The organism is Planctomycetia bacterium (assembly GCA_034440135.1).
Taxonomy (GTDB): Bacteria; Planctomycetota; Planctomycetia; order Pirellulales; family JALHLM01; genus JALHLM01.
Genome location: JAWXBP010000359.1, coordinates 1 through 45,434 on the forward strand (window position 1 = coordinate 1; position 45,434 = coordinate 45,434).

A 45,434-nucleotide genomic window follows, 5' to 3' on the forward strand; every position below is an offset into this window, starting at 1 on the left:
AGGAGTAGGAGTAGGAGTAGGAGTAGGAGTAGGAGTAGGAGTAGGAGTAGGAGTAGGAGTAGGAGTAGGAGTAGGAGTAGGAGTAGGAGCAGGAGCAGGAGCAGGAGCAGGAGCAGGAGCAGGAGTAATGGATTGCGTCGCAGCGAATGCATCAGCCCCGGAGGGGCGGCAGATAATAGCCAGGCGTGCCAACGCCTGGAAACGTTCGCCAACAAATCAAATGAGCCCCAACGGGGCGACACTGGTCTCCACAGTGTCGCCCCGTTGGGGCTCAAACCTTATTGCGTCCGTTTCCAGGGGTTGCGCTGCGCTTCACCCCTGGCTATTGTCTGTCGCCCCTCCGGGGCTGATGCAATCGCTGCGACATCAGACTGCCCACCTACGCCATAACTCCTTTGCTCCTCTCCACCCTCACTCCCCCGCCGCCCGCTTCCGCTGCGGCACGTCGTGGACCACGTTCCAGGCCAGGCCGACCTTCTCCAGCGCCACAATCGCGTAATACGTCACGTCGATCTCCCACCACTTGTGGCCGTGACGGGCCATGCGTTGGAAGGCGTGGTGATTGTTGTGCCAGCCTTCGCCGAACGCCAACAAACCCACCCACCAGAGGTTTTTGCTGTCGTCCGTGGTCTTGTAGTTCGTGTAGCCCCAGATGTGCGTGGCCGAATTCACCAGCCACGTCACATGCATCACAAAGCACATCCGCACGAACATGCCCCAGGCGACGAACGAGCAGCCGGTCTGAAAATCCCAGCCGAAGTAACCGATCGCGAACAACCCACAGCCCAGCAGCCAGTGCCAGAGCAGGAACGTGGCGTCGAGGAACCGCATCACCGGGTCCTTGAGCAAGTCCGGTGCATAGCGGCGATGCATTTCCTTGTAGTAGTTGCTGCCGTTGTTAGGCATCAGCCACAGCATGTGGCTCCACCAGGCGCCGTCGTGCGGCGAATGCGGGTCGCCGGCCTGATCGCTATGCGCATGGTGCTTGCGATGCACGGCGACCCAATTCAGCGCGGGGCCTTCGCCCGCCAGACCGCCAATCAGCCCGAAGAACCAACGCACTGGCCGGTAAGTCGAGAAACCGCCGTGCGTGAGATAGCGATGAAAGCCCAGGCAGATGCCCAAGCTGCCGGTGACCCAGTACAAGGCCACGGCCAGGCCGAAGCCCTTCCAACTAAAGAAGTAGGGATACAGCGCGACCAACGCACCGACATGAACGAAGCCAATCCAAATGGCGTTCACCCAATCGAGCCCGCGCGACCAGCGATCCTTTTCCAGCGCGGCAAACGCTTGGTCTTCCTCGATCGTGGTCGCTGGAGGCGAATAGCTCCGATCTTCCACGTCCGTCGCGCCCTCGATCTGGGGCGAAGATTCCTTGGTTTTCGTCCGGCCCGGGCTGCGGGTAACAATGCTCATCTGACTTGGCTCCAGCAGGTCTGTCCATTCGACTTCGACAGATTCTAGAAGCTGACCGAAATCGAAGTGTCACGTGCCAGTCCAGCAAGTGTAAAACTACGGTCAAATTCCTCCCCCCTTGTGTCGCAACACGCCCATGGCGTCCACAACTCAAGGTAGCCAAGTAGTTTACGGCGATACGTCTCTGCGCCAAGCCCAGCCACAGTCGCCTTGCGTACCGCGAAAGGAGGCGATGTGCTGACTCTGCGCACTCCTCCGCCCTGGCTGCGCGATTGCGGCTTGTGGCGAGACTGCGCGGAAATAAGCTGAAGGATTACAATAGGGGCGGTGTCGCCCCTTCCTGACGTTTGCCCTCGCCGTTCGCTATGCGCCTACTCGAGCCGCTTCATCGCCAACGCATCGCCACGAAAGTTGGCGAACACAAGTCTGGACGGACGCTCGACCGGTGTTTCTACGCGGACGAGGCCGTCTACCAGGCCGAGTTGAACGCCTTTTGGCGTTCCGGCTGGTTGTTCGCGGGGCACACCTGCCAGGTTGCCGAGCCCGGCGACTACTTCGTTTACAAGGTCGCCGGCGACGAGATCCTCATCCTCCGCGACGACGAAGGACACATCCGCGCGACGCACAATGTCTGCCGGCATCGCGGCAGCACACTCTGCCAGGAACCGGCCGGGCATGTCGGACGGATCGTGTGCCCGTATCACCAGTGGACCTACGGCCGCGACGGTCAATTGCTCGCCTGCCGTGGGATGGGGGAGGACTTCGATAAATCGCAGTACCGCTTGAAGCCGGTCCAGCTCGAGGAGGTCGGCGGATTGATCTTTGTCTCACTCGCCGAGGAGCCGATCCCCTTCGACGCCGCCCGGGCGGAAATGGCGCCGCAGCTCGCGCCGCAAGGTTTCGACCGGGCGAAGGTGGCGAAGATCGTCGACTACACGATTCCGGCCAATTGGAAGCTCGTCTGGGAAAATAATCGCGAGTGCTACCACTGCAACGCGAATCACCCGCAATACATTAAGGCGAACTTCGACCACTTCAACGCCGACGACACCACGCAACGCGTCCGCACCGCCATCACGTCCGCAACGGCGAAGCAAGAAGACCGCTGGGCCGCGCAAGGGCTCGCCGCGACGCACACCGCGACCGGCATGTGCGTTTTCCCGGACGCCGCGAACAAGATCTGGTTCGCGGCGAATCGCACGCCATTGGTCGACGGCTATGTGAGCGAAACGATGGACGGCCGCCAGGTCGCGCCGCTGATGGGCGATTACCAAGCGCCCGACGTTGGCACGCTGCGGATGCGCACGCTGCCGAACTTCTGGAATCACTCCAGTTGCGATCACGGCGTCAGCACCCGTTTGACGCCGCTCGGACATTTCGCCACGGAAGCCCGCGTGATCTGGCTCGTCGATCGCGACGCGAAAGAAGGCGTCGACTACCGCCTGGACGAAATCATGCCGTTCTGGCAACTGACATCCGAGCAAGATTGGGAACTCTGCGAACTGGCCCAGCGCGGCGTCACCAGTAGCGGCTACCAGCCAGGCCCGCTCTCGCCGGTCAAAGAATACAACGTGATGGGTTTCCTGAAATGGTACTTAGATGTACTAGGCGATTGGGCAGGCAAAACGCCGGGAGCGGTTGATTGAGCCTAAATGATGCGGAAATCGTAATCGTCGGCGGCGGCGCGGTCGGCTGCGCGATGGCCTACGCACTCACGCATGCCGGGCAGCGCGACGTGCTGCTCATTGAAAAGCAGTCTGGGCTGGGCGAAGTGACGACGGCGCAAGGCGCCGGGCTCTGCGGCCAGGTGCGCGATACGGCGGAGCGCACGCGATTGGCGATGGTCTCCGCAAAAACCTTCGCACAATTGCAGCGCGACGCCGACGTCCGACCCGACTGGCACGCCGTGGGAAGCATCCGCATCGCGGAATCCGCCGCGAACGCCGCACGCTTTCGCGAACTGAAGACAGTGGCCGATGAGGCCAAACTCGAAACCGAATTACTCGATCGCGCGGAAGCGTCGAAGCTTTGGCCGGCGATCGACTTTCGCCGCGCTGAAGCAATCCTCTGGTGCCCGACCGACGGCTACATGCGTCCCAAGGACGTGGTGAACACGTATCGCCATCACGCTGAAAAGTCCGGCGCAAAGTTCGCAACCGACGTTGCGGTCGAAGGCTTCGACTTGGTGAATGGACGCATCGACGGCGTCCGCACAAATCAAGGGCGCATCGCCTGCAAGACGGTCATCAATGCCGCCGGCGCGCATGCCTATCACATTGCCAAGCTCGCGGGGATTGAATTGCCGATCGTGCCCGTGCGTCACGAGTACTTCATTTCGGTGCCGATGCCCGGCCTGCGACCTGATCTGCCCTGCTTCCGCGTGCCGGACACAGGACTTTACGGCCGCTGCGAACACGATCGACTGCTGCTCGGCGGCTGGGAAACGAAAGCCCTGCGCACCGATCCGCGCTCCTACGATTTGCCCGGTGCGCCGCCGCCAGTTGAACCGGACTGGCTGGTGCTCAAGCAGTTCGCGCAGGACTTCACCGGACTGTTGCCGGGCACTTCGGAAGTGAAAATGGACCGCGTCGGACGCGGTTGGCCGACATTCACGCCCGACGGCCGCTTCATCCTCGGCCCAAGTTGCCGGGTGCCAGGCTTTGTCATGGCCGGCGGCTGCAACGCCCACGGCATCTCCGGCTCGCCCGGCCTGGGGCAACTGCTGGTCGAGGCGATGTTCGAAAAACAGCCATCGGAATATGTGAGCAGCCTGAGCCCGGATCGCTTCACGGAAACCAAGTGGGACTGGCAAACGGCGGGCGTCGCCGCCCAACGCGTGTACGAGACGTACTACGGGGCAAGGGAATCCTCCGCGGCAGGCGTGTGAGAGGATTTCACCTCGGAGCAACATTCAATCATTCGTCAATCGAGCTTAATTCGACATTCGGATTTCGAGCTTCGACATCCCCGCTCCCCCTCCGTGTCCTCCGTGACTCCGTGGTGAAAAACGAACAGAACGATTTTCGAGAAGAGGCGTTAAGTGGCTGAAACGATTGCTTCCGTTCCCTTTGCGGTGAATGGGCGGAACTATGCTCCGCCTGGGCGGCCAGTCGTCGTGATCTGCATCGACGGTTGTGGGGACGAGTACCTCTCCACGTCGATCGCCCATGGAAAGATGCCGCATGTGGCGCGGCTGGCGCGGGATGGTTACCGCGGGTTCGTGCGCGGGGCGTTGCCGTCGTTTACGAATGTGAACAACGCCGCGATCTGCACCGGGTTGCCTCCCTCGGGCACCGGCATCGCCGGCAATTACTTTCTCGACCCGGAAACCGGCGAGGAAGTGATGATGAACTCGTCGAAGTACCTCCGCGCTCCGACAATTCTGGCCGCCGCCGCGAACGCCGGTCGCAAAGTGGCGATGGTCACCGCGAAAGAAAAGCTGCGCGACATTCTCTCGCACAAAATGCGGGGCATCGCCTTCTCCTCGGAAAAGGCAAATCAGGCCAAGCTCGAAACGCATGGCATCGACGACGTGGAACAACTCGTCGGTGCGCCGACGCCCGAGATCTACAGCGGCGAGGCCAGTCTGTACGTGCTCCGCGCCGGCGTGGCGTTGATCGCCGCCGAGCGATCAGATTTCCTTTACTTGTCGCTCACCGACTACATGCAGCATAAGTACGCGCCGGAAGCCCGCGAGTCGCTCGAGTTCTACGCCGGCATCGACGCTCAGATTGGTCACATGTTGGAACTCGGCGCAATTGTCGGTGCCACGGCCGATCACGGCATGAACGCCAAGACCGACGCCGACGGCAAGCCGAACGTGATCTTCCTAGAGTCCGCGCTGAACAAGCAATTCGGTGGCGGCTACCGCGTAGTCTGCCCGATCACCGATCCGTATGTCGTACATCACGGCGCGCTCGGCAGCGCGGTCGTCGTCCATCTGTCGCATGGCGCCGATCCCGCTCCGGTCGAGCGCTGGCTCTGGGAACAACCGGGCGTCACCGAGGTCTACGATCGCCGCTTAGCGGCGCTCAAGTTGGAACTGCCGGCCGATCGAATCGGCGATTTCTTCGTGATGAGCGCTCGCGACGTCGTGCTAGGCCGCACGCCGGAACATCACGATCTGTCGGCGCTCAAGGCGCAGCTCCGCTCGCACGGCGGGCGCTACGAGGAGCTTGTCCCGATGGTACTCTCCGCGCCGCTCAAGCCCGAGTATCGCGCGAAAGCCGCCGGCGATCCGCGCAATTTCGATATTTTTGACTTCACCTGCAACGGAATCGAAGGATGACGGAACAAACGCTCGAGGCCTTGGATCTGCCCAGTTACATTGCCGGCCAACCGTACGCGAAGGGCCGCAAGCTGGAAGTGCGTTATCCCTACACGGACGAAGTCATCGGCACAGTGGCCACGATCGGGCCGCACGAGTTGGAAACCGCCATCTCGAAAACGCTCCAAGGCGGCGAGCCGCTCAGCCGTTACCAGCGCTACGAGATCCTCGACCGCGCGCGGCGGATGTTGCTGGAGCGCCGTGACGAATTCGCCGACCTGATCCGCCTCGAATCCGGGCTTTGCATGCGTGAGACGACCTACGAAGTCGGCCGCGCGCAGGACGTGTTGCAGTTCGCTTCGATGGAGGCCCTCCGCGACGACGGGCAGATTTTTTCCTGCGACGTCTCACCGCAAGGGAAGAATCGCAAGATCTTTACGCTCCGTGAACCGCTGCGCTTGGTCGCCGCCATCACGCCGTTCAATCACCCGCTGAATCAAGTCGCGCACAAGCTGGCGCCGGCGATCGCGGCCGGCGCGCCGATGTTGCTCAAGCCTTCGGAAAAGACGCCGCTCACGGCAATTCGCTTCGCGGAACTGCTCTACGAGGCTGGCCTGCCCGGCTGGATGCTGAGCGTCTTCGTCGGCGGCATCGAGGATGTGATTGAACCGCTGATTTGCGACGAGCGCGTCGAACTGGTCACCTTCACCGGCAGCGTCAAGATTGGCAAACGAATCGCCTCGATCGCCGGCTACAAGAAGCTCTGCCTGGAATTGGGCGGCAACTCCCCGTTGATCGTGCTCGACGACGCCGACCTGGACTTAGCCGTCACGCTCGGCGCCGAGGGCAGCTACCGTAATTCCGGCCAGCGTTGCACAGCCGTCAAGCGGTTGCTGATTCACGAAAAACTCGCCGACGAATTCACGGAACGATTCGTTGCCAAGACCAAGGAATACCTCTGCGGCGACCCGGCCGATCCGGAAACCCGCGTGGGCACCGTGATCGACGAACCGGCCGCGAAGCTGCTAGAAGAACGCATCGACAAAGCGGTCGCGCAAGGCGCGAAGGTCCTCGCGGGCGGCGCGCGGCGCGGCGCCCAATTGGAACCGACCGTCATCGCCGACGTGCCGCGTAACGCTGAGATGGTGGTGCAGGAATCGTTCGGGCCGCTCTCGCCGATTCTGCGCATTCGCGATCTGGACGACGCGATTCAACTCGCCAACGGCACCGCGTATGGCCTCTCTACCGGCGTGGTGACGAACAACATGGCCGCCGCGCTCGAATGCGTCAAACGCATCCGCACCGGCACCGTGAACATCAATCAGATCCCGGGCTTCCGCATCGAGTCGTCCCCCTTTGGCGGCGTCAAAGACTCCGGGCTCGGTGTCAAAGAAGGGGTCATCGAGGCGATCAAGTACATGACGTACGTGAAGACGTTCTCACTGCCTTGGTAGACGCGACGCTACCAACGGACTTCCAAGCCCGCGGTCGCGCCGTGATAGAACACGTCTCCGTTCGCGTCGATGCCGGCACGTGCTTGCAACGGAGCGTTGATCACGGCGAATTCGTTGAGCGGCAACTGGTCCGGCGTTAAAGCGACGGAATCGACGTGCAGCACCTGGTAGCCGCCGCGCAGCCAGACGAAATCCCACAGGCGAATCGATCCGGTGATGCCGGCTTCTCCCGCGAACGCCGCTCGCTGGGCATTGGCCGACAGCAACTGATTCTGCGGCGCAAATGCAAAGATGCCGCTCGGGTCGGCGGTTTCCGCCACGGCGTCGTTATTGAAAATTCCGGCGCGGACGAATCCGGCAATCTCGATGCGGCTGTTCCGCACGAGCTGCCAGTCAGCCCCCAATTGGAAGCCGTACAGGCGGTTATCGGTACTCACTTCATAAATGCGCGTCAGAAACGTCGACGTGCTGAACCATTCTTCGAGTTGCAGGGAGCGAAAGCCGCCGAGGACTGAGAGCCGATTGTTGACCTCGCGCCGTAGATTGAATTCCTGGCTGCCCAGCGTGGAGCGCTGGTCAATCAACGGCGAAGTCGCCAAGGCGAACTCATTCGCATCCGGCGGACCCGATAGTCGCAACAACTGCGGCCCCGGGATCAGCGCCTGCGCGCGCCAGCCGTCGACGCCGAAGATGCCGAATTCAAACGCCCAGCGACGTCCGAGCGGACCTTGAATGCGAAACCTCGGACCGAGTTCACCACTGAAAGAGAGGTCGCTGGCGTTCAGCAGTTCGTCGCCGGTCGTCGCGTCGCGCACTAACGTCAAGTCGTTCGGGTCCGAGCGAGACAAGATCAGCATCTCGATGCTGGCTTTCCAACCTCGCTGCGGACAAGGCGCGAATGGGCGCAGCCATTCCGACCCGCGCCAACAATACTCCGGACCGACTTGATGAGCCGATTTGCCGGTGAGAACGCCGAGGTAGTCCTGCTCCGGCGATACGTCGCCATCGGAGACGACGACGGCGTCCTCATGGATCGCGTCCGGCAGCTCCTGGCCAAAGGCAATGCCGACCGACAGCAGGATCATGCACGGCATGACCAAGTTCAGCAGCCAGCGCCGTCGCCCCATGCTCAAATCCCCCATTCGCCGCGCGGCAAGCGCGCTACCCGAACGCCTGCAGCGCCCCTGGCGCCGAGCCGTCTGTTTCTCTATCGGCTGGGCAAGTGGATTTGGTTACGACGAGAACTCCCGATTCAAGGGAAATGCCGACCAGGAAAAATGGGCGAGTGAGTTAACGGCGCGCGCGCAGCGAAGGCCGCCCGCGAAAAAACGCGGGTTACGCCCCTCAGGAACCGTTAGAAAAGTTGGCAAGGCCCGGACCGGAACGAAGTCCATCCCCATCGGATGGGGATTTGTCACAGGGCCAAGCCAGTCGTTCGCTGGAATTCGCGACGTCGGACGAGCAATCGAACTAGGCGGGGCGGACGTTTTCCGCGCACGGACCCTTCGGCCCCTGACCTTCGGTGTAGGTCACGCGCTGACCTTCGTGCAGGTCGTCGAATTGCACGTCGACGAGGCTGGACATGTGGAAGAACAAGTCCTTGCCGCCGCTCTCCGTCTTGATGAAACCAAAACCCTTGTCCGTCAACTTCTTGATGCTGCCTTCGGCCATTTGCTTACCTTCACTTTGAATCGCTGCTGAAAATCGCCGGCGGCAGTACCGCCGGAAGCTAAACATTGTAACCGATTTCCAGGCGCGAGGAACTAGTCCCTGGCCAGCCATTTCGGCAAAAAAAGTGCGATCTTCGTTAAGCCCAGGGAAGGCCCCTCAAAACCTTTCCATCACCCTCGATTGCGCCGGCCTTCCCTGGGACTGGAAGTTCTGCTTTGCCGGCCAAGTCGAATCCCAGGGAAGGCCCTCGATGTTCTCCCTATCAGCCACGACTCAACTAGCCTTCCCTGGGCTTGAAACGACATTGGCCTGCTTGTCAGCCATGTTCCACCGGACTACATTGGGGGCACACGTGGGATTTGCGGCCGCTTGCAGCCACCAACTGCTAAAGAGCCATCGCCCCCGCTGCGTGGTTCCGTTAGGGGACTTTGCCCGGGCGATTATTCATGGAACCGCTTGGCCGTGGTCCTGCCGTGCAAAGGAGGGGACTGCGGCCGCGTTCGTTTTCGCGGCCCCCGCAGGCCCCGTCGCCTCGATGTGACCGCCGCGAAAAGGGAAGGCCAGCGCCGCCATGAATGAGCTCCATCTGCCGGACGACGACTCTATCCAGCAACTGGGCATTTCCACCCTCGCGGTGCATGCCGGCGAGTCGCACTTGAAGCCCGGAAACGCCATCACCGATCCCATTTTCTGCGCCTCGACGTACACCTTTCCCGACACGCAGTCGGTGATCGATTTCATCGAGCAGAAACTGCCGCGGGAAGAGTACGGCCGCTACGGCAACCCCAGCGAGAAGATCGTCGAGCGCAAACTCGCGGCCCTCGACGGCGGCGAAGATGCGCTGCTCTATGCGTCCGGGATGGCGGCCATCGTCGGCCTGCTGATGACCAAGCTCAACGCCGGCGACGAGGTGATTTTCTTTGACGAGTGTTACCATCGCAGCCGGGAGTTCTGCACCAAGCACCTGGCGCGGTTCGGCGTCGTCACGCGCCAGGTGAAAGCCTGCGACTACGAAGCGATGGAGGCCGCCATCACGCCTGCCACCAAGTTACTAGTCAGCGAATCGCCGACGAACCCGCACCTGAGCGTCGTCGATTTGGAACGCTTCGCCGAGATCGGTCGCCGGTGCGGCGTCAAGACGTTGATCGACGCCACGCTGGGCACGCCCTACAACTTGCGTCCAATCGCCGCAGGCGTGGACTACGTGTTGCACTCCGCGACGAAGTATCTCGCCGGGCACAACGATTTGCTCGCGGGCGTGCTCGTCGGCGGCAAAGAACAGTTGGAGCCGGTCCGCAAACTGCGCGGCATCATGGGCGCGATCAATTCCCCGCACAACATCTACTTGTTGCTCCGCGGCCTGAAAACCTTCGAACTACGGATGGAACGCCACAACCAGAACGGACTCGCGGTGGCGCAGTTTCTCGCGAACCACCCGCGGATCGAACGCGTCTTCTACCCGGGCCTGCCTACGCATCCGTATCACGAAGTGGCGAAGCGGACGATGCGCGGCTTTGGCGGCCTCGTGACTTTCTTGGTCAAGGACGCCGATTGGCGCGCCACGGCCCGCGTGGTCGACGCGGCCCGCATCCCGCGCATCGGGCCGAGCTTGGGCGGCGTGGAATCGCTGATCGAACAGCCGCTGGTAATGAGCTACTACGAATGCAGCGTCGAAGACCGCCAACGCTTCGGCATCCCCGACAACATGATCCGCCTGGCCTGTGGCATCGAGAATACGGACGACTTGATCGCGGATTTAAAGCAAGCGCTGGATCGGGTTTGAAGTTTTTGGACAAGTTTGAAGTTTTCAGTGTTCAGTTTTCAGTGTTTCTTAACGAAGTGTTGATCGCTAATTCCATAAACGAAACAACGACACCAGCCCGACGCGCCAGCGAGGGGGAGTAATCGTCGAACGTCGCGCGGCGTTTACTCCCCCTCGCTGGCGCGTCGGGCTGGTGTACGCTTGGTGCGCTCTCACTGAAAACTGAACACTGAAAACTTCTCACTTCCCCGAAAACTTCAAACTCTCCCATGCATTTCCGTACCCGCGCGATTCATATCGGCCAGGAACGCGATCCCACAACGGGGGCCGTCGTGCCGCCGATTTACGTTGCCAGCACGTTCGCGCAACCCGGGGCCGGAGTGTGGGGAGAATACGACTACTCACGCTCCGGCAACCCGACGCGGAAGAACTTCGAGACAACAATCGCCTCATTGGAAGGCGGACTCAAGGCGTTGGCCTTCGCCACCGGCATGGCGGCCACGCATTGCGCGTCGATGCTGTTCGGGCCCGGCGATGAAATCGTGGCTGGCGCCGATATCTACGGCGGCACTTACCGGTTGCTGCACAAGGTGACGGCGCGCAACCAGGTGCGCATCGCGCTCGTCGATTCGACGGATCTCACGGCAATTGCCGCGGCCATGCGGCCCGGTGTGAAATTGCTGTGGATCGAGAGCCCCGGCAACCCGCTGATGTCGATCACCGATCTTGCTGCGTGCGCCGCGATCGCCCACCGGCATGGCGCGCTGCTGGGAGTCGACAACACCTTCGCGACGCCGGCGCTGACGCGCCCGCTGGAGTTAGGCGCCGACATCGTCATGCATTCCGCCACCAAATACATCGGCGGGCACAGTGACCTGACTGGCGGCGTGCTCGTGGTGCGCGATCAGGAGTTGTTCGATCGGCTTTACTTCTTGCAGAACGCCACCGGCGCGGTGATGGGCCCGTGGGAATCGCACCTCTGTTCGCGTGGACTCAAGACGCTCGACCTGCGCGTGCGGGAACACTGCCGCACCGCTCAGCAACTTGCCGAGCACTTGTCCCGGCATCCGCGCGTCAATCGCGTACTTTATCCGGGCTTGGCGAGCCATCCAGGACATGAACTTGCCGCGCGTCAGATGCAAGGCGGCTTTGGCGGCATGCTTACAATCGAAGTCAAAGGAGACCTCGTCGCGGCCAAGCGCGTCTGCGAGAGTACCAAGCTGTTCCAACTCGCGGTCAGCCTCGGGGCGGCGGAATCCTTAATCGAGCAACCCGCCACGATGTCCCACGCCAGCTATGACCGCGCAGACCGCCTCGCCCACGGCATCACCGACGGCCTCGTCCGGCTCAGCGTGGGGCTGGAAGCGTTTGACGATCTACGGGACGACCTGGACCAGGCGCTAGCTGGCTAACCTATCGGCGATCGCTCACTTTCTCTCCAAGCCCAGGGAAGGCCACCCATACGTTCTGCCAATGGTGACGTCTCCGAGGGCCTTCCCTGGGCTTAACGGCGACCAACGACGTAAAAATAAGCAAGCTGCGCAAACTTTTCTAATTATCTCGACTTTAACGAAAGAACCAACCTTAGCGATTCCGATACTTTGGCTGGATCAATCGCCTCTAGGCTGCGCCCTCGTGGCCAGGCGTCGTGACCAGATCGAGGTTGAGTCGCTATGTGCGGTAAACGGACATCGCCCGCGAGAATTGCCGTCGCCCTGTTCTTAGGATGCGCGCTGAGCGGAGCGGCCGCCCCGGCGGTTGCGCAGCAGTCCAGCCGCTCAATCTACGCCAAGCAGGGGCAGTTCGCCGCGCGGACGACAAATTACTCGCCGGCCTGGCGCGTCCACCCGAAGGTGCGCCAACCAGGGCCTGTCGCGCGAACGGCGCAGCAGGGCGGTGTGCGACAAGCACGGCACCAACAGGAAGTTTTAGAGCCCCCCTTCGCCGACGACGAGTCCGGCGTGCCGTCCTTTGAGGACTCCGCCCCGGCCGAAGAAATCCCCGCGGCGCAGCCCACGCTGAGTCCTCGAGCAACGGCACAGGAACCCGTCTACGAAGTGGCGCCCTCATATGAGACAGCGCCGCAAACCGTGGCGCCTCGCGCCGCGCCGCGGAACAACGGCCGACGGTCGCCAACACTGGCGCCGCCGCGCATGGAAAACGAAATCGCCCCGGGCGCCGGGCGCTATGAGCAGCTCCCGGCGCCGCGCGGCGTCCAGCGAGTGCAGCCGGACTTCGATTACGAGATCACGGAACAATACGGCCCGGAAGAGTACGTCGAAGAGGGCGAGTATTACGACGACGGGATGTCCAGTTGTCCCGATTGCGGGCAGGTCGGCAACTACTGCGAATGCGGTCCGCCCAACGTCTGCGACGATTCCTGGCCCTGCTGGCACGCGCGTCAGCAATGGCGTAACTTCCGCTTGTTTGGGGGCGGCTGGGACATTGGCTGCCCCTGGAATTGGTGGGATGAGCTTTCGTTGTCCTTTGGCCCGCACTCCTTCAAAGGCCCGCTCGATCAGGGGCAGAACGGAAATTTCGGATTCCAAGAGGCTGTCAATTGGGGCGGTCCCCTGTCGCATTGCCGCGGCATCGGCTTTCAACTCGGTGCGCAGGGCGTCCAAAGTAACTTTGCCGGCGACGCCGTCAACGGCGGCAGCGACGACAACCGCAACCAGGTCTTTGCCACGGCCGCCATCTTTGCGCGAGCGCCGAACAATCATGGCTGGCAAATTGGCGTGGCGTTCGACTGGCTGGAAGACGACTACTACGTCGACGTCTCGCTCAACCAGGTTCGCGCGGAATTGGGCTACGTCACCTTCTGCGGCAGTGAAGTCGGCGCGTGGATCACGAGCAGTTCCGATTCGACAGAGGACGTCGACACGGGCATCCTCTACGAAGCCACGGACATGTACGCCTTCTACTTCCGGCAATGCATGCCGTCCGGCGGCGAAGGACGCATCTGGGGCGGCGGAACTGGCGACGGCAATGGGCTGGTTGGCGCTGACTTCCGCGTCCCGCTCACGAATCGCTGGTCGCTCAATGGCGCCGTGAACTACGTCATCCCACAAGACGGCACGGGCCAGGACGGGCTGAATCAAGAGGCCTTTGGCATGACGATGAACCTGGTCTGGTACCCGTTCCGCCCCCGCACCGGTCCCCCCTGCAACAACGGCCCTTATCGCCCGTTGTTCAACGTCGCGGACAACAACATGTTCATGGTCGACCGAGTCATGGCAGGCGAGTAGGAAATGATGAAGGATGAATGTTGAGCGACGTATACCTCTCTCAATTCATCATTCATCACTAAGTACACCCGCAGAAAGTTTGGTGTGGGGTGCCACTGGCGGCTTGTCCGCCAGTGCTGGAGTTGGGACAGCCGGCAAGACTAAAACCGCACTGGCAGACAAGCCGCCGGCGGCACCCATCGCTTTATTTCTTCCGCGTGCGCACTTCGCCCTTACCCCTTGCTCTTCAGCGCGATCACTCCGTCCCAATCGGCTGGCGGAATGCGATTGTGCTGGCCGATGAAGACGGTCAGGAAGTCTTTCGCCTGATCGTGCGCCGGCACCTCTTGAAGGTGCTGTAAGGCTTCCGTCCAGCGACCCGCCAAGAGCGCATCCACCGCGCGTTCGTAGGCCGCGAGATGCGCGTCGGTAAGTTGCGGGTACTCCGCTGCCGGCGGCAGCAATTCCGTCACCATCACCGGTGTTTCCAATCCGTAGGGCCGCACGAGCGCCAAGCGACGGAACCTCGCGACGTCCGGACCTACTGAAGCGCGCAGCGCATCGGCCGTGGGGCCGTCCATCAGAATCGGCGCGTGCAGCAATTTGGTCATGCCCTCCAGGCGCGACGCGAGGTTCACGACGGGCCCGAAGACCGTCACCTTGGTCTGATCAAATGTGCCGATCTTGCCCGCCACGGCGCGCCCGGTGGCCAGGCCGATGCCCACCTGAAAATCAGCCAGCGAATGCTCCGGCTGGAGCGCGGCCGCGGCGTATTCCTTGCGAATCGCGAGCGCCGCGGCACAGGCTCGCGCTGCGGCGTCCGGTTGCGGCAGCGGCCAACCCCAGAAGCCCATCGCCGCGTCGCCGTGAAAATCGCCGACGACGCCGCCGCGCGACAGAATGTGATGCGTCAGTACGCCGAGCGCCTCGCTGACGCGTTTAAGTAAGCCGAGCAAGTCCTGAGCTGATTTCTCCGACGCGCGTGAGAAGCCTCGCAGATCGCAGAACAACACGGAGACCTCGGTCTCGCGCGGCGCGAGCGCCTCGTCCGGGTCTTCAACCTCGAGCGCTTCCAATACCGCGGGGGAAAGAAACTGGCCGAGACTCGATTTCTGGCGTTGCAAGCGTTTCAGTTCGCGCAGAGAGCCGAGCGCGCCGCCGACCATCTCGGCGAACTTGAGATCGTCCTTGATCTCCGCGCCATCGGTCGGTGTGTTGCGCGGCGTATGGGGCTCGAAGCGACCCGCCACGTACACCGACCAGCCGCCGCTCGGCTTGCCCAGCACTGGCGTGCAAAAGGCCCAATCGTAGTTCTCGCTCGCCGTGAATGTCTGGGGCGATGCGCGGCGACTGGGTTCCCAGACATGCAACACGCTTTGCCGGCGCTCGATTGCGGCTCGGACCAGGGCCGTGCTCGGCTGAAATGCCTCACCGGGAGCAACGCGGCTGTCCCAATACAGAATCCGCGTCTGCCGCAATTCCAACGCCGCTTCGGCAGGTTCCAAGGCCACGATCGCGGCGGCGGTAGCGCGTGGGATGCCGCTCAGCAACATGTTCACGAGCCGGACGAACAACTCGTGATCGCTCGCCGCGTTCTCAATCACCTGCGGCAATCGGCTCAGCACTTCAATGCGATGATCCGGGTTGCGAAACCGCAGTTCTTGCAGATACTGCGCGGTAAAGGTCTGCTCCTCAACCGGTATCGGCGTTTCCAGCGCCGTCACCGCCGGCTCGTTCACCAGGCTGAAGCGCGTCCTCCCGATCACGAAATGCTCGCCCGGCTTCAGTTCGAAACGTTGCTCCTCGCGGCCGCGGAAAAACACCGGGTTGCGCGCCGCGGGCAGCATGCGCACTTGTAGTCGATCGTCTTGCCAAAGCAGCTCCACGTGCCGCCGCGAGATGCGGTCGTCCCAGGGAACGCTCCACGGACCGGCCGATCGTCCAATCGTTACGGCGGCGCCCGGCGCGAGCGTCTGCCGCCAACGTTGTTCGTTTTCCGGCCCTTGAACGATGAGGTATGCCATGGGCGGAGCGTGAAGAGGCCTCGTGACACCAACCCGAGGTGCTCGCTAGCGCTTCGGGGTGGTATTGTACGCTACTCCTTCTTCTCGGGCGGCGCGGCGCTCCTGAGCGGCACGATTTCCGCGTGATCCTCTTGCCAACTCAGAAACCCGATCAAATTGCCGTCGCGCACCGCTAGCACGGCCGCGCCATGCCAATCGGCGTCGATATGCACCACGGGGTCGACGCGCCAGACGGTGCGTTGATCTTCGCAACGCGCCGCGGCGATCGGCCGCGGCTCGCCCGTCGAGCTGATGAACGCCAGCGTATCTTCCGGCGTCGTGGGATTGCGAATCCGATCCGCTGGCCAGGGAGATGTTTTTTCCTTGCTGTTCTTCTCCAGCGGCAGCAGCGCCAGCGAATCGTAGAGCCGCTTCGCCTCGCCGTTCACCGGATATGCCGTGCCCGCGACCGCGACCTGGGCGGTGTCCGCGAACGACTGCTCCGGCGCGGTCAGCAAATCCGCCAGTCCCAGGAAGCCCTCCGGCACGCGCAACACATACCCTTCGCGCCGCCGCTCGGGATTGCGAAAAGTACCGTTGTGCTTCCAGGTCAACACCGCGCGCATCGGCGCTGGCGCCGGCTGCGATGGACCAAGTACCTGCCCTGCCAACGGCAGCGACGGCGACCAATCGTGCCAATCTTCTTCCGCCTTCTTGGCGACCGCGAAACGATGGCCGTCCACGACGAGCGCGCCTCCGTCGTCAGGCGTGGCGAACGCGACGCCGCCGCGCAGCAAATCCTCGGCGGTCGAGACCTCCAACGACACGCCCGATAGCCAGCCCGCGTCCAATTCAATCCCGCCCACGTTCCAGAACTGCGATCGCTCCCGCACCAATTCGCGGTACGCAGGTCGCACGTAGGCTCGTGCTTCAACGGCGCTGCCATCCGCGGCCAGTCCGACGGTTAGGATCGTGCCAACGCGAATCTGCCGATAGTAAACGGCCGCGCCGGGGCGCAAGCCGCCGCGCTCCGTCGCTTGCAGAACGACTTCGACGCCGCCCGGCTCAATGCGTTCCGTGAGCGGCGCTTCCTCGTGCCCGGTGAATTCCATTTGCGCGGGGCCGTCGCCGGGCAAGACCGCGACGTAATGCGGGCCGATGAGGGTGTCCAGGCCTTCCAAGGCCGCGAAATCAATCCGCGGCCGGACAATCCAAAAGCGGCTGCCGTGACGCGCGATCGGCGCGGCTTCGTGCCGCAGGTCGACGGCGACGTCGATGTGGCTCAAGTCAGGAGCAATGATCACCTCGCGCACTTCGCCCACCACGACCCCGCGATGCCGCAACACATCGCCGGGCTTGAGGCCGTGCCCTTCGGCGAAATGAATTAGCAGCGTCGGCCCGGCCGGTTGCCAGGATTGGTACGCCAAAAACGCGACGAAGGCCGCCGCGGCTAGCGGCGCCAACCAGGCCCAACTCCAGCGGCGCTCACGAACGATCCGCGCACGCGGCGGCGTCGGGCCCGCCGGCGGCGCGGTCTCCGGCGGGCGGGGGGATTCCGGCGGAACCTCCGGGGAAGGATTGTCCATCAGAGAGCTATTCGCCGGGAAGCAGGAAATCTAGCGCACAGCGACTCACTTTACTGTGCCGGATGGTTCACTGGCAAATGCGCTATGCGAGCGGATTTGTGGGAGGCGTCTCCGACGCCGATTGTTCGACGTTGTTGCTGATTCGACGGTGGGTCCATCCGAGGCGCCTGCTCCATCGGCGTCGGAGACGCCCCCCACAGTCCTGCAATAACTCGCGCGGCGCTTTCAATACGCCCCGCGTCGCGAGAGTACGCTCAACGGCGTTTTCCAGATCAACTGCAGGTCGGTCCACAGGTTCTGATGGCGGGAGTACCAAAGGTCCATCCGCACCCAATCTTCGAAGCCGATCTCGCTGCGGCCGCTGACTTGCCACAAGCACGTGAGCCCTGGCTGGATGGCCAGCCGGCGGCGTTGCCAGGGTGCATAGTTGATGACTTCGCTGGCGATCGGCGGGCGCGGTCCCACGAGCGCCATGTCCCCCTTCAACACGTTGAACAACTGCGGCAGCTCGTCGATGCTGGTCGAGCGAAGGAAGCGGCCGATGCGCGTGATCCGCGGGTCGCGACGGTTCTTGAAAATAGGCCCAGAGTGCTCGTTCGACACCAAATGCTGGAACTTCGCCGCGTCCATCCGCATCGAGCGGAACTTGTACATGCGGAACCGCCGGCCGCAGTAGCCAATGCGTTCCTGGACGAAGATGGCATTCCCCCTGGTCGTGATCGTCAAGGCGACGAACACCAGCAGCATCAGCGGCCCGAAGAGCGCAATCGCCGCCACGGCGCCGAGGATATCGAGGGCGCGCTTGAGCGCTCGATATCCGTGAGATTCATTTCCCTCCGGTTGAACCAACGGATGTCCCGATTCGACCCAACGAGTCAGTACGTCGCGCCGGGCGGCCGGCGCAAAGGTGGTGTGTGACATGTAGCGTTTGCCCCTGGTACGCGTGGTGTCTCGATGTAACCAGATTGCGAACGCCATGCCGGGCAAACTCGAGACGGCCGTGTCGGCACTAAGTCGCTATGAACACACAACTTACGAAATGCTCGCAGGCAGGAGGACAAATCGGCTGTGGCGATTTCGCAACACCTTCCGGGGAGAACGGTCATCATCGCACCGGTGCGGAAATAAACCGCGCCTGTAAAAGTTCCCAAGCGACTGGCGGCGCCAAGTGGCAGGCCAAATTCGGTCCCGGAGATTGGGGCGGGCCCTTCGAGGCGCCCCAGATCAATCTACTTGCTGGTGTTCCCAGCCAGTCCAATTAGCCGCGCCACGCGAGCCAGCCGAGCACCGCGAGCCAACTCGCCAGGCAGACCCCGCTGACCAACAGCCAAATCGGCCGCGCCATCGGCGCGCGAGATCGACTCGACGCTTCCGCCGCATCCCTAGCTCCGTCCCGCGCCGCGGCGTTGGGCTGGCGACGGGCGTTTTGCGGCGCGCGGTCGGATTTCATGCGACAAGGCTATTCCGGCATCGTGATCTTGAATTGACCGTGCAGATCTTCATTGAAATCGAAGACGTTATCGAAATCTTCGCGGCGATCATCCGGCGTTTTGCACATCTGGCCAATGCGAATCAGGTTGAACACGATCTCGCCAAAGTCGCCCGTTTCATGGATGCCCCAATTATTGAGGACGCACTTTGCCATGTACCCGAATTGCTCCATGGCGTAGTGGCGAATCGCCTCGCATAGTTCCTGGCCGGTCAAGTGACGGTCGCCAACCTTGGGACGTTCCTCGCCTTCGGCCTCTTCGTCGAACGGCGTCGGCTCCGTCGGCTTCGCTTGCCCCATGCCCAGGTTCGACTGCGCGTATTCCAGCGCCTCGGTGACGAAGCGGTAGGCCGCTGGCGGGAAACGAGGATCGTCCCGCAACAGTTGAGCGAAGCGTTCGGCGCGTTCAGCGGGGTCTGTCATAGCGGTGGGAGTCTTGGTTCTGCGAGTGGCCATTCATGCCTGCGATTCGAACATCGTGGTCATTTGTTACTCGACTTGCTCAACACGGTGAGCACTTCCGAAGCCGGTATCATCACCCGCCGGCGGTCTTCCGTCTCGATCAGCAATTGCCCTGCGAGGATTTCCTGAGCCAGCACCCGCGCGCGGCCCTTGGCGGTGATGATGTCGACCCCGACAGGCGGCAAATCCTTCTGTAATTCCTCGTAAACGTCGTATTCGTAACGTAGGCAGCATTTCAGCCGTCCGCAGCGCCCGGAGATTTTCGTCGGGTCGAGCGTGGCTTTTTGCAGCTTCGCCATTTTCATGCTGACCGGCGGCATTTCGGACAGATGCGTGTTGCAGCAGACCGGTTTCCCGCAGTCGCCGTAGTCCGCCAGCAATTTGGCTTCATCGCGCACGCCAATCTGGCGCATTTCGATCCGCGTCTGAAATTCCGACGCCAACTTCTTCACCAGTTCGCGGAAATCGACGCGGATTTCGGACAGGTAATAGACGACGACCCGCTCGCCGCCCAGGATGTGCTCGACGTCGATCAGCCGCATATCGAGTTGCATCTCGGCGATGACACGCTCGCAGATGGCGAATTCATTGCGCTCTTGGCCGTGCATTTGTTCCAAGTCGCGCTCATCGTCGCCGCTCATCGCACGCAGCAATTGACCGCGCTTCGGGTCCTGCAAATGCTCCACGGCTTCGTCCGTGGCCTCGCACAGCACCACCCCGGCCTCCAGACCACGGTCGGAGCGAACCACCACCCGGGCTTCGCGCAAATAATGCTCCCCTTCGCGGGAGGCAAAGACCCCCAACGAGCGCATCACCCCACAGCGAACCACATATTTGGGCATAACAGCAGGCTGGGAAGGAGAACGACAGGAACGCTCGGGACCGCGTGGCGCAAGAGGCAGGAACGCCGCCGGATTCCCAAGGTGGGACCTGCGATTGAATATAGTCGGCGCGCCCCAAACGCGAAAGGACGGTCCGGCGAGCGAGCCTCCCGGGTGCTTTCGCTGCGCGGCAATGCTCTAGGAACCCTTGCCGCCGACCGCGCTTGGGCTTACCCTAAGCCGTGCAAGATGGGGTGAAGACGTACTGTTGTGAAATTGGGGGAATGAAAATGCGGCAAAGGTCGGTCGAGCGGAGCGTTGGATTGCGCGGAGTGGCGGTGTTCGTCCTGATGTCACTCCTTTACATTCCCGGCTGCGGAGACGGCCCCGTAGACCAGTTGGACACGAGTACGGAGACCGGTGCCATCAATCTGGTGTTGACGAAATTAGTCGATGCCGCGGGCAGTCAGCGGCTGACCGAAGAGTTGTGGGTCAAGTCATCCATTCCCAAGCCCGCGGATCGCGCGAAATTCCGCAACTACAACGGCTTTATTGCCACGGAAACGCTGGTCGAAGGGGACACGGCGAAAGTCAAGGTCGAAGTCTACGGCAAGGATGGCACGGTCGTCTCGACGCAAGACTGGGTGATGAGCAAAGCCGATGGGACCTGGAGAGTCCAGTCCGCGCCGCTGCCCGCGAAGTGATGCTCACTCCTGTCGACTGAAGGCGACCTGTGGCAACGAACAAACCCGTCGCCGCGAAGGCTCAGTAGTCGCGCCGCGATGAATAACCCACTCGCTCGCCCAGCCATTCTCGCTCGCCTCCGCGCCAAGGTTGCGCGCGGCGAGCCGATCCTGGGCGCAGGTGCTGGCACGGGCATCTCCGCCAAGTGCGAGGAAGCCGGCGGCGTCGATCTCATTGTGATCTACAACTCCGGTCGCTTCCGCATGGCCGGGCGCGGTTCGCTCGCCGGGCTCATGCCGTACGGCAACGCCAATCAGATCGTCCGCGAGATGGCCCCCGAAGTCCTCACGGCAGTGCGCCATACGCCGATCCTTGCCGGCGTCTGCGGGACCGATCCCTTTCTCTTGCGCGATCCCTTCCTCCGCGAGCTCAAGCACCTCGGCTTCGCCGGCATCCAAAATTTCCCCACCGTCGGTCTCATCGACGGCCTCTTCCGGGAGAACCTGGAAGAAACCGGCATGGGCTTCGATCTCGAAGTCGAACTCATCGCCGCGGCGCGCGAGCTTGATTTACTGACCACGCCGTACGCGTTCGATCCCGAGCAAGGCCGCCAGCTCACGGAAGCCGGCGCCGACATTGTCGTCGCCCACATGGGGCTCACGACCAAAGGGACGATCGGCGCCCGCACCGCGCGCTCGCTCGATGATTGCGTCCGCGACGTAACTGCGATCGCCACTTCCTGCAAGCAAGTCCGCGCCGACGTCCTCGTCCTCTGCCACGGCGGGCCGATCGCCATGCCGGACGACGCGCAATACGTTCTGGAACGCGTCCCCAACATCGAAGGCTTCTACGGCGCGAGTTCCATGGAACGCCTGCCGACGGAAGTGGCGATCACCGAGCAAGTCCGTGAATTCTCACGGCTGCGGCTGAAGCGCTAACGCGCCACGGCCTGCAAGACCGCGCCAATTGATTCGGGTCGCGCCACGTATCCAGGTCTATGGATGCATCGGCTCTTGCGGACAACCGCGTCACGAACTCATTGGTCGATATTTGCTCTCGTGTCGCCTCAGGTAGCCGTGCATCGCTTCGCCTGGCGCAAGTCGCCCCTCCCGGGGCGATCATCCATAGCGCAGGTCCACAACTCTTCACGGCACGAATTCTTGTGACGTACACTTTGACGGCTGCGACCGTCACGACTGACAACTTGCACCGTAACAAGGATGACCTTGTCGGAACTGGGCAATCCGGCGTCCGTCGCTGGATTCTTAGCGTTGAAATGTCGCCAGTGAGTTGAAGTCGTTCTGTACCGGGGTTATAAGTTCCGGAAACTGGCACACCTTCGCGCGCTCCCATTTTGTTCTTGGAGACAACTCAGTGAAACGAAATCAGTTATACACCCTCGCGGCGCTGGCGCTCGGCGCCATGCTCGGCTGGGCCGCGGCGACGGAGCGACTATCGTTCTCGCCGACCGCGCGGGCGGAATCGGAGACGATCACGTCGTCGTCCGAGGCGACGCCCGCCGGACAAAAGTCATGTTGTGTCGATGGCGCTGTGTCAAAGAACGTCTTCGCCCTCGCCAGTTACAAGGTTCAAAACAACCAGGCCGCCGCGCAGCCCGCGTCCGGCAAGAAGCCCAACATCCTCGTCATCTGGGGCGACGACATCGGCACCTGGAATATCAGTCACAACAACCGCGGCATGATGGGCTACATGACGCCGAACATCGATCGCATTGCCCGCGAAGGCGTCGCCTTCACCGATTATTATGCCCAGCAAAGCTGCACGGCCGGTCGCGCCGCCTTCATCAGCGGTAGCGTTCCGGTTCGCTCCGGCATGACCAAGGTCGGAATGCCTGGCGCGAAAGAAGGCTGGCAGAAGACCGACGTGACTATGGCGACCGTTTTGAAGAGCCAGGGTTACGCCACCGGCCAGTTCGGCAAGAACCACCAAGGTGATCGTGACGAACACCTGCCGACGATGCACGGGTTCGACGAATTCCTCGGCAGCCTCTATCACTTGAACGCCGAAGAAGAGCCCGAAAACCGCGACTACCCTCGCGATATGAAACTGCCGAACGGTAAGACATTCCTCGAGCAATTCGGTCCGCGCGGGATTATCAAAAGTAAAGCAGACGGCAAAGGCGGGCAAACGATTGAGAATCTGGGTCCGCTGACCAAGAAGCACATGGAGACGATTGACGATGAAACCCTGGCCGCGGCCAAGGACTTCATCACCCGTCAGTCGAAGGCCGGCCAACCCTTCTTCTGCTGGTGGAACGGCACGCGGATGCACTTCCGCACCCACGTGAAGCCCGAGCACATCGGCATTTCCGGCCAGGACGAATACAGCGACGGCATGGTCGAACACGATATGCACGTTGGCGAACTGCTCAAGTTGATCGACGAACTCGGTCTCGCCGACAACACGATCGTCCAGTACTCAACCGACAACGGCCCGCATTACAACACCTGGCCCGACGCCGGCACCACGCCGTTCCGCAGTGAAAAGAACTCCAACTGGGAAGGCGCGTTTCGCGTGCCTTGCTTTATCCGTTGGCCGGGACATTTTCCCGCCGGCACGACGCTCAACGGCATCATCTCCCACGAGGACTGGTTGCCGACGTTCGCCGCCATCGCCGGCGCTCCGGACGTGAAGGAGAAGCTGCTTAAGGGCGTGGAACTGAACGGCCGGACCTACAAGAACCACATCGACGGCCACAATCTGCTGGACTACCTCAGTGGCAAGACGAAGGAGTCGCCGCGCAAGTCGTTCATCTATGTGGGCGACGATGGCAATGTGATGTCGATCCGTGTGGGAGATTGGAAGGCGACGTACCGGGAAAACCGCGCCGAGCAATTGCAGGTATGGCGCGAGCCCCTCGTCCACTTGCGTCTACCGCTGCTGTTCAACCTGCGCCGCGACCCGTTCGAGAAGTCTCAGCACAACTCCAACACGTATCACGACTGGATGATCGATCGGGCGTTCGTACTGGTGCCTCTGCAGGCGGTCGCCAGCGAATTTCTGATGAGCATGAAGGAATTCCCGCCCAGCCAGAAGCCGGGCGACTGGAGCCTGGACACGCTTGAGCAGCAAATCAAGAGCATGACTGTCGGCGGAGAGTAGTCCGCCAGCTGATTCAAGGGGGCGCCGGCCGAAAAGCCGGCGTCCCCTATTTTGTTGCGCTGGAAGCGACTGGCACAGACGCCAAGTTTGCCAAGTCCACGCAATCGCTACATGCGGCATCATGTCACGCCGTGCGCGGCCTCCGCGGGCGCTTCCAGCGGTCAATACCGCCGCATCTTTGCCGATCAATCATTTGTGGCGAGCGTGCCGCGGCGCGGCTGCCGGACTGAACGAATGGAAAGTCGTCGTACCTTCGACCGCGCGAAAAGAACTGCCATGCGACGCGCACTTTTGACTATCGCAGTTGTGCTATCGCAGTGGCTAAGCGCCGCCACATCGGCTGTCGCGCAATTGGACCAGGCCGACGTCGAAGTCGAGGCCGAGCCAGCAGAGGAGGAAGCCGACGAGCTGGAAACCGACCGCGACGCCTTCACGCCCGCCACCAGCACGGTCGGGCGGTGCGTGACGGTCTTCGAGTCGTCGTATTCGTTCATCGACAATCGCGATGTCGCCGAAACGCACAGCTTTCCAGAAATCCTCATCCGCCGCGGCCTGAGCGATCGCCTCGAATTGCGGTTTGGCTGGAACTATGAAGTCGGCGGCGCAGGCGATCTCGTGTCTGGAAACGAGGGCGGCGAAGCGCCCGCCGGCGGTGAACTGGAGCGCGAATCGCAGCTCCTATATGGCTTCAAGGCCAGCGTCACCGAACAAGACAACTGGCTGCCGCGCAGCGCACTGATCGTGCAAGGCTATTCGCCCACCAGCGGCGAATCGAACGATACCGATCTCCTCGCGACCTATACGTTTGGCTGGGAGTTGGCGAATCGGTGGCGACTGGATTCTTCCATTCACTACCTGACAGAGCACACGGCCGAAGACGCCTTGAACCTCTGGGCGCCGTCGGTCGTACTCCGCATCCCCATCAACGAGCGCTGGCACGCCCACGCCGAATACTTCAGCATCAACTCGCAAGGCGCTGACGAGGAATTCAACCGCGCTTTCCTCAGCCCCGGCATGCATTGCCTGGTCACAGAAAACCTCGAACTCGGCGCCCGCCTCGGCTGGGGCGTGACCGACGACGCGCCAAACTTCTTCTCGAACGTGGGCGTCGGCTGGCGGTTCTAAGCAGAGCAGCGTGGCGCCGCAACTGCGACGTTCTGCAAGTCCGACTCTCGCGGTCTTTTTAATCTCCGTCACGACTGCGTGAGTGCGAACTTGCCTGAAAAACAGGGGCCTTCACGTTGCTTTCGCGGGGAATATCGCGTGTTTCACAAAATCCCCATTTCGCCCCTAGTCGAGCCGCCAGGCAATCGATAACCCACCTCTCCCGCCACATGACTGCCTGACGCCGGTCGGACCAGACGCCTGGGCATCGTGTGATCGTGACCGTTGGAACCGCCTTCACGATAGCTGACACGACCGCCAATCAGCGCGCGTATCGACAGCAGAAATGACAACGGCCCGGTTGCGGGGCGCCGACCTTACGCTGCGTCGTGCTGTTCGCGCTCGCCAGCGGCACGATCCTGGAATCCACGCACATGGGTTCGCCAACATTCAAACGCGTCACTTCGTCCAGCATTATTCCCTCCAGTCCTTCACGCTCCTGGCTCCAATTCCTCCGACGCACCACTCCCTCCACTCCTCTCCGTGTTCTCCGTGCCTCCGTGGTGAAATCCTCCCTCAACCAAGAGCATCAACAAAAAAAGGCCTGGCCGAAATCGGCCAGGCCCTCTGAATTTCAACAACCGCCAGTGCCGTCTACCGGCAGCAGCCAACGTTCACCTGCACGGTCTTCGTGACCATCTTGCAAACCCGTACCTGAACTTCCTTCTGCACCTGGTGCGGCGCCATCACCCGACACTGGATCGTCCTGGTCACCGGCTCCACGCGCACGCGCGTGACATTGCAGGTCTGCATAACCATCTTCGGCACGAAGATCGTCTCGGTCACCTCGCGTGTGCGTGGCTCCGCCACGTAGCGGCAAAGCTGAACCGTCTTGGTGCGCCGTTCCGGCCGGCATTCCGTCGCGTAGTAAGTGTACGTCTGCTGTTCCATCGTTGGACGCATCACCTTGACCGGTACGGTTTTCGTCACGACATGCGGCGCCCACACCCGCGCGGTGCGCGGTTCACAGCACGTGGCGCAATCAGCGCAGGCGGCGACTTCGCGAGTTTCCCAATGCCCCTGATCCTCGCACACGGTGCGCTGGATCGTCACCGGCATCATGCGGCAAACCGTCCGCGTCCCTGTTCGCTCCACGCGATGCGGCACGAGCACTACACATTCCCGCGTCGCCGTTTCCATCACCGGCTTCCGCACGATGTAGTTCACGGTCCGCGTGCGGTGCTGCGGAACCATCACGCAACGTTGGCGCGTCACCGTCTCGGTATAAGGCACGCAACGCATCTGCGTCACCGTCCGCGTGCGCGTTTCCGGCCGGCACTCGGTCACAGTCACGGTGCGTGTCTCGGTAGTCCATTCTGGGACGAGAATCGTACGCTCCACGGTCTGCGGCGCAGCGACGGCACAATCGCCCACGCAGCTGCTCCCGCGAAACGAAGCGCTCGCCGGCATTGCGACCGAGCAAGCCGCGCCAATCAAAAACGTCCATTGCACAATGCGTCTCATTGGCCACCTCTCAGGTAGAAATCTAGATGTAAAGCACGAAGTCGCGCCCAATCCTATCGCCACACGCGCCCCCAGCATACCGCCCAATTGAAGTAGGCGATCTGCAACCAGCCAATCAAGTTCCGTGCCCTAACAAGTTCGTCCCCAGCGCAGCACCTACCTATCACGTCTCCTACATCCTTGCTCCACTTTTCGTGACTTTCGCGCCTTTCGTGGTTCCCTTTCTCCTTCCCTCCTCTCCGCGTCCTCCGTGCCTCCGTGCCTCAGTGGTGAATCCTCCGCCCAAACCGCCGGAGCTTGAAAAACCCCCGTTTTCCGGTCTAATCATTCCCAAATTCATCGCCAAACCCACGTTGGAGCTACGCGTCGCCATGGCCGCTTTCCCCGAAATCAGCAAAATCAAGTTCGAAGGCCCGCAATCGAAAAACCCGCTCGCTTTCCGGCACTACAACGCCGACGAAGCGGTCGAAGGCAAGAAGATGCGGGACCATTTCCGCTTCGCCGTGGCGTACTGGCACACCTTCCGCGGCGCCGGCAGCGATCCCTTCGGCCCCGGCACCATGGTCCGCCCCTGGGAAGGCCCGGTCGATAACGTCGAAAACGCGGTCAACCGCGTAAAGGTCGCCTTCGAGTTCATGGAAAAGCTCGGCGTGGAGTTCTACTGCTTCCACGACCGCGACGTCGCGCCGGAAGGCAAGACGCTGGCCGAATCCAACAAGAATCTCGACGCCGTCGTGAAAGCCCTGAAGGACGAACAGCAACGCTCCGGCATCAAACTCCTCTGGGGCACCGCCAACCTGTTCAGCAACCCGCGCTATATGCACGGCGCCGCCACGAGTTGCAACGCCGATGCCTTCGCTTACGCCGCGGCGCAAGTCAAGAAAGCCATCGAAGTCACCAAGGAACTCGGCGGTGAGAACTACGTTTTCTGGGGCGGCCGCGAAGGTTATCAAAACCTGCTCAACACCGACATGAAGCGCGAGGTCGATCACCTCGCCCGCTTCATGCACCTGGCCGTCGACTACGCCCAGGAAATCGGCTTCACCGGCCAGTTCCTCTTCGAGCCGAAGCCCAAAGAGCCGACCAAGCACCAGTACGATTTCGACGTCGCCAACTGCATCAACTTCCTCCGCGCCTACGGCCTCGAAAAACACATCAAGATGAACATCGAGACCAACCACGCCACGCTCGCCGGCCACTCGATGCAACACGAGTTGGAATACGCCGGCATGCAAGGCTTCCTCGGCTCGATCGACGCCAACACCGGCGACATGCTGCTCGGCTGGGACACCGATCAATTCCCCACCGACATCTACCTCACTACGCAGTGCATGCTCAGCATCCTGAAGTACGGCGGTCTCGCCCCCGGCGGCGTCAACTTCGACGCCAAAGTCCGCCGCGAAAGTTTTGAGCCCGTCGACCTCTTCCACGCCCACATCGGCGGCATGGACGCCTTCGCAAGAGGATTGAAAATCGCAGCCGCGATCCGCGCCGACGGCGAACTGGATCAATTCGTCAAAGACCGCTACAGCAGCTTCGACACCGGCGTCGGCGCCGAAATCGAAACCGGCCAAGCCAGCTTCAAAACCCTGGAAAAATACATGCTGGAAAAGGGCGAAATCACCCCAAACAAGAGCGGCCGCCAGGAAATGCTGGAGGGGCTGGTGAACCGGTTTGTGTAGAGGGCAGTGGCTAAGTGATGCCGAGATTGCCGCGCAGAGCGCTGGCGAGCTGACCAAAGCTGTTGGGATAACATTGTTCAATCAAGGCTATGTCGTTCGCGGCCGCGATCGCTGCCCCTTCGCGCTCTTGGTCGGACGGCCGCAGTTTTCCATACAGCGAAATTTTTTGCTGACGAATTGCGTTCGCGGAATCGCGCCGCGAAATCGGTTGAGACCGCCATAGCGCCTCACGGCAGTTGTTGTCGCGATGCGCCATCAGCCAAGCCTCGATGGAGGGTGGAGGAACCGCCACAAAGCATTGAATCGGCGTCGGGAACGCTGAATTTGGCTTGGCATGCCGTTCTTCTTGGTCAAGCATGCTCGATATGTCGCAGTGGCGGCATCGCGGATCGCCGCAATTGGATAAGTGCGGATAGGAATTGTCGGCATCCACGCAAGCAATCATGACCTGCGCTTCCCGACGGTAGTGCAATTGACGATATGCGACCTTGAGCGACTCCTTTGCCGCGGCAAAACCGTCGGCAGAACGTTTCAGCGTAACGACGTCGATGGGGAAGCCGAGTATCTTCGCGCAGAGAATCTTCACAATCAGGCTATCGCCAGGAGATTCGCTTACAATCGCAATTTTCATTGTGTGGGCACGCCGCCAAATACGCCCGTGTACCAGGCCTCTCCCAACGAAACGTCGCCGACGATCTCGTCATAATTGGCAATGTCCGCGAGGCGCTCGAATCGCACATTGTCCCCTTCACGATTGGCGATCACGACATCTTCCGGGCGATCACGGAAGTAGCCGAGGAGGTAGGGCGAGTGAGTGGTGGCGATGACTTGCACGGGAACACGCGATTCGCCAAATTCCTCTGGGTGGGCCAGCCTTTGAAGAGTAAGAAACACTTCTTGCAAGAGTCGTGGGTGAATTCCACGTTCTGGTTCTTCAAGGCCAATTAATGCTGGCGCGTCGGGCAGATACGCTAGCGTGAACAAGGCAATTGACAGCAGCACGCCGTCGGAGAGATCGCGGGCCGCAATTTCACGATTTGTGCCTTTCAATCGCATCGAGAAGGTCCGATTACTAGTCCCGGACTCCACCGAAAGTCGGATTCGGTCGAATTCTGGGAACCATTCAGGCAATCTTTCGTTCAGTGTGGCCCATCGATCCTCGTATCGTGTGCTCAATCCGTCGAGAACGGCGGCAAGCCTACGTCCAGTCTGCTCAAGCACCACCCGTTCCTGTAACGGTCCAGCCTCGGCAATTGAACGCGAATCAAGTCGGTACACTCGTGAACTGTTGCACGCTTGCTCAAATTCCGGCCTCAGGGTCGCACCTTTCGGCCGAACTTCAATATATGGCTGATTCTCGGCCGTCAGCATCAACGCGATTGAATTTCCGTCACTCCACTTGAAATCGATTTCAACTGGGGCATTTTCATTTGCTGCTGCTGAACGGCTATGCAAGAGCGAACCAGCCGAACGATTCGCCAACAATTGCAGTGACGACAGCGCCGTACTCTTCCCACTTCCATTGGGCCCGACAATCAGCGTGCAACGCCCCAGTGGAAGCGTGGCGTCTTTGAGGACTTTGAAGTTCTTGAAATGAATTGCCGTAAACACTTGCGCGCCCTCGGGCTGAACGATCAAATCGTGACATTGGCATTCTACCACTCGGGCGGTTTGAAGGGAGACGATTCGAATTCGCTTTCCCTACGAGTGCCTGAGCAATAGCTCGCGTGCGTCCAGCAAATTGAATCCGTCGCGGTCCCGTCGGGGAGCCGTAGTTGAATGCGAGCTTGTACATTTAGCCTCGGCGTGTTAGTGTACAAACGCACACACTTCACCTGATTCCCTGCCCTAAGTTCCCCATGTGTCACGGCTCCCAACTCGATCCGCCGAATCGGTACGACAAAACCCATTCTGCGCCGGACCTTGAGCACCTGGCGTGGGACGACGAGTATCTGCAGGAACGAACCGATCGGCCGATTCAGTATTTTGACGATGCTTCCCAATCGATTGTCAGCGAGAACGACTCGCCCGACGTCGGCTTTCGCTACAGCGTCAATCCCTACCGTGGCTGCGTGCATGGCTGTAGTTATTGCTATGCGCGGAACACGCACGAATACCTCGGACTGAACGCCGGGCTCGATTTCGAAACGAAAATCTTCGTAAAACGCGATGCGCCAAAGCTGCTGCGCGCGTTTCTCTCGAGGGACGCCTGGAAGCCGGAGCCGATTACGTTTTGCGGCGTGACCGACTGCTACCAACCCGCCGAGCGCGAGTACCGGCTCACGCGGCAATGCCTGGAAGTAACACAGGAATGCCGGCAGCCGATCAGCATTGTCACCAAGAATGCGCTGGTCGTGCGCGACTTGGACATCCTGCAAGAGATGGCCTCGCATCGCCTGGCACACGTGAACGTCTCGATCACCACGCTCGATCCAGAACTTGCGCGCGAGATGGAACCGCGGACGAGCATCCCCGCGGCCAGATTGCGCGCGGTGGAAACCCTCGCACGAGCCGGCGTGCCGGTGCGCGTATTCGTGTCGCCGATCATTCCCGGTTTGAACGACCATGAAGCGCCGGCCGTGATGAAAGCCGCGCGCGACGCCGGCGCCGGCGACGTCGGTTACATCCTGCTCCGCTTACCGCTCACTGTCGAACCGGTGTTCCGCGAATGGCTGCATCGCTCGCAGCCCCTACGCGCCGAGAAAGTGGAGAGCCTCATCCGTCAGACGCGCAGTGGAAAAATGAGCGATTCCACCTGGCGCCAACGCATGACCGGCGCCGGCGAAGTCGCCGATCAGATTCGCGCGATGTTCAAAGTGTTCCGCAAGAAACTCGGCTTCAGCGATTTACCGCCCCTGGACCGCGAGCAGTTTCAACCTTGCGCAACGCCCGGCGGCCAGCGGCGCTTGTTCTGAACGGCGCGCTGACTTACCCCAGGATCACGCCGACCATCAGCGCCGCGGCGAGCACCGTTTCCATCAGCCCTGCCGCTTGCAACGTCCGCGCGTCGAGTTGCGAAACCAGCTCCCGAAACTGCACAGGGAAGACGCTCAAGGCGAAGCCTTCCGCCAAAAAAAGTGCGAGGGCCAAGACCATCATCCAGCGAACCGCATCCATCGAGATCACGTTCCTTGTCAAGTTTTCGACGCCTGGAGCCGATTCCTATTGCCATGCTTTGTGGTTCTAGGTATCGTCCGACGCTATGAGCAAACTGCGAACGAACCCTGATTTTCTCAACGGCGTGCCGGAGTTGGTAGTCCTCCGTCTGCTGGCCCGGCAGCCGATGTACGGCTATCAACTCGTGCAGTCGATTCGCCTGGTCAGTAATGGCGAATTGACGTTCGGCGAGGGTTCGATCTACCCGGTGTTGCACAAGCTGGAGGCCGCCGGTTGGCTATCCAGCAAGAGCGAATTGGCGGGGGGGCGCAGTCGCGTGGTGTACCGCGTGACGGCGTCGGGCACGAAACGCCTGGCCGGATCGTCCGCTGAGTGGCAGCGGATCGTCGCGGCCGTGGAACGCATTTTGCAAGGAGGCTCGGATGAATGCTCCATCACTTTCGGCGCAGTTGCGATGTGAACTGGTCCGTCGCCGCTTACCGCGGTTCTACGTGCATCGCGTGATGCGCGAGTTCGACGATCACTCGCAGGACATCGTCGCGGAACGGCAGACTGCGCCGGAACTCGATCGCCTCGGCGATCCCCGGCAACTCGCACAACACTTCGCCACGGAGTTCCGCGCCCAACACTTCGCCGGGCGACACCCCTGGCTGGTGTTTACGATGGGACCGGTTCCCTGCACGATCTTGCTGTCGGCGCTGTTGTTCACGCTCGGATTCTGGGCGCTCGAATTGCTGGGGTCATTTCAGCCTGCCGGCGCTACGAGTTGGTCGCGACAATACCTGGCGATCGTCGTCTGTCAGATCGGCATGATCGTCCCGTTGATGGCCGTCACGTTCGGATTCGGCCGCTGGGCGTTTCGGAGCGGCTGCGGCGCACGCTGGTTCTGGGTAGTCGCGGTATTGGAGTGCGCGCTGGGCGCGCTGATGCATTCACAACTCAAATTGCCCACCATGCCGGGCAACGGTACGCTCTCGATTGGGCTCAGCTATCCGCCAGCCATGAACTGGGAACTGGTCGCACTGCCGGCCTTGGTCGCTGTGGGCCTAGCCTGGCATGTCTCGCGACGCGGAGAGTCGGCGCCACTCGCAGCGGAATGACGTGCCACCGCAGCGCGATGGCGGGGCCTGCTCGGAAGGGTTACACTGCCTTCCAGCAGGCCTTATTCGTTGAAGGAGTCGCATCATGATCGGGTCGCTGTCCCTCTCGTTGGCGTTGTTGGGCGCGATGTTCGCGCAGGCGCCATCCAATGATTATGTGAACCCTGAATTGTTGGTCGAGCCGGCAGCGCTCCGGCTCGGAGATTTTGTCGTGCTCGATGCCCGTCCGCGTGAGCAGTATCTCGCCGGGCATGTTCCAGGCGCACGATGGATCGACGCCGGCGAATGGGCGAAGGGCTTCGATCAAGGTCAGGACGTCGCTGGCTGGCAACAACGGATCGGCGCGCTGGGCCTGACCACAAGCGACAAACTCGTCATCTACGATGACAACCAGACCAAGGATGCCGCGCGGATGTGGTGGATCCTGCGCTATTTGGATGTCGCCGACGTACGCCTGTTGAACGGCGGCTGGAAGGGCTGGCAGGCCGCGAAACGCGAAATCGAAACGGCGCCTGCGCCTGAACCGAAAGCGACGGAACCCGAGCTACGACCGATCGCCGATCGCCTCGCCACCAAGGAAGGTCTACTGCATTCGCTGGAAACCGGCGACCTGCAAATCATCGACACGCGCAGTGACGCTGAGTTCTGCGGCGACGACGCGTTGAAGAACAAACGCGCCGGCGCGATCCCCGGCGCGAAGCACCTCGAATGGGTCGACCTGTTGAACGCCGACACCGGCCGTTTTCGCGAAGCGTCGGAATTGTCCCAACTGTTCGCCAAATCCGGCATCGACCTGCAACGCCCCGCGGCGACCCATTGCCAAAGCGGCGGCCGCGCCTCGGTGATGGTCTTCGGCATGGAGTTGATGGGCGCCAAGCACGTCAGCAACTACTACCGCAGCTGGCAGGAGTGGGGCAACGCCGACGACACGCCGATCGTCAAAGGCGAAAAGCAGGAATAGGCGGAACGGGCAAGAGAGGCGAACCGCCTTCGCGCGGCAGGTCAGGTTGACTGCCACGCCGCACATCTCTATCGTCCCGGGTCGTCATCGGTCTTTCCGCGCGCCGAGTCCGGACCTTGGCGCGTTTCCACGGCTTACAGACGCGCACGGATGCAGCGTTTTGCCAGGCTGTTGCGCTCGATCTTGCTGCTTTTCGCGGCCGCGCTGGCGGGCTGCGCCGAGTTGCCCCAGCATAAGGGCCTCGAATTGCAGCCGCCGAAAATGGCCGCGGACAGCGTCGTGCTGGAAGTTTTTCTAGTGCGACTGCCGCCTGGTGAGGCGGCCCAAGCGACGCCAATCTGGGCCGAGATCGACGAGCTTTCGTTGCCGGCTGAAACACGCGCCCGGCTGAGTAAACAAGGTTTCCGCGCGGGGCTCACGGCCGGGCGCATTCCCGTCGAGCTGGAGCGCTTGATGCAGCTCGGCGAGAAGTCGCCGGCCCCGGCCAGCGACGCGGTCGTCGTCGATCTTCAAGCCGAGTCCAACGTCTCGCGCCGTATTCTGCAAATGCGCTCCGGACGTCGCGGCGAGATCATGGCCTCGCGCGTCTATGATCGGATAACGCTGTTCAATCGAACCGATCAGCAAGTCACGGGCGAGTCGTACCAGCAAGCGCAATGCTGTTTCGCAGTCAGCGGCAAGCCGCAGCCGGATGGCCGCGTGCTCTTGGAAGTCCTTTCGGAAGTCCAGCACGGCGATCCCCGCGGCATCTTCACGCCAGGCGAAGGGCAATACACGATCGAAACGCGCCGTGAGCGCGTGGCGCTCGACGATCTGAAAATCGACGTGCCACTCCAGCCAGGCCAGATCCTCGTGCTTGGCGGCACGTCCTCCGCCGACGGCGCTTTAGGCGGCTACTTCTTCACGGAAGACGTTTCGGGCGGCGCGACCGGCCGGCTCGTGCTCATCCGCGTCGCACAATCGCAACAAGACGGTTTGTTCGCCACGAACTAAGCTCCCCTGCAGCCAGGCGATCGCGCTGACCGCATTTTCTTGCCTGCTTTCACAAGGCCTTCGGCAACCCCAAGCTGGCAGTCAACAAACGACGCCGCCCGGGGCTCTTGCGAGTGACCCGGGCGGCGATGGTTTGTTGCGACTTACTTATCGCGGGGACTATTTCTTACCAAACCCGCTGAAGGACTTCGTCATGCTGCTGCCGCCGTGGGAGCGGCCGGACTGCGAGGACGAGTTCTTGTTCGAGCCGCCGTTCGACGATCGAAAGTGCGACGAGTTGTTGTTGTGGTTGCTGTTATGGTTGCCGTGGTTGTTGAACTTCGGCTTGAAGTTGTTGTTGAATTGGGACTGAATTTGCTTCTGGAAGTTGTTGCCTCCGTTGAGCTGCTTGACCTGGTTCTGGAACTGCTGGGGCTTGAAGTTGCCGAACTGTCCGCCGAACCCGCCCTTACCTTGGTTCTGCATCAGGTTGCCGAGGTTGACGTTCACGCCTCCCTTGTTGAAGTTCAGGTTCATGCCCTGGCCGAGGAAGTTCAGGTTCAATCCGTTGTGGTTGTGAGCCTTGCCGTCGTGACAATGTTCCTGCCAGCAGTGGTTCAAGTACACCAGGCGGTCGTTCCAGCAGCTCACGTGGTGGCTGTGGCACTTCTCGTAGTGGTACGAGCACGGGACCACGACGATGATCTGTTCTTCATGGATGGTGAAGGCCACGTACTGCAATTCGTAGCCCGCCGCGGTCGGCCGGTAGAGCCACATCTCGACCTGCCCGCCGCGGCTGAACACCGCGTCGTGGATGGCCAGGCAATACTGGTCCCAACCGGTGATTTGGAACGTGTTCATCTGCACGATGATGTCGCCGGGCAGCAGGCCGACCTGTTGGGCCAGACCGCCTTCAAGAATCGCGTTGACGGCCATGCCGTAGTCGCACATCACAAACTGAAACCCGAGGCGAACCGGGGGTTCCGGCACGACGACCGGCGACGGCATCACCACCGGTTGCGGGTAGCCGACCGGCGGGTAGCCGGCTTGCGGAAACGCGGCCGGGGTCACTGCGGCCGGCGCCACTGCGGCTTGCGGGGCGACCGGTTGGGGGTAGCCCGGCTGCGGGGGGCCGAAAGGTTGGGCTTGCGTCTTGGTGACCAGGCCGAGGGTCAAAGTCAGCAAATAGCAGAGTTGTTGGCGAGTAAACATGGGTGAATTCCCGTTGGCTTGAGTTTTTTGGTCCGACGCGTCAGTGCGTCGTTACCTTGCCAAGCGGAAGTCCACGAAATCTGTTACGGGAAAATACTTGAAATGGGAAGGAACCGCGAAACACGCGAAATAACGCGAAAAAGGAACGGAAGGGAAGTTCGGAATTAGTAACTCGACAATGTCCCGTAAGCTTGGTTGAAACAAATTCAACCATTGTCCTCTCTCTTCTCTTTCGCGCCCTTTCGCGTGTTTCGCGGTTAAATCGGTTCGGCGTTCGGCGTGGTCAAAAAAGGACCGTGAGTACATTTCTGGGGCTCGTGCGATAAAGTTGATGACCAGGCTCGTCGTCGTCGGATATCGCCATCATCGATCCTGTGGGGCAGAATCGGTTTGTGGGGTGGATGACGAGCCTGGCCATTTTTTCGCAACGAGCCCGCTCTTGCGTGTAAATCGTTGGGCGGAAACGTGGGGCCGACGGACCGTTCTGTAGCCGATAAACGGTCCGGCGGCCTCTTTTTTTATGCGCGCTGCGGGTCACCGCATGCAGTTGCCGGCGAGCGCTTATTCGCCGAAGCAGTACAGCCAGCCGTCGGAGCGAATGTAGAACTTGCCGTCGACCGCGGCGGGGCTGGCGTTGAAGACGCCGCCATCGGTGAGATCATTCGTTGCGACCAATTCGAAGCGCGGCGCTGCTTTCACCACGAACACGCGCCCTTCGCGCGTGACATAGTACAAGTGCTCTCCCGCAAGCACTGGCGACCCATAGACCATGCCGGCGCGGTTGATCCGTTGCTCGTATAGCAGTTCGCCGGTCGCGGCGCTCGCGCAACTCGCGATGCCGAGGTTATCGTGCATCCAATAGAGTTGATCGCCAAGCAGAATCGGCGACGGGACGTTGGAGCCTTTCTTCATTGCCCAAAGTCGATGCGAAGCGGTGACATCGCCGCGGCCGCCCGCACGCACCGCCACCGAATAACCCGGCCGGCCGCCGATGCAATAGACGATGCCATCGCGCGCGACGGCGCTCGGCGCCATGTACCATGGAATGTCCGTGGCGCAGTGCCAGAGCTGCTCGCCGTTCGCCGGATCGAAGGCCAGGACTTGCTCGATGATCGGCACGACGATTTCAGTGTCGCCTTTGTCAGTCTTCACGAGCTGCGGCGTGTTCCACGCTTCGCGGACGCCTGCCGCGCGCCACGCAACCTCGCCCGACTTGCGATCGAGCGCATAGAGCGATTCACTCTCCACACTGGCGTTGATCAACACGACATCCTGGTGCAACACCGGCGACGCGCCCGAGCCCCAGCCGTGCGTCTGGTCACCGACCTCCGCTTGCCAAAGTTGGTTGCCGTCGTGGTCGAAGGCGAAGACGCCGGATTTGCCGAAGAACACGTACACCCGATCTGCGTCGACCACGGGCGTACTCGACGCGTAGCCGTGCGATTCACGAATGCCTTCCTGTTCGGGCAGTCGCGTGGGTATGGTCTTATCCCACATCAAATGGCCGTCGCCTCGATCGAGGCACAAGACATGGCGTTCCAAGCGCTCGATGCTCCCCTCCGGTTCGCCAGCGACCGCGTAGCCGGTGTAGGAGGTGAGAAAAATGCGATCGCCGATCAGCACCGGGCTCGAGCCGCCGGCGCCGGGAAGTTTGGTCTTCCAGAGCAGGTTTTCTTGTGGGCCAAAGCGGATCGGCACAGGGCCGTTGGCGATGCCTTCGCCCTCAGGGCCGCGAAATTGCGTCCAATCATCAGCGAACAAATGCGCTGATGACAACGCCGCCAGGCAAGCGACCAAGGCAATCCGCAGAATTGTGGCAATGCGGCAAGCTCGAACGAACATGAGGCAAGCTCCTCGTGCCGCCTCGGCCCAGCGACGGCGCAACTACGCCGCCTGTTTGAGCGTGCGGCGATAGTTTTTGAATTTCAGCAGCCAACCATCGCCCAAGGTGGTCAGTGCAATGCGATCTTCCAGATTCGGACGGAAGACGGTCAGCAACAAGAGCGGCAAGTACCAGGCCATGAATAGCCCGCCGTCCTTGGCGACCCAGAATTGCGTGCCGAGCATCAACGCCGCGGAACAGCTCATCAACGTGCCGAGGTTCTTCGGCTGCGGCCAGAGCGCCATGCTCAGCGAGAGCACCGCGAAGATGGTCATCACGGTCAACCGAAACGCCGACCATTGAACGTCCCAAAAGCCCCCGACGTCGCGAGTCTGAAAATCGGTCCAGCCGAACATCGTACGAAGCTGCGACAAGAAGGAATCGAAGTCGCTGGAGATCCAAGCCAGGCTGCCCACCAGGAGGGCGATCATCGCCAGCGCGCCGCCGCCAAAGCGCCAGAAACCGCGCTGCCAATAAAATCCCAGCCAGAGTGGCAACAGGAACAATGGGTAGTAAATCGCGCCCGCCGCGAGCCCCATCAAGATGCCGGCGATCGCGGGCCGCCGGTAGCAAAGCAACGCCCAGACCATCAGCGCCGCGGGCAACACGTGGTCGACGCGGCCGGTCATCTGCGCGCTATACGGCAACACGAGATACACGGTCGCGGCAGCTACGCCGGTGCGAATGTTGTCGAAATGCCGGCGCCCCACGAGCACCATGCCAATCACGACTGCGAGGTGCGAAAAAATCGCCATCGTGCGCGCCGTGGCAATGGAAAGCATGTCGAGCTGTTGCGTTTCGGGAACTTCCAGCGGCTCGATGATCGCGCGGCTCGGCATGCTGGGCAGCAAGTGCAGCAGCGGATAGCCGGGGCCAGGCGCGGCGAGTTGCGGATCATGCGTACCGGCGACCTCGTGGTCGAGCATTTTTTCCAGCCGGGGCGGACCGTCGAGATCGTTCACCGTCAATTTCTCCGTGACGACGTTCGTCATCAAGAAGATCAACAGCGAGACGCCCATGAACGTCAACCCGCCGGTCGACAAATTCGGTTCCAGCAGCGGCCGCCGCACCATTTGAGGATCGATCAGCAGCCGCACCAGGAAGAATCCGCCGGTAACGAACAGCAGCAGGAATCCCAACTGCGAAAGCGTGGGATCGCTGCGTTGCGCGAGCAACAGGCCGGGGCCGAACGAAATCAGGCCGACCAGATCCAGGTTCCGGACGCTCCAAAAGCGACCAAACTTAAAAAACACCGTGATCATGATCAGCGAGGATAAATAGACCCACGTCGTGGGATGCATCTCCCAACCAGTGAGAATCTCGCGCATCAGTAGATCCTTTGTGTCAGCCGCGCCCGCCTTGCGCCGCCGTACGCTGGTCGCGTTGGCCCCTGGGGCCATGCATCCGCCCCCCGCGTGGCGGCCTAGCGCAAACGTAAAGAATACGCGCAGGCAGCGAAAATACAAGCACATCTCGAATCGTGCGCCGCCGCCTCGCAGACGCTAAATCGCATCCTCTACAAAGTTTACGACGAGCAGGCCCAGAAGCAAACGGCCAGCCCAATTGTAGGCATTTGCCGTGTCAGAACGTCAAGAAAACGCCCGGGCGGCGCTCATAAGGCATTCATTGACATGCACTTATGACGATGCATCGACATCGGAACGGCGGGCCGGGATGGCACCAAACGCGACGACCGTCGCCCAGGCCAGGACCAGACCAAGTCCGAGCAACGACGGGAGCGCCGGTTCCGCGGTCCGTGCGAAGCACGCCGCCGCGGCCGGGCCGGCCGCTAGAGTGACGCTGACGCGGAACCATTTCGGGGCGTCGCGCGCCACGAAAAAGGCGGTCACTGTGAGCGCGCCGACAAAGGCCACGAAGGCCAACGGCGCGATGCGCCGCCCAACGGCATCGGGCGGCAGCGCGCCGACGGCCCACCACGTGGCCAAGTAGATCGCTACTGCCGCCGCTAACGAGAGATGTCGAATCACCGTTAGCCAGCCGCAGCGCGGCGCTGCTGTTCGTCCTCATTGAAATCGTGACGAATCCGGATCGTCGCGTTCGGCGGCATCCGTCGTTCCGGCGTGAAGCCGCGCTTCCCGGTGGCGAAGAACTCGCAGAACGCCGCCGCGGCGCCGGAGTTGAACTCACGGTTCAACTCTGCCATGGCGTTGTTCCAGGTCAGGCCGCTGCGATAAATCAGCCGGTAGGCTGCTTTCAGTTGCAGGACGTCGGCGGTGGTGAAGCCGCCGCGCCGTAAACCAACTTGATTCAGCCCGACAATCAACGAACTGGTGCCGTCGATGGTGACGTAAGGCGGCACATCCTTCACGATATGCGCTTGCCCGCCGACCATCGCGTTGCGGCCGATCCGGCAGAACTGATGGACGCCGACGGCCCCGGAAACGTAGGCGCGGTCCGCGACTTCCACATGGCCGGCCAACATTGTGTTGTTGGCGACAATCACATTGTTGCCCACCACGCAATCGTGCGCGACATGGACGTTTACCATGAACAGGTTTTGGTCCCCAATCACCGTGGGGTGTTCCGGCGTCATGCCGCGATGGACCGTGACGTTTTCACGGAAGGTGTTCCGCGCGCCGATCACCACGTCGCCGAGCGTCTCCGGCATCTTCAAATGCTGCGGCAGGCCGCCGAGGACGGCGCCTTCGAAGACCTCGTTGTTCGGCCCGAGCCGTGTGCCGGTTTTGATCACCGCCCGGCTGCCGATCTTGCATCCCTCGGCGATTTTCGCCCCGGCTTCGATCACCGCGAAGGGACCGATTTCTACGTCCATTGCCAGGTCAGCCTGAGGGCTTACGACGGCCAGGGGATGAATCTTCACAGCAGGTGTCCTCGTCCTGGGGCCCTTGATGACGCTCCGACGCTTCCGTCGAAAGGTATCGGCCTTGCCGAATGTGACACTAGAGTTGGATTGACCGGTGCTGCCGACTTTACCAGGTTTGCCGAAGTTGCCGCCGTGGTTCGCATCTCGGCCCCCTGCGCGTCACGCCGCCCAGCGGTAGAATGTGCCGAAATCCCCCGGAACACCGCCACTCTCCCGAAAGCGCCCGCGTTATGCCAACCAGTCACGAGCTCTATGACGAGGCCGATCGCCTCAAGGATCAAGGCAAACTCGATGAAGCCGCGGCGAAGATGCTGGAAATCACCGTTCAAGACCCGCCGTTCGCGTTGGCACATGCGGCGCTCGCGGTGATTCTCGGCCGCCTGGGACGCCACGAGGATGCGATCGAGCATGGCCGCAAGGTTTGCGAACTGCAGCCCGACGACGCCTTCAGCTACACGGCGCTCAGCGTCACGTACCAGCGCGCCTACGCCGGCACCGGCAACATGACGTATATCCGCGACGCCGAAGATGCGATGGCCAAGTCGCGCACGGTGCAGGGACACTGAAAGCAACGCCATGATCGCGCTGGAACGACTCGCCGAATTGGTGGCCGCGTTTCCCCGGCTCACCATTGGGTTAGTCGGGGACTTGTTCCTCGATCGCTACTTGCACCTGGAGCCCGGTTGGCACGAGCTATCGATCGAGACCGGACTCGAGGCCTATCAAATCACCTCGGTGCGCAACAGCCCCGGAGCGCTCGGTACGGTGATGAATAACCTGGCGGCGCTCGGCGTTGGGCGCCTCGTGCCCACGACCGTCGTCGGAGACGACGGCGCCAGCTACGACCTGCTGAAAGAGCTGAACAAGCTGCCGGTGGAAGTCTCGCACATCGTGCGCGACGCGGAGCGGCTCACGCCGACCTACACCAAACCGTTGCGGCGCGACGAACAAGGAACGTGGCGCGAGTTGAATCGCCTCGATCTGCGCAACAACCGTCCGCTGTCGCCGGCGAGTGAAGAGCGATTACTGGCCGAATTGGAACAAGTGTTCCGCACGACCGACGGTTTGATCGTACTCGATCAAGTCAACGAAGAAGGTTGGGGCGTGATCAACCCGCGCGTGCGCGAGCGATTGAAGGAACTGGCCGCGCGGCACCCGGACAAATTGATGTTCATCGACAGCCGTCGGCACATCGATCGCTTCACCGCCGGCGTGTTGAAGCCCAATCGCGTGGAATGCCTGCACGCGATGGGCCTGCCGACGCCGGCCGAGGGCGCACCAATTCCGCGCGCGATCCTGGACGACGCGGCGCGCGGACTCGCGCAGCGGACCGGGCGACCGTTGTTCTGCACGATGAGCGAGGAAGGCATCCTCGTCGTGCGCCCGGACGGCGAAGCGATGCGCGTGCCGTCGTTCCCCGTTTCCGGACCGATTGATATTGTCGGCGCAGGGGACAGTGCCACAGCCGGCATCGTGGCTTCGCTGCTTTCCGGCGCAACGCCGGTGGAAGCCGCGGCCGTGGGAAATCTGGTCGCTTCGATTACCATTCAACAGCTCGGCGCCACTGGCACGGCGACGCCGGAGCAGCTCTTGGCGCGCGGGGCGGAAGCCACGCGTCTCACGGCGCCGGCACAATGAGTTGAAAGCCGACCATGGACCATGCCGCCTACGACCTGCGCGACGCTCAGCAGCGTTGTTTCAGTTTCGTCGGCTTCGCGTTCCTGTTGAGCTGGACCGTTTGGGCCGGACTCTGGGCGCCGGGCGTGCATCGCCTGCCGGTTGTGCCCACGGCGATCATGATCGTCGGCCTTTGGGGCCCGGCACTGGCGACGAAACTGACGCACCTGCTGTTTCGTTCACGGCGCGCTGACGAGACGATGGAACCGGAGCCAGAACCAGCACCGCCGCGCGCTTATTGCTTGGCGATTCTGATCACGGTGGCGTGCTGCACGGCAGCGCTCGGATGGTCGTACGTCATGGGAGGCTGCCAAATGGTCTGGAGTTGGCAGCCGACGGGCGAGTCACTGCTGTTCATCGGCGGTACAAATTATCTGCCGATCGAGTTTTACGATGTCTTGAACTACATCGGGTTGGCGGTCCAAACAATCGTCGCGGAACTGTTCTTCGCGTTCGCGGCCATGCTAATGGTCGCCGCTTCTGAGATTGGTTTCCGTGGATTGCTGCTGCCGACCGTGGTCCGCTTGGGCTTTCGCCCGTGGCTGGCGGCCGTGATGGTCGGAGCAATCTGGGGGATTTGGCTCTTCCCGCTCGCGTGGCGTGGCAACCTGACCGGGTTCTATCCGGGAGAACCCGTGCGCGGCATGGTCGTCTTGCTGGCCGCCGCGACCGCCTGGGGTGCGTTGCTGGGCTGGGTTTATTTGCGTTACTTGCGGCTTGGTCCAACCATCGCGGCCGCCACGTTCGTGGCCTGGTGGACGTGGTCGTTGCCAAGTTTTAGCACGGCCTACGATCCCCTCCGATACGCCGATCCCCGCAGCTTCTCGTGCGCGGCAATCGTGGCCACCATAGCGGCGGTGTTCTGGTATTTCGCACCGCCGACGCCGGTGCGCCCGGCGGCCGATTGATCTTGAGCCGCCCTGGCGCAATGGGGAGAATTCCGCCTCGCTGCGGGGGCGGCACTCAGGTTCATGCGGTCATGCGATTCTCACAGTACATGCGCTATCGCCCAGGCTGGCGCGCGATGACTTCCGCCGCGACGGTTTCCGGGATCGCCGTCGGCGGCTGGTATTTGTGGACCAGCCCGCACGTCATGGATCGTTGGGTCCATTCCCAAATCGTCGGCCTGCCCGACGACGAGTTGGCGCCCTGGATGTCCGGGCTGCTCGCGCGCGACGGCACGGCCGGCATCGCGCTCGTGGTGGATGATTTAACGTCGATCCGTCAGCCCGTGCGCCGCGCTGCGAATCAGGCGCTGCGCAATGAAATCGACCGCTGGTCGACGGCCAACACGAACACCGCACCCTTACGCGCGGTTGCGATGGCCGAAGCAATTCGCAACTTACCGGACGCGACCAGGCACAGCGCCGGCGCTGAATTGGCCGCGCGAATCAAATTTTGGGCGGACCGTGCCGATTGCCCCGCCGCGACGCGCGGACGCATCGCTCTGGCGTTGAAAGAGGTTGCGCCGCCGCCGGTTGTTCGCGATGTTGCGGTCGTGCGAGCGATCAAAGACGTGTCTTCGGTAGTCGTCCAATCGAATCAAACGCCCGCGACACAATCGCCTATCGAAGCTTCGACGAAGTTTCCGATGTCTTTGCCAGACGCAGTTGCCCTGGCGCCGCAAGCGGTCGGCAAACAATCGGGCGTCAGCGCTCCGCGTTTGCTCGTGCCACAAGGCGAACGTGCGGTGCTCGATGCTGACCACGATGCTGATTGGGATCTCTCGCCCCGGCCAGATGAAGCGCAAGCTGAACAGACAGCGCCCAGCGTGAATGTGCCGTTAGCGCCTTGGCCAGCTTCCGACGCAGATCGCTCCGAAAACCGAAAAGCCTCCACGCGAGAATTAATCGTCGCGCTGCATGGCGAGCGTCCTGAAGAAATTGCCGCGGAACTGCGAGCGCGCGGCTTCGACGACGAGGCCATCGAACTGGCCACGCATTTGAGCGCCCGAGATCGCAAGGAACGTCTGCAATGGACGTCGTCGTTGCCGCGGATCAGCAACATCGACGCCAAGGCGTGGCTGACCTGGATGACGGAAGACCCGGACCCCGAAGTTCGCCGCACCGCGGTGACGCTGTTGGGCACGTCGATCGATGAAGCGACGTTGTCGCTGTTCCGAAAGCTCGCCGCCCGCGATCCGGATCAATCGGTGCGCCGCCTGGCGGCCGAGTTGGTGCGGCGGCAGTAGCGGCAACAGTATTCAGCCCCAACGGGGCGATAGATAATAGCCAGCGGTGCAAACCGCTGGAACCACGGTCAAATCAAAAAGTCTTTAAGCCCCATAGGGGCGCCCCAATTGAACGGATGACGTGACCAAGGGAGTGTCGCCCCGTTGGGGCTCAATTCAACTCTTTTGCGCGATTTCCAGGGGTTGGCACCCCTGACTATTACCTGTCGCCCCTATCGGGGCTGTGGCTTAGCGGCGCAGGACATTGTCGGTCAGCACGTCAATGCGTTCGGCCGTCAGTTGTTGCTTACTGTACGTGTGGTTGTACGCCGCCACGCCGGTAATGCCGACTTGCTTGCCGACGTAGCTCCGCAGATTCATGCCGGGTGTCGGCGTGACGAAGTACTTCACCTGGCGGTTTTCGTCGACCAACGCGAACGACGGCGCGCCGGGACGGCGCGACATCACTTGCGTCAAACGGCCCACGCCGACAAAGCCCAGTGAACGCGCCGGCGCGTCGTCCGCTGGTGGTTCACGTGGCGATGTTTCTGGCTGCGCGGCGAGTTCTGCCGGAGCAACGTCGTCGCGCGGCGCGATCGGACGCGATCGGTTCATGCCCGAGGCTTTGACATCGGCGTGTCCCTGGGCGATGTCCTCGAACCGCGCGATCTTCCGTAACAACAGCCGGCTGCGACCGCGCTCGACGGCCGTGGCGCTGCGTTCCAACAACTTTTCGGCGCGGCGGTTGATGTTGTCGAAGTCCCAATGGCTCGAATCTTGCGCCACCATCTGCGAGAGCGCCAGTTCGATCGCGTCCAACTCGGCGCGCAGGTTGCCGGAGCGCGTCGGCGGCGCTGGCGCTGGTTGATCCCGTTTCGCGGTGCGGACCGGCGGAGTTTCTTCCGCCGCGACCGGTTCGCGCGGCGCACGGGCAGCCGGCTTGGTGCGGTTCGATGCTTCCCAGCCTTCGTCGCCAGGTTCGTTCGTTTTTGTGCGCTGACGGCGATTCGCGTCGATTTGATAAGTCGCCAATTGCGCGCCGCGCGGTTCGTCGGACTCGGCGTCGTCGGCCAATTCGGTCACGTCGGCAACTGCCGGCATGGCGTCTTCTGCTTCATCCAGCGGGCGCTCTTCGCGCGTCACGGGCAGCCGCCGCGGGCGCGGCGCTTCGCTGACGCCGTCGACGCGGCTTTCGTGAATCCAGCGGAACTCCCCGGCCGGCG

40 protein-coding genes are annotated in these 45,434 nt (G+C 61.8%); 21 read left to right on the forward strand and 19 right to left on the reverse strand.

Going from position 1 to position 45,434, the window contains the following annotated elements:
* Positions 1-411 precede the first annotated feature (411 nt).
* Positions 412-1,416, reverse strand: coding sequence for a fatty acid desaturase (locus SGJ19_21500; protein ID MDZ4782832.1), 1,005 nt, complete (start codon positions 1,414-1,416; stop codon positions 412-414).
* Positions 1,417-1,781: 365 nt separating this feature from the next.
* Here SGJ19_21500 and SGJ19_21505 point away from each other — a divergent pair, with 365 nt between their 5' ends.
* The 4 genes from SGJ19_21505 (at position 1,782) to phnY (ending at position 7,137) form a co-directional block, all read left to right on the forward strand.
* On the forward strand, positions 1,782-3,062 hold the full coding sequence (locus tag SGJ19_21505; protein ID MDZ4782833.1) for an aromatic ring-hydroxylating dioxygenase subunit alpha: 1,281 nt from the start codon (positions 1,782-1,784) through the stop codon (positions 3,060-3,062).
* Positions 3,059-4,303, forward strand: coding sequence for an FAD-binding oxidoreductase (locus SGJ19_21510; GenBank protein MDZ4782834.1), 1,245 nt, complete (start codon positions 3,059-3,061; stop codon positions 4,301-4,303). The genes SGJ19_21505 and SGJ19_21510 overlap by 4 nt, the downstream gene beginning before the upstream one ends.
* A 153-nt stretch (positions 4,304-4,456) precedes the next feature.
* The gene (phnA, locus tag SGJ19_21515; GenBank protein ID MDZ4782835.1) at positions 4,457-5,704 is read left to right on the forward strand and encodes a phosphonoacetate hydrolase; all 1,248 of its coding nucleotides are present in this window, start codon (positions 4,457-4,459) and stop codon (positions 5,702-5,704) included.
* The gene (gene phnY, locus SGJ19_21520; protein MDZ4782836.1) at positions 5,701-7,137 is read left to right on the forward strand and encodes a phosphonoacetaldehyde dehydrogenase; all 1,437 of its coding nucleotides are present in this window, start codon (positions 5,701-5,703) and stop codon (positions 7,135-7,137) included. The genes phnA and phnY overlap by 4 nt, the downstream gene beginning before the upstream one ends.
* A gap of 8 nt (positions 7,138-7,145) precedes the next feature.
* Here the strand turns inward: phnY and SGJ19_21525 are convergent, their stop codons facing one another.
* Positions 7,146-8,264: a hypothetical protein gene (locus SGJ19_21525; protein MDZ4782837.1), complete on the reverse strand. Its 1,119-nt coding sequence runs from the start codon at positions 8,262-8,264 to the stop codon at positions 7,146-7,148.
* A 343-nt stretch (positions 8,265-8,607) separates the two neighbouring features.
* On the reverse strand, positions 8,608-8,808 hold the full coding sequence (locus tag SGJ19_21530; protein ID MDZ4782838.1) for a cold shock domain-containing protein: 201 nt from the start codon (positions 8,806-8,808) through the stop codon (positions 8,608-8,610).
* Positions 8,809-9,379: 571 nt separating this feature from the next.
* On the opposite strand from SGJ19_21530, the gene SGJ19_21535 reads away from it, so the two are divergent.
* The 3 genes from SGJ19_21535 to SGJ19_21545 all read left to right on the forward strand — a co-directional run bounded on the left by SGJ19_21535 (position 9,380) and on the right by SGJ19_21545 (position 13,818).
* Entirely contained in the window at positions 9,380-10,591 is a 1,212-nt protein-coding gene (locus SGJ19_21535) for a PLP-dependent aspartate aminotransferase family protein (GenBank protein MDZ4782839.1), read from the forward strand.
* 248 nt (positions 10,592-10,839) lie between these two features.
* Positions 10,840-11,982: a PLP-dependent aspartate aminotransferase family protein gene (locus SGJ19_21540; protein ID MDZ4782840.1), complete on the forward strand. Its 1,143-nt coding sequence runs from the start codon at positions 10,840-10,842 to the stop codon at positions 11,980-11,982.
* Positions 11,983-12,243: 261 nt separating this feature from the next.
* Positions 12,244-13,818 carry a DUF6666 family protein gene (locus SGJ19_21545; GenBank protein MDZ4782841.1) on the forward strand — a complete coding sequence of 525 codons (1,575 nt, stop codon included), beginning with the start codon at positions 12,244-12,246 and terminating at the stop codon, positions 13,816-13,818.
* 212 nt (positions 13,819-14,030) lie between these two features.
* On the opposite strand, the gene SGJ19_21550 is transcribed toward SGJ19_21545, so the two are convergent.
* The 6 genes from SGJ19_21550 to ricT form a co-directional block, all read right to left on the reverse strand.
* Positions 14,031-15,821: an adenylate/guanylate cyclase domain-containing protein gene (locus SGJ19_21550; protein MDZ4782842.1), complete on the reverse strand. Its 1,791-nt coding sequence runs from the start codon at positions 15,819-15,821 to the stop codon at positions 14,031-14,033.
* A gap of 71 nt (positions 15,822-15,892) precedes the next feature.
* Positions 15,893-17,386, reverse strand: a complete 1,494-nt coding sequence (locus SGJ19_21555) for an MlaD family protein (GenBank protein ID MDZ4782843.1) — start codon at positions 17,384-17,386, stop codon at positions 15,893-15,895.
* Between the two features lie 225 nt (positions 17,387-17,611).
* On the reverse strand, positions 17,612-18,307 hold the full coding sequence (locus tag SGJ19_21560) for a sugar transferase (protein MDZ4782844.1): 696 nt from the start codon (positions 18,305-18,307) through the stop codon (positions 17,612-17,614).
* A gap of 337 nt (positions 18,308-18,644) precedes the next feature.
* Positions 18,645-18,836 carry a hypothetical protein gene (locus SGJ19_21565; GenBank protein ID MDZ4782845.1) on the reverse strand — a complete coding sequence of 64 codons (192 nt, stop codon included), beginning with the start codon at positions 18,834-18,836 and terminating at the stop codon, positions 18,645-18,647.
* A 9-nt stretch (positions 18,837-18,845) separates the two neighbouring features.
* Positions 18,846-19,298 carry a hypothetical protein gene (locus SGJ19_21570; protein ID MDZ4782846.1) on the reverse strand — a complete coding sequence of 151 codons (453 nt, stop codon included), beginning with the start codon at positions 19,296-19,298 and terminating at the stop codon, positions 18,846-18,848.
* 59 nt (positions 19,299-19,357) lie between these two features.
* Positions 19,358-20,179 (reverse strand): regulatory iron-sulfur-containing complex subunit RicT, encoded by an 822-nt coding sequence (gene ricT / locus SGJ19_21575; GenBank protein ID MDZ4782847.1) that lies wholly within the window; start codon positions 20,177-20,179, stop codon positions 19,358-19,360.
* 269 nt (positions 20,180-20,448) lie between these two features.
* Between ricT and SGJ19_21580 the strand changes: the two genes are divergently transcribed.
* The 4 genes from SGJ19_21580 to SGJ19_21595 all read left to right on the forward strand — a co-directional run bounded on the left by SGJ19_21580 (position 20,449) and on the right by SGJ19_21595 (position 25,090).
* The gene (locus tag SGJ19_21580) at positions 20,449-20,862 is read left to right on the forward strand and encodes a DUF4878 domain-containing protein (GenBank protein MDZ4782848.1); all 414 of its coding nucleotides are present in this window, start codon (positions 20,449-20,451) and stop codon (positions 20,860-20,862) included.
* 78 nt (positions 20,863-20,940) lie between these two features.
* Complete coding sequence (locus SGJ19_21585; protein MDZ4782849.1) at positions 20,941-21,780, forward strand: phosphoenolpyruvate hydrolase family protein; 840 nt, start codon at positions 20,941-20,943, stop codon at positions 21,778-21,780.
* Between the two features lie 436 nt (positions 21,781-22,216).
* Positions 22,217-23,965, forward strand: coding sequence for an arylsulfatase (locus SGJ19_21590; GenBank protein MDZ4782850.1), 1,749 nt, complete (start codon positions 22,217-22,219; stop codon positions 23,963-23,965).
* A gap of 276 nt (positions 23,966-24,241) precedes the next feature.
* Complete coding sequence (locus SGJ19_21595) at positions 24,242-25,090, forward strand: transporter (GenBank protein MDZ4782851.1); 849 nt, start codon at positions 24,242-24,244, stop codon at positions 25,088-25,090.
* Between the two features lie 633 nt (positions 25,091-25,723).
* Here SGJ19_21595 and SGJ19_21600 read toward each other — a convergent pair.
* Complete coding sequence (locus SGJ19_21600; GenBank protein MDZ4782852.1) at positions 25,724-26,593, reverse strand: hypothetical protein; 870 nt, start codon at positions 26,591-26,593, stop codon at positions 25,724-25,726.
* A gap of 371 nt (positions 26,594-26,964) precedes the next feature.
* Between SGJ19_21600 and xylA the strand changes: the two genes are divergently transcribed.
* On the forward strand, positions 26,965-28,275 hold the full coding sequence (gene xylA / locus SGJ19_21605; GenBank protein ID MDZ4782853.1) for a xylose isomerase: 1,311 nt from the start codon (positions 26,965-26,967) through the stop codon (positions 28,273-28,275).
* 10 nt (positions 28,276-28,285) lie between these two features.
* Here xylA and SGJ19_21610 read toward each other — a convergent pair whose 3' ends face one another.
* Positions 28,286-28,906, reverse strand: coding sequence for a hypothetical protein (locus SGJ19_21610; protein ID MDZ4782854.1), 621 nt, complete (start codon positions 28,904-28,906; stop codon positions 28,286-28,288).
* Positions 28,903-29,886, reverse strand: coding sequence for an AAA family ATPase (locus tag SGJ19_21615; GenBank protein MDZ4782855.1), 984 nt, complete (start codon positions 29,884-29,886; stop codon positions 28,903-28,905). The genes SGJ19_21610 and SGJ19_21615 overlap by 4 nt, the downstream gene beginning before the upstream one ends.
* A gap of 248 nt (positions 29,887-30,134) precedes the next feature.
* Between SGJ19_21615 and SGJ19_21620 the strand changes: the two genes are divergently transcribed.
* Positions 30,135-31,190 (forward strand): PA0069 family radical SAM protein, encoded by a 1,056-nt coding sequence (locus tag SGJ19_21620; protein MDZ4782856.1) that lies wholly within the window; start codon positions 30,135-30,137, stop codon positions 31,188-31,190.
* Between the two features lie 13 nt (positions 31,191-31,203).
* On the opposite strand, the gene SGJ19_21625 is transcribed toward SGJ19_21620, so the two are convergent.
* The gene (locus SGJ19_21625) at positions 31,204-31,392 is read right to left on the reverse strand and encodes a hypothetical protein (protein ID MDZ4782857.1); all 189 of its coding nucleotides are present in this window, start codon (positions 31,390-31,392) and stop codon (positions 31,204-31,206) included.
* Between the two features lie 85 nt (positions 31,393-31,477).
* Between SGJ19_21625 and SGJ19_21630 the strand changes: the two genes are divergently transcribed.
* From SGJ19_21630 to SGJ19_21645, 4 genes are all read left to right on the forward strand, one after another.
* Positions 31,478-31,852: a PadR family transcriptional regulator gene (locus SGJ19_21630; protein MDZ4782858.1), complete on the forward strand. Its 375-nt coding sequence runs from the start codon at positions 31,478-31,480 to the stop codon at positions 31,850-31,852.
* The gene (locus SGJ19_21635; protein MDZ4782859.1) at positions 31,815-32,492 is read left to right on the forward strand and encodes a hypothetical protein; all 678 of its coding nucleotides are present in this window, start codon (positions 31,815-31,817) and stop codon (positions 32,490-32,492) included. Before SGJ19_21630 ends, SGJ19_21635 begins: the two co-directional genes overlap by 38 nt.
* A gap of 85 nt (positions 32,493-32,577) precedes the next feature.
* On the forward strand, positions 32,578-33,453 hold the full coding sequence (locus SGJ19_21640) for a sulfurtransferase (GenBank protein MDZ4782860.1): 876 nt from the start codon (positions 32,578-32,580) through the stop codon (positions 33,451-33,453).
* Between the two features lie 150 nt (positions 33,454-33,603).
* Entirely contained in the window at positions 33,604-34,446 is an 843-nt protein-coding gene (locus SGJ19_21645) for a hypothetical protein (GenBank protein ID MDZ4782861.1), read from the forward strand.
* Positions 34,447-34,605: 159 nt separating this feature from the next.
* Here SGJ19_21645 and SGJ19_21650 read toward each other — a convergent pair whose 3' ends face one another.
* From SGJ19_21650 to lpxA, 5 genes are all read right to left on the reverse strand, one after another.
* Positions 34,606-35,637, reverse strand: a complete 1,032-nt coding sequence (locus SGJ19_21650; GenBank protein ID MDZ4782862.1) for a PDZ domain-containing protein — start codon at positions 35,635-35,637, stop codon at positions 34,606-34,608.
* Between the two features lie 561 nt (positions 35,638-36,198).
* Positions 36,199-37,479, reverse strand: coding sequence for a PQQ-binding-like beta-propeller repeat protein (locus SGJ19_21655; GenBank protein ID MDZ4782863.1), 1,281 nt, complete (start codon positions 37,477-37,479; stop codon positions 36,199-36,201).
* Positions 37,480-37,521: 42 nt separating this feature from the next.
* Entirely contained in the window at positions 37,522-38,847 is a 1,326-nt protein-coding gene (locus SGJ19_21660) for a hypothetical protein (protein ID MDZ4782864.1), read from the reverse strand.
* Between the two features lie 309 nt (positions 38,848-39,156).
* Positions 39,157-39,507: a hypothetical protein gene (locus SGJ19_21665; protein ID MDZ4782865.1), complete on the reverse strand. Its 351-nt coding sequence runs from the start codon at positions 39,505-39,507 to the stop codon at positions 39,157-39,159.
* 2 nt (positions 39,508-39,509) lie between these two features.
* The gene (lpxA, locus tag SGJ19_21670; GenBank protein MDZ4782866.1) at positions 39,510-40,361 is read right to left on the reverse strand and encodes an acyl-ACP--UDP-N-acetylglucosamine O-acyltransferase; all 852 of its coding nucleotides are present in this window, start codon (positions 40,359-40,361) and stop codon (positions 39,510-39,512) included.
* 233 nt (positions 40,362-40,594) lie between these two features.
* On the opposite strand from lpxA, the gene SGJ19_21675 reads away from it, so the two are divergent.
* The 4 genes from SGJ19_21675 (at position 40,595) to SGJ19_21690 (ending at position 44,232) form a co-directional block, all read left to right on the forward strand.
* Entirely contained in the window at positions 40,595-40,930 is a 336-nt protein-coding gene (locus SGJ19_21675; protein MDZ4782867.1) for a tetratricopeptide repeat protein, read from the forward strand.
* Between the two features lie 10 nt (positions 40,931-40,940).
* On the forward strand, positions 40,941-42,002 hold the full coding sequence (locus SGJ19_21680; protein ID MDZ4782868.1) for a PfkB family carbohydrate kinase: 1,062 nt from the start codon (positions 40,941-40,943) through the stop codon (positions 42,000-42,002).
* Positions 42,003-42,016: 14 nt separating this feature from the next.
* Positions 42,017-42,949, forward strand: a complete 933-nt coding sequence (locus SGJ19_21685) for a hypothetical protein (protein MDZ4782869.1) — start codon at positions 42,017-42,019, stop codon at positions 42,947-42,949.
* 71 nt (positions 42,950-43,020) lie between these two features.
* The gene (locus SGJ19_21690; protein MDZ4782870.1) at positions 43,021-44,232 is read left to right on the forward strand and encodes a HEAT repeat domain-containing protein; all 1,212 of its coding nucleotides are present in this window, start codon (positions 43,021-43,023) and stop codon (positions 44,230-44,232) included.
* Between the two features lie 228 nt (positions 44,233-44,460).
* Here SGJ19_21690 and SGJ19_21695 read toward each other — a convergent pair.
* On the reverse strand, positions 44,461-45,434 hold a 974-nt coding region (locus SGJ19_21695), incomplete at its 5' end, for a hypothetical protein (GenBank protein MDZ4782871.1).

Bases quoted from the DNA above. Each gene is read 5' to 3' on its own strand.
- SGJ19_21500 (MDZ4782832.1), bottom strand. From the start codon at position 1,416: ATGAGCATTGTTACCCGCAGCCCGGGCCGGACGAAAACCAAGGAATCT.
- SGJ19_21505 (MDZ4782833.1), top strand. From the start codon at position 1,782: ATGCGCCTACTCGAGCCGCTTCATCGCCAACGCATCGCCACGAAAGTT.
- phnY (MDZ4782836.1), top strand. From the start codon at position 5,701: ATGACGGAACAAACGCTCGAGGCCTTGGATCTGCCCAGTTACATTGCC.
- SGJ19_21525 (MDZ4782837.1), bottom strand. From the start codon at position 8,264: ATGGGGCGACGGCGCTGGCTGCTGAACTTGGTCATGCCGTGCATGATC.
- SGJ19_21530 (MDZ4782838.1), bottom strand. From the start codon at position 8,808: ATGGCCGAAGGCAGCATCAAGAAGTTGACGGACAAGGGTTTTGGTTTC.
- SGJ19_21535 (MDZ4782839.1), top strand. From the start codon at position 9,380: ATGAATGAGCTCCATCTGCCGGACGACGACTCTATCCAGCAACTGGGC.
- SGJ19_21540 (MDZ4782840.1), top strand. From the start codon at position 10,840: ATGCATTTCCGTACCCGCGCGATTCATATCGGCCAGGAACGCGATCCC.
- SGJ19_21545 (MDZ4782841.1), top strand. From the start codon at position 12,244: ATGTGCGGTAAACGGACATCGCCCGCGAGAATTGCCGTCGCCCTGTTC.
- SGJ19_21550 (MDZ4782842.1), bottom strand. From the start codon at position 15,821: ATGGCATACCTCATCGTTCAAGGGCCGGAAAACGAACAACGTTGGCGG.
- SGJ19_21555 (MDZ4782843.1), bottom strand. From the start codon at position 17,386: ATGGACAATCCTTCCCCGGAGGTTCCGCCGGAATCCCCCCGCCCGCCG.
- SGJ19_21560 (MDZ4782844.1), bottom strand. From the start codon at position 18,307: ATGTCACACACCACCTTTGCGCCGGCCGCCCGGCGCGACGTACTGACT.
- SGJ19_21565 (MDZ4782845.1), bottom strand. From the start codon at position 18,836: ATGAAATCCGACCGCGCGCCGCAAAACGCCCGTCGCCAGCCCAACGCC.
- SGJ19_21570 (MDZ4782846.1), bottom strand. From the start codon at position 19,298: ATGACAGACCCCGCTGAACGCGCCGAACGCTTCGCTCAACTGTTGCGG.
- ricT (MDZ4782847.1), bottom strand. From the start codon at position 20,179: ATGCCCAAATATGTGGTTCGCTGTGGGGTGATGCGCTCGTTGGGGGTC.
- SGJ19_21580 (MDZ4782848.1), top strand. From the start codon at position 20,449: ATGCGGCAAAGGTCGGTCGAGCGGAGCGTTGGATTGCGCGGAGTGGCG.
- SGJ19_21585 (MDZ4782849.1), top strand. From the start codon at position 20,941: ATGAATAACCCACTCGCTCGCCCAGCCATTCTCGCTCGCCTCCGCGCC.
- SGJ19_21595 (MDZ4782851.1), top strand. From the start codon at position 24,242: ATGCGACGCGCACTTTTGACTATCGCAGTTGTGCTATCGCAGTGGCTA.
- SGJ19_21600 (MDZ4782852.1), bottom strand. From the start codon at position 26,593: ATGAGACGCATTGTGCAATGGACGTTTTTGATTGGCGCGGCTTGCTCG.
- xylA (MDZ4782853.1), top strand. From the start codon at position 26,965: ATGGCCGCTTTCCCCGAAATCAGCAAAATCAAGTTCGAAGGCCCGCAA.
- SGJ19_21610 (MDZ4782854.1), bottom strand. From the start codon at position 28,906: ATGAAAATTGCGATTGTAAGCGAATCTCCTGGCGATAGCCTGATTGTG.
- SGJ19_21620 (MDZ4782856.1), top strand. From the start codon at position 30,135: ATGTGTCACGGCTCCCAACTCGATCCGCCGAATCGGTACGACAAAACC.
- SGJ19_21625 (MDZ4782857.1), bottom strand. From the start codon at position 31,392: ATGGATGCGGTTCGCTGGATGATGGTCTTGGCCCTCGCACTTTTTTTG.
- SGJ19_21630 (MDZ4782858.1), top strand. From the start codon at position 31,478: ATGAGCAAACTGCGAACGAACCCTGATTTTCTCAACGGCGTGCCGGAG.
- SGJ19_21635 (MDZ4782859.1), top strand. From the start codon at position 31,815: ATGAATGCTCCATCACTTTCGGCGCAGTTGCGATGTGAACTGGTCCGT.
- SGJ19_21640 (MDZ4782860.1), top strand. From the start codon at position 32,578: ATGATCGGGTCGCTGTCCCTCTCGTTGGCGTTGTTGGGCGCGATGTTC.
- SGJ19_21645 (MDZ4782861.1), top strand. From the start codon at position 33,604: ATGCAGCGTTTTGCCAGGCTGTTGCGCTCGATCTTGCTGCTTTTCGCG.
- SGJ19_21650 (MDZ4782862.1), bottom strand. From the start codon at position 35,637: ATGTTTACTCGCCAACAACTCTGCTATTTGCTGACTTTGACCCTCGGC.
- SGJ19_21655 (MDZ4782863.1), bottom strand. From the start codon at position 37,479: ATGTTCGTTCGAGCTTGCCGCATTGCCACAATTCTGCGGATTGCCTTG.
- SGJ19_21660 (MDZ4782864.1), bottom strand. From the start codon at position 38,847: ATGCGCGAGATTCTCACTGGTTGGGAGATGCATCCCACGACGTGGGTC.
- SGJ19_21675 (MDZ4782867.1), top strand. From the start codon at position 40,595: ATGCCAACCAGTCACGAGCTCTATGACGAGGCCGATCGCCTCAAGGAT.
- SGJ19_21680 (MDZ4782868.1), top strand. From the start codon at position 40,941: ATGATCGCGCTGGAACGACTCGCCGAATTGGTGGCCGCGTTTCCCCGG.
- SGJ19_21685 (MDZ4782869.1), top strand. From the start codon at position 42,017: ATGGACCATGCCGCCTACGACCTGCGCGACGCTCAGCAGCGTTGTTTC.
- SGJ19_21690 (MDZ4782870.1), top strand. From the start codon at position 43,021: ATGCGATTCTCACAGTACATGCGCTATCGCCCAGGCTGGCGCGCGATG.